General features: G+C 70.5%; 57 protein-coding genes and 1 pseudogene (1 of these 58 running past the window's edge). 24 read left to right on the top strand and 34 right to left on the bottom strand.

Annotated elements, in window-relative coordinates:
• The 3 genes in view from AB0F91_RS05370 to AB0F91_RS05360 are tightly spaced (at most 58 nt apart) and all read right to left on the bottom strand, a layout consistent with a single transcriptional unit that may run on beyond the window.
• Window positions 1–1,465 carry the 5' portion of an alkaline phosphatase family protein gene (locus tag AB0F91_RS05370; protein WP_360594922.1) on the bottom strand. It extends 176 nt beyond the left edge of the window, so only the first 1,465 of its 1,641 coding nucleotides appear in the window; it begins with the start codon at window positions 1,463–1,465; its stop codon lies beyond the left edge, outside the window.
• Window positions 1,466–1,523: 58 nt separating this feature from the next.
• On the bottom strand, window positions 1,524–2,753 hold the full coding sequence (locus tag AB0F91_RS05365; protein ID WP_360594920.1) for a Dyp-type peroxidase: 1,230 nt from the start codon (window positions 2,751–2,753) through the stop codon (window positions 1,524–1,526).
• Window positions 2,750–3,895 (bottom strand): EfeM/EfeO family lipoprotein, encoded by a 1,146-nt coding sequence (locus AB0F91_RS05360; protein ID WP_360594918.1) that lies wholly within the window; start codon window positions 3,893–3,895, stop codon window positions 2,750–2,752. The genes AB0F91_RS05365 and AB0F91_RS05360 overlap by 4 nt, the downstream gene beginning before the upstream one ends.
• Window positions 3,896–4,675: 780 nt before the next feature.
• Here AB0F91_RS05360 and AB0F91_RS05355 point away from each other — a divergent pair.
• The 5 genes and pseudogenes from AB0F91_RS05355 (at window position 4,676) to AB0F91_RS05335 (ending at window position 7,272) form a co-directional block, all read left to right on the top strand.
• On the top strand, window positions 4,676–5,020 hold the full coding sequence (locus AB0F91_RS05355; protein WP_360594917.1) for a hypothetical protein: 345 nt from the start codon (window positions 4,676–4,678) through the stop codon (window positions 5,018–5,020).
• The gene (locus tag AB0F91_RS05350) at window positions 5,017–5,193 is read left to right on the top strand and encodes a hypothetical protein (RefSeq protein ID WP_360594915.1); all 177 of its coding nucleotides are present in this window, start codon (window positions 5,017–5,019) and stop codon (window positions 5,191–5,193) included. Before AB0F91_RS05355 ends, AB0F91_RS05350 begins: the two co-directional genes overlap by 4 nt.
• Before the next feature lie 277 nt (window positions 5,194–5,470).
• The gene (locus tag AB0F91_RS05345) at window positions 5,471–6,175 is read left to right on the top strand and encodes an RraA family protein (protein WP_360594913.1); all 705 of its coding nucleotides are present in this window, start codon (window positions 5,471–5,473) and stop codon (window positions 6,173–6,175) included.
• A pseudogene (locus tag AB0F91_RS05340) lies at window positions 6,147–6,886 on the top strand (SDR family oxidoreductase). The gene AB0F91_RS05345 and the pseudogene AB0F91_RS05340 overlap by 29 nt, the downstream one beginning before the upstream one ends.
• Entirely contained in the window at window positions 6,883–7,272 is a 390-nt protein-coding gene (locus AB0F91_RS05335) for an NUDIX hydrolase (RefSeq protein WP_360594911.1), read from the top strand. The pseudogene AB0F91_RS05340 and the gene AB0F91_RS05335 overlap by 4 nt, the downstream one beginning before the upstream one ends.
• A gap of 117 nt (window positions 7,273–7,389) precedes the next feature.
• Here the strand turns inward: AB0F91_RS05335 and AB0F91_RS05330 are convergent, their stop codons facing one another.
• The 8 genes from AB0F91_RS05330 to pucL all read right to left on the bottom strand — a co-directional run bounded on the left by AB0F91_RS05330 (window position 7,390) and on the right by pucL (window position 15,568).
• Window positions 7,390–8,499, bottom strand: a complete 1,110-nt coding sequence (locus tag AB0F91_RS05330; protein ID WP_360594909.1) for a glycerate kinase — start codon at window positions 8,497–8,499, stop codon at window positions 7,390–7,392.
• The gene (locus AB0F91_RS05325; RefSeq protein WP_285973005.1) at window positions 8,496–8,873 is read right to left on the bottom strand and encodes a gamma-glutamylcyclotransferase; all 378 of its coding nucleotides are present in this window, start codon (window positions 8,871–8,873) and stop codon (window positions 8,496–8,498) included. The genes AB0F91_RS05330 and AB0F91_RS05325 overlap by 4 nt, the downstream gene beginning before the upstream one ends.
• Window positions 8,874–8,903: 30 nt before the next feature.
• Entirely contained in the window at window positions 8,904–10,346 is a 1,443-nt protein-coding gene (locus AB0F91_RS05320) for an NCS2 family permease (RefSeq protein ID WP_360594907.1), read from the bottom strand.
• 178 nt (window positions 10,347–10,524) lie between these two features.
• Complete coding sequence (locus AB0F91_RS05315; RefSeq protein ID WP_360594906.1) at window positions 10,525–11,007, bottom strand: nucleoside deaminase; 483 nt, start codon at window positions 11,005–11,007, stop codon at window positions 10,525–10,527.
• A 23-nt stretch (window positions 11,008–11,030) separates the two neighbouring features.
• Window positions 11,031–13,340, bottom strand: a complete 2,310-nt coding sequence (pucD, locus tag AB0F91_RS05310) for a xanthine dehydrogenase subunit D (protein ID WP_360594904.1) — start codon at window positions 13,338–13,340, stop codon at window positions 11,031–11,033.
• The gene (locus AB0F91_RS05305; protein ID WP_360594903.1) at window positions 13,337–13,807 is read right to left on the bottom strand and encodes a (2Fe-2S)-binding protein; all 471 of its coding nucleotides are present in this window, start codon (window positions 13,805–13,807) and stop codon (window positions 13,337–13,339) included. The genes pucD and AB0F91_RS05305 overlap by 4 nt, the downstream gene beginning before the upstream one ends.
• Window positions 13,798–14,682 carry an FAD binding domain-containing protein gene (locus AB0F91_RS05300; RefSeq protein WP_360594902.1) on the bottom strand — a complete coding sequence of 295 codons (885 nt, stop codon included), beginning with the start codon at window positions 14,680–14,682 and terminating at the stop codon, window positions 13,798–13,800. Before AB0F91_RS05300 ends, AB0F91_RS05305 begins: the two co-directional genes overlap by 10 nt.
• A gap of 13 nt (window positions 14,683–14,695) precedes the next feature.
• On the bottom strand, window positions 14,696–15,568 hold the full coding sequence (gene pucL / locus AB0F91_RS05295) for a factor-independent urate hydroxylase (protein WP_360594900.1): 873 nt from the start codon (window positions 15,566–15,568) through the stop codon (window positions 14,696–14,698).
• Window positions 15,569–15,734: 166 nt separating this feature from the next.
• Here pucL and AB0F91_RS05290 point away from each other — a divergent pair, with 166 nt between their 5' ends.
• Window positions 15,735–17,285, top strand: a complete 1,551-nt coding sequence (locus AB0F91_RS05290) for a helix-turn-helix domain-containing protein (protein ID WP_360594898.1) — start codon at window positions 15,735–15,737, stop codon at window positions 17,283–17,285.
• Here AB0F91_RS05290 and AB0F91_RS05285 read toward each other — a convergent pair.
• Window positions 17,243–17,884: an SDR family NAD(P)-dependent oxidoreductase gene (locus AB0F91_RS05285; RefSeq protein WP_360594896.1), complete on the bottom strand. Its 642-nt coding sequence runs from the start codon at window positions 17,882–17,884 to the stop codon at window positions 17,243–17,245. The two genes, AB0F91_RS05290 and AB0F91_RS05285, sit on opposite strands and share 43 nt — an antisense overlap.
• Before the next feature lie 333 nt (window positions 17,885–18,217).
• On the opposite strand from AB0F91_RS05285, the gene AB0F91_RS05280 reads away from it, so the two are divergent.
• A complete protein-coding gene (locus tag AB0F91_RS05280) occupies window positions 18,218–18,781 on the top strand; it encodes a TetR family transcriptional regulator (RefSeq protein WP_360594894.1) in 564 nt (187 codons plus the stop codon).
• On the opposite strand, the gene AB0F91_RS05275 is transcribed toward AB0F91_RS05280, so the two are convergent.
• Window positions 18,757–19,650: a hypothetical protein gene (locus tag AB0F91_RS05275; RefSeq protein WP_360595170.1), complete on the bottom strand. Its 894-nt coding sequence runs from the start codon at window positions 19,648–19,650 to the stop codon at window positions 18,757–18,759. The two genes, AB0F91_RS05280 and AB0F91_RS05275, sit on opposite strands and share 25 nt — an antisense overlap.
• Window positions 19,651–19,864: 214 nt before the next feature.
• On the opposite strand from AB0F91_RS05275, the gene AB0F91_RS05270 reads away from it, so the two are divergent.
• The 3 genes from AB0F91_RS05270 to AB0F91_RS05260 all read left to right on the top strand — a co-directional run bounded on the left by AB0F91_RS05270 (window position 19,865) and on the right by AB0F91_RS05260 (window position 21,882).
• A complete protein-coding gene (locus tag AB0F91_RS05270; protein ID WP_360595168.1) occupies window positions 19,865–20,164 on the top strand; it encodes a hypothetical protein in 300 nt (99 codons plus the stop codon).
• A 117-nt stretch (window positions 20,165–20,281) separates the two neighbouring features.
• Complete coding sequence (gene folP, locus AB0F91_RS05265; RefSeq protein ID WP_360594893.1) at window positions 20,282–21,151, top strand: dihydropteroate synthase; 870 nt, start codon at window positions 20,282–20,284, stop codon at window positions 21,149–21,151.
• Window positions 21,151–21,882, top strand: a complete 732-nt coding sequence (locus tag AB0F91_RS05260; protein ID WP_360594892.1) for a pyrimidine reductase family protein — start codon at window positions 21,151–21,153, stop codon at window positions 21,880–21,882. Before folP ends, AB0F91_RS05260 begins: the two co-directional genes overlap by 1 nt.
• A 149-nt stretch (window positions 21,883–22,031) precedes the next feature.
• On the opposite strand, the gene AB0F91_RS05255 is transcribed toward AB0F91_RS05260, so the two are convergent.
• Window positions 22,032–23,129: a DNA alkylation repair protein gene (locus tag AB0F91_RS05255; protein WP_360594890.1), complete on the bottom strand. Its 1,098-nt coding sequence runs from the start codon at window positions 23,127–23,129 to the stop codon at window positions 22,032–22,034.
• Between AB0F91_RS05255 and AB0F91_RS05250 the strand changes: the two genes are divergently transcribed.
• Window positions 23,104–23,316 (top strand): hypothetical protein, encoded by a 213-nt coding sequence (locus AB0F91_RS05250; protein ID WP_360594888.1) that lies wholly within the window; start codon window positions 23,104–23,106, stop codon window positions 23,314–23,316. The two genes, AB0F91_RS05255 and AB0F91_RS05250, sit on opposite strands and share 26 nt — an antisense overlap.
• A 224-nt stretch (window positions 23,317–23,540) precedes the next feature.
• Here the strand turns inward: AB0F91_RS05250 and AB0F91_RS05245 are convergent, their stop codons facing one another.
• Window positions 23,541–24,407, bottom strand: coding sequence for a hypothetical protein (locus AB0F91_RS05245; RefSeq protein WP_360594887.1), 867 nt, complete (start codon window positions 24,405–24,407; stop codon window positions 23,541–23,543).
• A 108-nt stretch (window positions 24,408–24,515) separates the two neighbouring features.
• Between AB0F91_RS05245 and AB0F91_RS05240 the strand changes: the two genes are divergently transcribed.
• Together AB0F91_RS05240 and AB0F91_RS05235 are read left to right on the top strand one after the other, a co-directional pair.
• A complete protein-coding gene (locus AB0F91_RS05240) occupies window positions 24,516–25,325 on the top strand; it encodes a response regulator transcription factor (protein ID WP_360594885.1) in 810 nt (269 codons plus the stop codon).
• Between the two features lie 91 nt (window positions 25,326–25,416).
• Window positions 25,417–26,943 (top strand): AMP-binding protein, encoded by a 1,527-nt coding sequence (locus AB0F91_RS05235; protein ID WP_360594884.1) that lies wholly within the window; start codon window positions 25,417–25,419, stop codon window positions 26,941–26,943.
• Here AB0F91_RS05235 and AB0F91_RS05230 read toward each other — a convergent pair.
• From AB0F91_RS05230 to AB0F91_RS05210, 5 genes are all read right to left on the bottom strand, one after another.
• Complete coding sequence (locus tag AB0F91_RS05230; protein ID WP_360594882.1) at window positions 26,940–27,491, bottom strand: dihydrofolate reductase family protein; 552 nt, start codon at window positions 27,489–27,491, stop codon at window positions 26,940–26,942. The genes AB0F91_RS05235 and AB0F91_RS05230 overlap by 4 nt on opposite strands.
• A gap of 70 nt (window positions 27,492–27,561) precedes the next feature.
• Window positions 27,562–28,599, bottom strand: coding sequence for an LLM class flavin-dependent oxidoreductase (locus tag AB0F91_RS05225; RefSeq protein ID WP_360594880.1), 1,038 nt, complete (start codon window positions 28,597–28,599; stop codon window positions 27,562–27,564).
• Window positions 28,599–29,111, bottom strand: a complete 513-nt coding sequence (locus tag AB0F91_RS05220) for an SRPBCC family protein (RefSeq protein ID WP_360594878.1) — start codon at window positions 29,109–29,111, stop codon at window positions 28,599–28,601. The genes AB0F91_RS05225 and AB0F91_RS05220 overlap by 1 nt, the downstream gene beginning before the upstream one ends.
• Before the next feature lie 98 nt (window positions 29,112–29,209).
• Window positions 29,210–29,722 carry a helix-turn-helix domain-containing protein gene (locus AB0F91_RS05215; RefSeq protein WP_360594876.1) on the bottom strand — a complete coding sequence of 171 codons (513 nt, stop codon included), beginning with the start codon at window positions 29,720–29,722 and terminating at the stop codon, window positions 29,210–29,212.
• A gap of 52 nt (window positions 29,723–29,774) precedes the next feature.
• The gene (locus tag AB0F91_RS05210) at window positions 29,775–30,170 is read right to left on the bottom strand and encodes a cupin domain-containing protein (RefSeq protein WP_360594874.1); all 396 of its coding nucleotides are present in this window, start codon (window positions 30,168–30,170) and stop codon (window positions 29,775–29,777) included.
• 52 nt (window positions 30,171–30,222) lie between these two features.
• Between AB0F91_RS05210 and AB0F91_RS05205 the strand changes: the two genes are divergently transcribed.
• Window positions 30,223–31,188: a helix-turn-helix domain-containing protein gene (locus AB0F91_RS05205; RefSeq protein ID WP_360594872.1), complete on the top strand. Its 966-nt coding sequence runs from the start codon at window positions 30,223–30,225 to the stop codon at window positions 31,186–31,188.
• Here AB0F91_RS05205 and AB0F91_RS05200 read toward each other — a convergent pair whose 3' ends face one another.
• The gene (locus AB0F91_RS05200) at window positions 31,189–31,773 is read right to left on the bottom strand and encodes a TetR/AcrR family transcriptional regulator (protein WP_360594871.1); all 585 of its coding nucleotides are present in this window, start codon (window positions 31,771–31,773) and stop codon (window positions 31,189–31,191) included. It abuts the gene before it with no gap.
• Between the two features lie 68 nt (window positions 31,774–31,841).
• Here AB0F91_RS05200 and AB0F91_RS05195 point away from each other — a divergent pair, with 68 nt between their 5' ends.
• On the top strand, window positions 31,842–32,348 hold the full coding sequence (locus AB0F91_RS05195) for a GNAT family N-acetyltransferase (protein ID WP_360594870.1): 507 nt from the start codon (window positions 31,842–31,844) through the stop codon (window positions 32,346–32,348).
• Window positions 32,349–32,492: 144 nt separating this feature from the next.
• Window positions 32,493–33,767: a lytic murein transglycosylase gene (locus AB0F91_RS05190; RefSeq protein WP_360594868.1), complete on the top strand. Its 1,275-nt coding sequence runs from the start codon at window positions 32,493–32,495 to the stop codon at window positions 33,765–33,767.
• Window positions 33,768–33,821: 54 nt separating this feature from the next.
• Here AB0F91_RS05190 and AB0F91_RS05185 read toward each other — a convergent pair whose 3' ends face one another.
• Window positions 33,822–34,202, bottom strand: coding sequence for a helix-turn-helix domain-containing protein (locus tag AB0F91_RS05185; protein ID WP_360594866.1), 381 nt, complete (start codon window positions 34,200–34,202; stop codon window positions 33,822–33,824).
• A 114-nt stretch (window positions 34,203–34,316) separates the two neighbouring features.
• Here AB0F91_RS05185 and AB0F91_RS05180 point away from each other — a divergent pair, with 114 nt between their 5' ends.
• Together AB0F91_RS05180 and AB0F91_RS05175 are read left to right on the top strand one after the other, a co-directional pair.
• Window positions 34,317–35,168: an NAD(P)H-binding protein gene (locus AB0F91_RS05180; RefSeq protein WP_360594864.1), complete on the top strand. Its 852-nt coding sequence runs from the start codon at window positions 34,317–34,319 to the stop codon at window positions 35,166–35,168.
• Between the two features lie 220 nt (window positions 35,169–35,388).
• Entirely contained in the window at window positions 35,389–36,297 is a 909-nt protein-coding gene (locus AB0F91_RS05175) for an SDR family NAD(P)-dependent oxidoreductase (RefSeq protein ID WP_360594863.1), read from the top strand.
• A gap of 44 nt (window positions 36,298–36,341) precedes the next feature.
• On the opposite strand, the gene AB0F91_RS05170 is transcribed toward AB0F91_RS05175, so the two are convergent.
• Complete coding sequence (locus tag AB0F91_RS05170) at window positions 36,342–36,929, bottom strand: TetR/AcrR family transcriptional regulator (RefSeq protein WP_360594861.1); 588 nt, start codon at window positions 36,927–36,929, stop codon at window positions 36,342–36,344.
• A gap of 50 nt (window positions 36,930–36,979) precedes the next feature.
• On the opposite strand from AB0F91_RS05170, the gene AB0F91_RS05165 reads away from it, so the two are divergent.
• The gene (locus AB0F91_RS05165; protein WP_360594859.1) at window positions 36,980–38,314 is read left to right on the top strand and encodes a carboxypeptidase regulatory-like domain-containing protein; all 1,335 of its coding nucleotides are present in this window, start codon (window positions 36,980–36,982) and stop codon (window positions 38,312–38,314) included.
• Here AB0F91_RS05165 and AB0F91_RS05160 read toward each other — a convergent pair.
• From AB0F91_RS05160 to AB0F91_RS05125, 8 genes are read right to left on the bottom strand one after another with little or no spacing between them, the layout of a single operon-like run.
• On the bottom strand, window positions 38,286–39,029 hold the full coding sequence (locus AB0F91_RS05160) for an SDR family oxidoreductase (protein ID WP_360594858.1): 744 nt from the start codon (window positions 39,027–39,029) through the stop codon (window positions 38,286–38,288). The two genes, AB0F91_RS05165 and AB0F91_RS05160, sit on opposite strands and share 29 nt — an antisense overlap.
• On the bottom strand, window positions 39,026–40,531 hold the full coding sequence (locus tag AB0F91_RS05155; RefSeq protein ID WP_360594857.1) for a long-chain fatty acid--CoA ligase: 1,506 nt from the start codon (window positions 40,529–40,531) through the stop codon (window positions 39,026–39,028). The genes AB0F91_RS05160 and AB0F91_RS05155 overlap by 4 nt, the downstream gene beginning before the upstream one ends.
• A complete protein-coding gene (locus AB0F91_RS05150; protein ID WP_360594855.1) occupies window positions 40,531–41,319 on the bottom strand; it encodes an SDR family NAD(P)-dependent oxidoreductase in 789 nt (262 codons plus the stop codon). The genes AB0F91_RS05155 and AB0F91_RS05150 overlap by 1 nt, the downstream gene beginning before the upstream one ends.
• 23 nt (window positions 41,320–41,342) lie before the next feature.
• Entirely contained in the window at window positions 41,343–42,101 is a 759-nt protein-coding gene (locus AB0F91_RS05145; protein ID WP_360594853.1) for an SDR family NAD(P)-dependent oxidoreductase, read from the bottom strand.
• Window positions 42,098–42,493 (bottom strand): carboxymuconolactone decarboxylase family protein, encoded by a 396-nt coding sequence (locus AB0F91_RS05140; RefSeq protein WP_360594851.1) that lies wholly within the window; start codon window positions 42,491–42,493, stop codon window positions 42,098–42,100. The genes AB0F91_RS05145 and AB0F91_RS05140 overlap by 4 nt, the downstream gene beginning before the upstream one ends.
• Window positions 42,494–42,503: 10 nt before the next feature.
• Window positions 42,504–44,432 carry a hydantoinase B/oxoprolinase family protein gene (locus tag AB0F91_RS05135; RefSeq protein ID WP_360594849.1) on the bottom strand — a complete coding sequence of 643 codons (1,929 nt, stop codon included), beginning with the start codon at window positions 44,430–44,432 and terminating at the stop codon, window positions 42,504–42,506.
• A 3-nt stretch (window positions 44,433–44,435) separates the two neighbouring features.
• Window positions 44,436–46,466 (bottom strand): hydantoinase/oxoprolinase family protein, encoded by a 2,031-nt coding sequence (locus AB0F91_RS05130; protein ID WP_360594847.1) that lies wholly within the window; start codon window positions 46,464–46,466, stop codon window positions 44,436–44,438.
• Window positions 46,467–46,495: 29 nt separating this feature from the next.
• Window positions 46,496–46,762: a hypothetical protein gene (locus tag AB0F91_RS05125; protein WP_360594845.1), complete on the bottom strand. Its 267-nt coding sequence runs from the start codon at window positions 46,760–46,762 to the stop codon at window positions 46,496–46,498.
• A gap of 136 nt (window positions 46,763–46,898) precedes the next feature.
• Between AB0F91_RS05125 and AB0F91_RS05120 the strand changes: the two genes are divergently transcribed.
• Window positions 46,899–47,675 carry an enoyl-CoA hydratase-related protein gene (locus AB0F91_RS05120; protein ID WP_360594844.1) on the top strand — a complete coding sequence of 259 codons (777 nt, stop codon included), beginning with the start codon at window positions 46,899–46,901 and terminating at the stop codon, window positions 47,673–47,675.
• Between the two features lie 32 nt (window positions 47,676–47,707).
• Window positions 47,708–48,367: a TetR/AcrR family transcriptional regulator gene (locus tag AB0F91_RS05115; RefSeq protein WP_360594842.1), complete on the top strand. Its 660-nt coding sequence runs from the start codon at window positions 47,708–47,710 to the stop codon at window positions 48,365–48,367.
• A gap of 109 nt (window positions 48,368–48,476) precedes the next feature.
• On the opposite strand, the gene AB0F91_RS05110 is transcribed toward AB0F91_RS05115, so the two are convergent.
• The gene (locus tag AB0F91_RS05110) at window positions 48,477–50,465 is read right to left on the bottom strand and encodes a dehydrogenase E1 component subunit alpha/beta (RefSeq protein ID WP_360594840.1); all 1,989 of its coding nucleotides are present in this window, start codon (window positions 50,463–50,465) and stop codon (window positions 48,477–48,479) included.
• Window positions 50,466–50,580: 115 nt separating this feature from the next.
• On the opposite strand from AB0F91_RS05110, the gene AB0F91_RS05105 reads away from it, so the two are divergent.
• Both AB0F91_RS05105 and AB0F91_RS05100 read left to right on the top strand, forming a co-directional pair.
• Window positions 50,581–51,639 (top strand): alcohol dehydrogenase catalytic domain-containing protein, encoded by a 1,059-nt coding sequence (locus tag AB0F91_RS05105; protein WP_360594839.1) that lies wholly within the window; start codon window positions 50,581–50,583, stop codon window positions 51,637–51,639.
• A complete protein-coding gene (locus tag AB0F91_RS05100) occupies window positions 51,639–52,796 on the top strand; it encodes an acyl-CoA dehydrogenase family protein (RefSeq protein ID WP_360594837.1) in 1,158 nt (385 codons plus the stop codon). Before AB0F91_RS05105 ends, AB0F91_RS05100 begins: the two co-directional genes overlap by 1 nt.
• Here AB0F91_RS05100 and AB0F91_RS05095 read toward each other — a convergent pair.
• Window positions 52,762–53,580: a TetR/AcrR family transcriptional regulator gene (locus AB0F91_RS05095; protein ID WP_360594836.1), complete on the bottom strand. Its 819-nt coding sequence runs from the start codon at window positions 53,578–53,580 to the stop codon at window positions 52,762–52,764. The genes AB0F91_RS05100 and AB0F91_RS05095 overlap by 35 nt on opposite strands.
• A gap of 126 nt (window positions 53,581–53,706) precedes the next feature.
• Between AB0F91_RS05095 and AB0F91_RS05090 the strand changes: the two genes are divergently transcribed.
• Window positions 53,707–54,111 (top strand): DUF1992 domain-containing protein, encoded by a 405-nt coding sequence (locus tag AB0F91_RS05090; RefSeq protein ID WP_360594834.1) that lies wholly within the window; start codon window positions 53,707–53,709, stop codon window positions 54,109–54,111.
• 469 nt (window positions 54,112–54,580) lie between these two features.
• Here AB0F91_RS05090 and AB0F91_RS05085 read toward each other — a convergent pair.
• Window positions 54,581–55,107, bottom strand: a 527-nt coding sequence (locus AB0F91_RS05085; protein ID WP_360594832.1) for a hypothetical protein, incomplete at its 5' end; no start/stop codon positions are given.

Raw genomic sequence — 55,107 nt, 5'->3', positions numbered from 1 at the left:
GGTCGGTGCGGGTGTGGTCCACGAAGTTCACCTTGCTGTAGGGCGAGATGACCTGCAGCGGCAGGCGCGGGCCGTAGCCACAGCGGTCCGCGTAGCTGCCCACAGTGGTCTTCGTGCCCGTGCAGAGCGACTGGTCCTGCGAGGCGTCCTGTGACCCGTTGATGATGGTCGACTTCTGGTGGTCGTACCAGCCGTCCGAGTCGTCGTAGGCGAGGACGATCGCGGTGGAGCGCCACTCCGGCGACTGCTGGATCTTGTTGATCTCGTTGACCACGAACTGCTGCTCGTCGAGCGGGTCGGAGTTGGCCGCGTGGGCGTCCTGGTAGGCCGGGGCCTTGAGGAAGCTCACGGCGGGCATCGAACCGGCCTGCAGCGAAGCGTCGAAGTCGGTCATGTCGTACTGGTGGTTGGCCTGGTCGGTCTGACCAATGGCCTGCACCGAAGACGGCGGCAGGTGCTTCGGGTTCGCCGTCGACTTGTAGTACTGGAACGGCTCGTGGTGCGGACTGTAGTCCGTCACCGGGACGCCACCGACGTTGTTGTGCTGCGCACCGCAGACCGCGAACCCGTTCTGGGTGCCGGTCGGCTTGAACCCACCCTGAAACCAGCCCCAGGTCACGTGGCGCTGGTTGAGCAGGTCACCGATGTTCTTGCCCTGCTGCGCGGCGAGGTTATCGGTGGCCGTGTGGTTCTTGTCCGAGCAGTCGTCCCACGCGGGGTCCGGGTCGTTGATGACCGTGCCGACACCCTTGGCGTCGGGCGAAACCACCACGTACGAGTCGGACGTCGGCTGGTGCGTGACCGAGGTGACCGCCTGGGTCCCGTGCGTTTGGCCCGAGATCAGGTTGATCGCGCCGGGGGTGGACGGACCGAACGTCGTGTTGTAGGAGTTGTCGCTCATCGCGTAGTTCTGAGCGTAGTTCCACAGGCCGGTGACGGTGTTGCCGTCGTAGTAGTCCATGACCAGGCCCGGTTCGCCGAAGAGGATCGGCTGGCCCGTGCACTTGTCGGTCTCGGTCTTCTCGACGAACTTGTCCATCTTGCCGCCGTTGAACGCGGCCTGCTCAGCACCGTAGGAGTGGTTCTGGTCGCAGGTGAGCGCCTTGTCGGGGCCGAGGCGCTTCGGGTCGTAGGCGTTGGGGTTCTTCGTCAGCAGCTTCTTGTCGAGGCCGTTGACCTTCGGGGTGTTCTTCGCGGCCTTGAACGGCGTGCCGTCCTGGTTGGTCGCGTTGGGGTAGGTGCCGAAGTAGTGGTCGAACGAGATGTTCTCGCCGAAGATCACCACGACGTGCTTGATCGGGGTGAGCGTCGGCGTCCACGACGCGGGCACGGTGTGCAGCGTCTGCGCATCCGCCGACGTCGCCGCGGAGCCGGTGACGATCGCCAGCGCGGCCGCCGAAGCGAGCGCACCGGCGCCGATCAGCCGCCGCGAACGGCGACGCCGTCTGCCGATTCCTTTGTCCACTGGGGAATCCTCCTGATCTCGATGACCTCGAAGTGGGAACTGCGATAACGGAAAACGGTCAGGCCAGCAAAGCCCGGCCGTAATGGTCGTCGGGACCGGTCACCCCGGGCAGCGCCAGGAAGTAACCGCCACCGAACGGGGAGATGTAATCGACCAGCGGTTCGTCGATGAGCCGCTTCTGGACCGCCTCGAACTGACGCTCGAGGTCCTGCTGGTAGCAGGTGAAGATCAGGCCCATGTCCAGGTTGCCGTTGGTGTCCACGCCGCGGTCGTAATTGACCGCGCGGCGCAGGATCCGGCTGGAATCCGTCTCCGGCTTCCGGGGGTTCGCCATGCGGATGTGGCTCGTGAGCGGGATGACGGTGCCGACGGGGTCGTCGGCGTACTTCGGCACGTCCTGCTCGTCGGCGCCGTCCAGGGGCGCGCCGGTGTCGCGACGGCGGCCGAACATGTTCTCCTGCTCGGTCAGCGACACGCGATCCCAGAACTCGACGAGCATCCGGATCAGCCGCACGACCTGGTAGGTGCCGCCCTTGGCCCACGCGGGCTCGCCACCGCCCTCACCGAGCCAGACCAGCTTGTCGTACTCGGCTTCGGTCGGGTTCGAGATGCCGTCCTTGAAGCCCATGAGGTTGCGCGGGGTGCCCGAAGGCCGCGGCTGCGAGGCGAAGCCGTTGATCTTCCAGCGCAGCTGCATCCCGCCGCGCGTGGCGCGGGCGATGTCGCGCAGCGCGTGGAGCACGGTGTCGGTGTTGTCGGCCGACAACGTGAGCGACAGGTCGCCGTGGCACTGGGCGGCGTCGAGCGCGTCGTTGGGGAACATCGTCATCGGCTTGAGCTTCTTCGGCTTGAGCGCCGCGAGGCCGTAGCGGTCGTCGAACAGCGACGAACCGACGCCGAGCACCACGCCGAGGTTGCCCGCGGGCACGACCGGGCCCAGCACGCCGGAGTCGGCGGGCGGCGCGGTGATGCCGAGCGCCGCGGGGGCCCCGCCGGCGGTGAGGAAGCGCGCCCGGTCGGTGATCTCCTTGAACAGGTCCGCTAGCTCGGCTTTGTTGTCGGCGACGACGTCGAACGAGGCCACCACGCTCTGTGCGGGCGGCCGGCGCATGATCGCGGCCTGACGGTCGCCGTGGAACGCGACGGAACCGGAACCGGAGTCGGCGGCGCTGGCGGCGACCGAGCCGATCCCCACGCCCGCGGCGGCGGTCAGGCCGGCGCCGACAACGGTGCGGCGCAGGAACGTCCGGCGGGAGGACTCCCCCGGCTGGGCGGGCTTGGCGGTCACGAAACCCTCCTGGGCTCGGCGATGGCCGCGATCGGGGCGAGCCGCTCGGTGAGCTCGCTGACGTCGGCGTTGATCTTCTGGCGTTGCGGCGTGGTGAGCGCGGACACGGGCGTCCACGAACCCTCGGGCTTGCGGGCGCCGTCGAGAATGGTTTCGGTGCGCTTCATCCAGCTGTCCACACCGGACAGTGCGGGGTAGCGCGGGGCGAGCACCGGGCGCAGGACGTCGAGCACGGTCTGCACGCCGTCGAGGTTCGCCCGCACGGTGGCGAGGTTGGTGCCGCTGCCGTAGTCGGTCTTGGCGGTGAGCTCGAACTGCAGGGCGTTCTCCACGATTTCGTGGGCGCGCAGGCCGAGGTCGTTCGAGTCGACCTGGCTCTGGGGGAAGGCGGTGCGCAGGGCCTGCGCGTCGGTGGCCAGCTTGTCGACGACGCCGCCGAGCGAGCCCATGTCCTCGTTGTGCCAGAGGCCGTACTCGAGGCGGTGGAAGCCGGTGAAGCCCGGGTCGGCGGTACCGCCGGGCAGGCCGTCGGTCGTGCCGTTGATGGCGCCGTCGGAGTCGCCGAACGCGTCGTACGCGGCGCCGAGGCGCTCGTAGGTCAGGTGCGCGGTGAGCCAGGTGGACTCGCTCGCACCGCGGTCGCCGCGGTGCACGGCGTCCTTGAGCGCGCCGACGTCGGTGACCAGCGTGTCGAGCCCCTGCGTCACTTTGGCCTCGTAGACCTTGAGCGGCTGCAAGAGGTCGTTCTGCGTCACCGCCGCGACGCCCGGGCCGCGCTCGGCGCCGCCACTGACGGTCGTCGTCGGGCCCACGATCGCGGAGGAATCCTCAGGAAGGCACCGGAAGGCGTACGGTCCATTACCGAGTGTCACCGACATCGGCCGGGTCGTCCCCGTGCCGAGGCCCTCGACTTCGCCGTAGATCACGCCGGTCTTCGGGTCGATCAGATCGACCTCCGACGTGACGGCTCCGGTGTTGTGGAGGTTGAAGATCTGCGGACCAGCCTTGGGGTCCGTCCAGCCCTGACCACAGGCGGAGCGGGAGATCTGGATCTCCGGATCCTGCGCGGACGCTCCGTCGGGCCAGACCGCGAAGGCGATTCCCACGGCAGCGGCGACGACCACGACACCCGCGGCCCCCACTACCCAACGGGCACGTACAGACCCCGGCACGCGCACACTCCTGCCACTCGTTCGGACTACCGGGAGGGAATTATGCGTGCGGAACGTGAAGAAACAGGGGGTCGAGACCACCTACCGCCCGGGAATTCACCAGGACTTCAACCAAAAATCGATTAAACCGGATATAAGGATCAAAGTTCCGCACTGCATCAAGTCCTGTTCGACACGTATGGCGGGTTTCTGATGCGGGCACACCGGGGAGGGCGGGCGGACGAAAGACGCGGACGGCCGTGGTCGTCGTCGGGACGCGCCCGGCGGGCCTCACGGCGGAGAACCTCCTGGGTGAGGCCCGAATCGGCGTGGTGGTGCCGGAGGAGCGCAGCCGGGAGTTCTTCGGAAAACGCCCCCGTGCCGGGTTCATCGAGGAATGGGCGGTACGGGCCCCGCCGAACCCGGCTTGGCCGCCCGGCTGCTCGCCTCGGCGCAGCAGCACGATTCCTTCGAATTCTGTGTCTTTGGCCCCGGCTCCGCTCGGGGCGTGCGAGATCGCCGTTGAGCCGGGTTCCGGATTGAGCGGTCGGATCGGCCGGGGGCCGATCGCACCACGCAATCCGGAAGCCCGCGCGATCTCGCTGGCGGGCCGGCCTTGGGCGAGTGTGGCAGTTCTGGCTGCGGCACTCTGAGATCTTCCGCAGCCGGAGGCGGACTGGCCCGGCGAGCGCCGGTGGCGCGAAGCTGCGCACCCGGCTCGACCTTGCCGCCGGAGACCACGCTCGTCGCGCGGCACGGCTGCGGCCTCGCATGGCCGGCGCTGTCGGCGCAGGCGCCGCGTCGGCCGAGCGCGTGGTGCTCGGCATCCACGAGCGCGGCTGCGCGGCGCACCTGGCGCGGACGCCGACGATCACGCGCTACTACCTGCAGATGTCTCTGACCGAGACGAAGGAGGACTGGTCCGACGAGCACGTGTGGCACGAGCTGCGCACCCGGCTCGCGGTGCCGGACAGCCCCGTGGCCGAGGGGCCGCTCGTGGAGAAGCGCCTGCGGGGCATGCACAACTGTCTTTGGCCCCGGCCCCGCCGGGGCGGCGAGATCGCCGTTGAGTCCGGCGCGATCTCGCGCTGTGGTCGCCTGGGCGGGGTTGAGTGAGGCAGTACCAGGAGTTCTCGCTGTGGCTCTCGGAGATCTTCCACCACACGCCCGCCGCGAGCGGCCCGTTCCCGGCCGGCGTGGCCGGGGCGCGGCTACGGCGGCTGCTCGGTTCCGAGACGGTGGCCACGGCGTGCGCGGAGCCGTTCACGGGCAACGCCGCGGACTTCTGAAACTCGTTGCGCCCGCGTCGCGGACGCGGTTGGCTCGGGCGGTGACTCCGCCACTCGGTTTGCCCCCCGTGGTCCCGCGCATGATCGTCGAGGACCCGGTGGACCACGCCCACGCCCGGCCCGGCCGAGGTGCGGCACGGCGACACGCCCGCGCGCTGGCCTGGGGAGCCACGTCGGTGGAGGGGCCGCGTGAGACACCGTACGGCGATTTCCTCGCCCCGGTACGGGATCCGTCCGGTAACGTCTTCCAGCACGCTTCGAGAAAGGCCTGAGGGAAATGAAGAACGACGAGCCGCGGCGTCGCTTCGAAACGCTCACCACCGCGCACCTCACGGACGGCTGCATCCGTGCGCGGCTGCAGGTGCGCTGCGCGCCGGCGGGCACGCGGGCCGCGGTCGGCGGGCGCGTGGCCGGGCGGGTGTTGCCGGCGCGGCACGCGGGCAGCGTGGACGTCTTCCTGGAGGCCCTCATGGGCGCCGAGGAGGGCGACGTGCTCGTGGTGGACAACGGCGGACGCCTCGACGAGAGCTGCGTCGGCGACCTCGTGGTGATCGAGGCCGCGACGGCGGGTGCGTCCGGCATCGTGATCTGGGGCCTGCACCGCGACACCGCCGACCTGCGCGCGATCGGGCTGCCCGTGTTCAGCCTCGGGTCCATGCCGACCGGACCGCTCACGCTCACCGACCGCGCCGCGAACGCGCTCGAGTCCGCGCGCGTCGGCGAGTGGGAGGTGACGACGGAAGACCTCGTGTTCGGCGACGACGACGGCGTGGTCTTCGTGCCCGCCGCCGAGGCCGACGACGTGTTCCGCCTCGCTGAGTCCATTCGCGACACCGAGCGGCGCCAAGCCGAGCTCATCCGCGGCGGCAAGACGCTGCGCGAGCAGGTGCGGTTCGCCGAGTTCTTGGGCGCCCGCGAAACCAACCCAGCGCTGACCTTCCGCGAGCACCTGCGTGCCGTGGGCGGGGCCATTGAGGAGTGAGCGCCCGGTCGCCCTGGTCACCGGTGTCGGCCGGCGCGCGGGCATCGGGGCGGCCATCGCCGAACGCCTCTCCGCCGACGGCTGGCTCGTCGCGTGCACGCACTGGCAGGCCTACGACGCCCGCATGCCGTGGGGCGCGGATCCGGTCCAGGTCGGGGATTTCTCGGTCGAGGCGGATCTGGCCGATCCCGCGGCGCCGGCTTTGTTGTTCGACCGCGTGGCTTCTTCCCTGGGCGACGTGACGGCTTTGGTGCTGGCGCATTGCGAGTCCGTCGACTCCGGCTTCCTCGACACCTCGCTCGAAAGCTTCGACCGGCACTTCGCGGTGAACACGCGCGCGAACTGGCTGCTCATGCGCGAGTTCGCCCTGCGCTACCCGGGCCCGCACGGCGCCGGCCGCATCGTCGCCCTGACCAGCGACGCTGTGGTCGGCAACGTCCCTACGGTGCCGGCAAAGGCGCGCTCGACCGCCTCGTCGTCGCCGCGGCTTCGGAGCTCGGCCCCCGCGGTATCACCGCCAACGCCATCAACCCCGGTCCGACCGACACCGGCTGGATGGACGGCCCCCTGAGCACCACCATCCGCGACCGCACGCCGCTGGGCCGCCTCGGCGCCCCGCGCGACTGCGCCAACCTGGTGTCCTTCCTCTGCGGCCCCGACGGCGCCTGGGTCACCGGCCAGCTCCTCACCTCCGACGGCGGCTTCTCATGACCACCAAGCTCCTCGCCTACGCCTGGCTGCCGCGCGGCGCCACGGTTCTCCTGCTGCGCCGCGCGCCCGGCACGTTCCTCGGCGAGCACTGGGAGCTCCCCGGCGGCACCGCCGAGCCCGGCGAAGCCCCGGAGACCACTGCGGTCCGCGAGGTGGCCGAGGAAACGGGCCTGCGCGTCCACCTCCTCGGCGAACGCGCCCGCCTCTCGTGGCCCGACCTCACCGGCCGCCCGCTCACGATCCACGCCCGCGTCTACAACGCGGCCGAACCCACCCCCGGCCCGGTCACCCTCAACCCCGCCGAACACGACGACTTCACCTGGGCCACCCCGGAAACCGCCGCGGGCCTGCCCCTGTCACCCCACGTGCGCCGCCTGCTCGGCTAAGCCGCGCCGGTACCCCAGCGCCCCAATGCGGCGTTCGGTGCGCTGGCGCCGAACGCCGCATGGGGTGCGTTGAGCGCAACCAATGCCGCATTGGGGTGCTTCGAACCGGCGGCTGAGCTAGACCGCCGCGGCGTGGTCGCGGGCCAGGCGTTCGGCGAGGCGGCGCAGCAACGGCGCCGCGTTCGTCATGCAGCGCGCCGGGTCCGGTTCGAGGTCAGTGAGGGCGCGGACGGTGGTGAAGCCGGCCGCCCGCCATTCCGCAGGGGACAGCAGGCAGCGGCCGGCCACGGCGACCGTCGGGACGCCGGCGCCCATGGCCGCGCGCAGGACGCCCACGGGGGCCTTGCCGTGCAGGGACTGCGTGTCGAGGGAGCCCTCGCCGGTGATGACGAGGCGGGCGTCGCGCACCGCGGCGGAGAAGCCCAGCAGGTCGAGCAGCAAGGAGATACCCGGCCGCATCCGAGCACCCAACGCCGCCAGCGCCGCGAAGCCCACCCCACCCGCCGCGCCGGCGCCCGCGACCGAGGCGGACGAAGGACCCAGCACCGCAGCCCAACGGCGCAGCCCGGCTTCCAGCACGGCAACATCCTCCGGGCTCGCGCCCTTCTGCGGCCCGTACACCGCCGCCGCACCCGAAGGACCCAGCAGTGGATTGTCCACGTCGCAAGCCAGCTCAATGTCCACAGCAGACACACCGGCCAGGTCCACGGCAGACACCGAGCCCAACCCGATCCCGCCCAGAGGCACCGCGGCGCCGGAAGGATCCAGCACCCGCGCTCCCAGCGCCGTCAGCATCCCGGCGCCACCGTCCGTACTGGCGCTCCCGCCGACCCCCAGCACGATCCGCGAAGCACCGGCCGCCCGCGCCGCCGCGATCAGCTCCCCCGTGCCGTAACTCGACGCGGTCAGCGGCGCCGGCAACCCACCCGGCAACCGGTGCAAACCGGAAGCCTCAGCCAGCTCCACGACGGCCACCTCGCCCCGCAGCGCGAAGAACGCCGTGATCCGCCGCCCCGTCGGCCCGGACACGCGCACCGGCACCCGGCGGAACCCGGCGGCGACGGCGGCGACGGCGGCGGCCACCGTGCCGTCTCCGCCGTCCGCCACCGGGAGCTCGACCACCGGCTCGTCGCGAGCGACCTCACGCAAGCCGGCGGCGACCGCCGAAGCGACCTGCCCGGCCGTGAGCGAGCCCTTGAACTTGTCGGGCGCGACCAGCACCGTCACGACCGAGACCGGAACGCACGCCAGTCACCGATCTCGGTGATGTCGCGCAGCTGCACGTGCGACGTCTGCGGCCGGCGCAGCAGCATCGCGAACGCCGAGCTCCCGTCCGCCAGCTCGATCACGCCCAGCTCCAGCTCGGGCGGTTCCGCCGGCAGTACCCGGTCCCGCAGCGCGTCCAGGGACACCTCGTACACCTCGCCCGCCACCGCGCCGCCGCCGTGGGCGACCGGGACCAGCGCCGGGCACTGGCCGCCCACGGAGTAGAAACGGTACTTCGGCGCCGTGGTCGTCGAGGCGACGAGAGGAGCGCCGTCGAGCAGGTGGTGCAGCGGTTCGCCGCGCATGGCGCCGCCGTTGAGGAACATCAGGGTCACAACAGATCCTTTCCCTGGAAGCTACGGCAACTACAGGACTGCCTTGACGACGTCGATTCCGAAGTAGACGCTGAACACCAGGGCCAGCACCGTCAGGATCCAGCCGGCCTCGCGCCACTTTCCCTTGCACGTCTTGATGAGCACGAACGCGATCAGGCCCGCGCCCACGCCGTTGGTGATCGAGTACGTGAACGGGATCAGCGCGACCGTGAGGAACACCGGGATCGTGTAATCGCGGTCCTGCCAAGGGATGTTGCGGCACTGCGCCACCATCATCCCGCCGATCACCACGAGCGCCGGCGCCGCGGCCTGCGCCGGGACGATGCCCGCGATCGGCGTGAACAGCAGCGTCGCGGCGAACAGCGCGCCGGTGACCACGCTCGCGAGCCCGGTCCGCGCACCTTCGCCCACGCCGGCCGCCGATTCGAGGAACACGGTGTTGGGCGAGGAACCCGAGAGCCCGCCGGCGATCGCGCCCGCGCCGTCGACGAACAGGATCCGGCCCATGCGCGGCACGCGGCCGTCCTTCGACAGCCCGGCTTCCGCCGACACGCTGGTGATCGTGCCCATCGCGTCGAAGAAGCCGGACAGCACGAGGGTGAACAGGAAGATCGTCGCGGTCAACGCACCCGCCGAAGCGAAGCCGCCGAACAGGTCGATGTGGCCCAGCAGCCCGAAATCGGGTACCGCCACTACGTGGCTCGGCAGCGTCGGGGTGGTCAGTCCCCAGTCGCCCACGTGGAGACCGTCGTGCAACACCACCGCGAGCACAGTGGACACCGCGATGCTGATCAGCACCGCGCCCGGCACCTTGCGCGACATCAGCACCGTCATCAGCAACAGGCCGAAGCAGAAGACCGTGATCGGCCAGCCGTCGAGGTGGCCGTCGAAGCCGAGCCGAACGGGCACGGTCGACTCGGCCGAGTCCGGCGTCCGCGTGACGAACCCGGCGCTGACCAGGCCGACGAGCGCGATGTAGAGCCCGATGCCGACCGTGATGGCCATCTTCAACGGCGCCGGGATCGCGTTCATGATCCGTTCCCGGATTCCGCTCACGGCCATCAGCACGATGCACACGCCTTCGAGCACCACGAGGCCGAAGGCCTGCGGCCACGTCATCGCCGGCGCCATCTGGAACGCGACGATGCCGTTGATCCCGAGACCCGCGGCCAGCGCGAGCGGCGCGTTGCCGACGAGTCCCATGAGGATGGTCAGCACCGCGGCCGCCAGCGCGGTGGCCGTGGTGACCTGGGCGGCGCTGAGCTTCGCGCCGGTGATGTCGGCGGAGGCGCCGAGGATGAGCGGGTTGAGCAGCACGATGTAGGCCATCGCGACGAACGTGGTGATACCGCCGCGTACCTCGCGGCCCACGGTCGTGCGGCGGGCCGTGATGTCGAACAGCCTGTCCGTGATGGACTTTCGGGCCGGTCCTGGAGCCGGGGTCACAGCGTCGTCGATGTGGACCTGGGTCATGCGTCCTCCCCTTGCCGGTGGGTGTGCTCGGCCACGTCCCGCATTCGGACGGGGCGGGCGAGCCGGACGAAGTTGCTTTTTTGGTGCTCCGGTCAGCACCGGGATGTGCCCGGGTACGGGCTTCCGGTGTCAGGCACGAATCGGGGCCGGACCGGGGAGAACCGCCGGCCCCGCGCGCCTAGTAGTCGACGCGGTCCGGCCGGTCCAGCCAGGCGTCGAACGGGGCGAAACCGTCCTTGAGGGACAGCCGGGAGACGGGTACTTCCCAGGTTTCGCGGGACTTTTCGAACAGTTCGTAGAACGCGCGGTCGTCGAACCCGGCCTTGGCCGCATCGTGGCGGTCGGCCGCGAAGACCACGCGGTCCACCCGCGCCCACAACGCCGAGGCCAGGCACATCGGGCACGGCTCGCACGAGGACACGAGCACGCAGCCCTCGAGCTTGAACGTGCCGAGCGCCTGGCAGGCCGCGCGGATCGCGACCACCTCGGCGTGGGCGGTCGGGTCGAGCGAGGGCGTGACGCGGTTGACCCCGGTCGCGATGACCTCGCCGTCCTTGGCGACCAACGCGCCGAACGGGCCGCCCCCGTCGGTGACGTTGCGAGTCGCGATGCGCACGCTTTCGGCGAGCCACTCGCGCTCGGCGTCGATGGACAGAGTCATTTCGCTTGTTCTCCCAACGGTTTTCAGGTACCGGTGATGTGCTCGGGCCGGATCGGGACCCGGGGCAGCTCGAGGCCGGTCGCCGCGCGGACGGCGTTGGCGACCGCCGGTGTCGAGGAGATCGTGGGCGGTTCGCCGACACCGCGCACGCCGTAGGGCGCGTGCGGGTCGGGCCGCTCCAGCACCTCGATGCGCATCGGCGGCATGTCCAGCACGGTCGGGATGAGGTAGTCGGTGAACGACGGGTTGCGCACCTTCCCGTCCACCACCTGGATCTCCTCCATCACCGCCAGGCCGAGGCCCTGCGCGGACCCGCCCTGGATCTGGCCGATCACCGCGTCGGGGTTCATGGCCTTACCCACGTCCTGCGCGCAGTCGAGCTGCACGACCTTGACCAGGCCCAGCTCCACGTCGACGTCCACCACGGCGCGGTGTGCGGAAAAGCCGTACTGCACGTGGGCGTCGCCCTGGCCGGTCTCCGGGTCGAGCGGGTAGGTCTTGCGGTGGTGGTACTCCCGTGTCTCCTCCAGGATCTCCTCGCCCAGGAGGTCGGCAAGGGACGCGACGACCTCGCCGTCACGGGCCACGATCTTGCCGGCGGCCAGCGACATGCCTTGGGCATCGCAGCCCAGCCGGCGTTCGGCCAGCGAGTACACCGCGTCGGCCACCGCGCGGCACGCGTTGCGCACGGCACCCCCGGTCACGTACGTCTGCCGCGAGGCCGAGCTCGAACCCGCGTCGCCGACGCTCGTGTCGGCCGGGTGCACAGTCACGCGCGGCACGCCGAGCTCGGTGCGCGCGATCTGCTGCTGCAACGTGACGAGGCCCTGGCCCACCTCGGCCGCGGCCGTGTGCACCATCGCCACCGGCTCGCCGCCGATCACCTGCAGCCGCACGCGGGCGGTCGAATAGTCGTCGAGGCCCTCGGCGTAGGAGATGTTCTTGATGGTCACGCCGTACCCGACCCCACGCACGACGCCTTCGCCGTGGGTCACATTGGACGCTCCGCCGGGCAGGTCGCGGATGTCCGCGTTCTCACCACGCTCCGGTGGTAACGGCATGTCCTTCAGCCGCTGGATCAGCTCGGCCACGGGAGCCGGGAAGTCGACGAGCTGGCCGGTGACGTTGGTGGAGCCTTCGCTCATCGCGTTGCGGATCCGCAGGTCCGCGGGGTCCATGCCGAGCGCCGTGGCGAGCTTGTCCATTTGGGATTCGTACGCGTAGGTCGGCTGCACCGCGCCGAGGCCGCGCATGGCGCCGCACGTCGGGTTGTTGCTGTACACGCCCCAGCCCTCGATCTTCGCGTTCGGCACGTTGTACGGGCCGACACTCAGCGTGGTGCCGTTGCCGACCACCACCGGGGTCTTGGACGCGTAGGCGCCGCCGTCGAAGTACATCCGGGCGCGCACGTAGACGAGATCGCCTTCGCGGGTGGCGCCGTGCTCGTAGTACATCTTCGCCGGGTGCCGGTGCACGTGGCCGAAGAACGACTCCTCGCGGTTGTAGACCATTTTCACGGGCCGGCCCGTGCGCAGCGCGAGCAGGCACGAGTGGATCTGCATCGACAGGTCCTCGCGCCCGCCGAACGCACCGCCGACGCCGCTGAGTGTGAGCCGCACCTTCTCCGGCGGCAGGCCGAGCGCCCGCGCGGTCTGCTTCTGGTCCACGTGCAGCCACTGCGTGGCGAGGTAGAGGTCCACGCCACCGTCGTCGTCGGGCACGGCGAGGCCGGACTCCGGGCCGAGGAAGGCCTGGTCCTGCATACCGATCTCGTAGACTCCGGACACCACCACGTCGGCCTTCGCGGCCGGGTCGCCCTTGACGATCCGTTGGTAGCGCACGAGGTTCCCGCCGGGGTGCAGCTTCGGCAGGGTCTCGTCGTGGGCCGCGCGCTCGGGATCGGTGACGGGTTCGAGCACCTCGTACTCGACCACGATGTGCTTGAGCGCCTGCCGCGCGATCTCCGGGTGGTCGGCCGCGAGGATCGCCACCGGTTCGCCCTGGTAGCGCACGCGGTCCTCGGCCAGCGCCGGCGTGTCCTGGTACTTGAGACCGTAGCGGTTCTCCCCGGGCACGTCCTCGTGGGTCAGCACCGCGTGGACACCGGGCTGCGCCAGCGCGCGGGAGACGTCGAGACGCACGATTCGCGCGTGCGGGTGCGGGCTGCGCAGCGTGGCGCCCCACAGCATGTCCTCGTGCCACAGGTCGGATGAGTACGCGAACTCGCCGCGCACCTTGAGCGTGCCGTCGGGCCGCATCGGGCTCGTGCCGATGCCACCGGTGACGGTGTCGGCCAGCTCCTGCGACGACCGGGCCGGTGCCGGGCGCGTCATGCGTGCTCCTTCCGCGCGGCCGCGAGGCGGACCGCGTCGAGGATCTTCTCGTACCCGGTGCAGCGGCAGAGGTTCCCGGCGAGGGCCTCGCGGATCTCGGCGTCGCTCGGGTTTTCGGTGCGCGCCACGAGATCGTGGGCGGTCACGAGGAGTCCCGGCGTGCAGAAGCCACATTGGACGGCCCCGCACGCCACGAAGGACTCCTGGATCGGGTCCAGGTTCTCGCCGTCGGCGAGACCTTCGACCGTGCGCACCTCGCGGCCCTCGGCCTGCCCGGCCGCGATCAGGCAGGCGCACGCCGGCACGCCGTCGAGGTACACCGTGCACGAACCGCACTCACCCTGCTCGCACGCGTTCTTCGAGCCGGCGAGACCGAGCCGTTCGCGCAGCACGTAGAGCAGGCTTTCGCCTTCCCAGACGTTGTCCGCCCGGCGCCGCTCGCCGTTGACGATCACGTTCACGCGCATTCCGTGCGCCGCCCTCCGCAGTATTCGGTCCAGGCCCAGCCGAGCGTGCGCCGCGCCAGCACCGACAGTGCGTGCCGGCGGTAGTCGGCGCTGCCGCGCACGTCGTCGATCGGCGCGGCCGCGGCCGCCACCAGCTCGCCGAAGCGGCGTTTCACCGAGTCGGCGAGCTCGCGCGGGCGGTCCCACTGCTCGTCGGCCGCCAGCTCGCCCGCGAGGAACTCCTCGGCGTCGAACGCGCGGCGCGGCGTCGGGGCGGCCGAGCCGACGCCCGTGCCCACGCGGCGTTCGGCCGGGTGCACCGCCAGGCCGAACGCGCAGACCGCGATCACCATCGCGTTGCGGGTCCCCACCTTGCTGAACTGCTGCGGCCCGCTCGCCGGAGCCAAGTGGACAGCCGTGATCAGCTCGTCCTTTTCGAGCACATTCCGCTTCACGCCGACGTAGAAGTCCTTCGCCGCCACGCGCCGGGAGCCGCGGGTGGAGGCGATCTCCACCTCCGCGTCGGCCGCGAGCAGTGCCGGGTGCGCGTCACCCGCGGGCGACGCGGCACCGAGGTTGCCGCCGACGCTGCCGCGGTTGCGGATCTGCGGCGAGCCGACCGTGCGGGCCGCCATCGCGAGACCGGGCAGCCGGTCGCCCAGCTCGGCGATGATCCGTGTGTACGGCGTCGCGGCGGCGATGCGGATGCGGCCGTCCTCGACGTCATGGCCGTGGAGCTCGCTGACGCGGTTGAGGTCGAGCAGCGCCGACGGGCGGCGGTGGTCGAAGTTGATCTCCACCATCACGTCGGTGCCGCCCGCGATCGGTACGGCATCGGGGTGCGCCGCCTTGGCCTCGAGGGCCTCGGCGAGTGTGGTCGGGCGCAGGAACTCCACTTCGGCCTCCGTCTCAGGACCAGGCCGGCCCGGCGGCCGGCGCGTCGTCGCGCAACACGGTGCCCTCGATCAGCCCGTACGGCCGGTCGGCGGCGTGGAAGACCTCACCGGGGTTGTCGAGGCCGAACGGCGACAGGTCGGTGAGGAAGTGGTGCTTGTTCGGCAGTGACAGGCGCACCTCCACGATCTCGGGCACGGTCTCGAGCACCCGCGAACCCATCGCGTAGAGCGTCTGCTGCAGCGACTGGCTGTGCGTTCCGCCGAAGGCGTCGAGCAGCGACGCCAGGGCCGTGTCGTACGCGCTGGCCCAGTCGACGTCTTCGCCGGCGAAGCGCCAGCTCGCGTTGACGGCCGTGGCGAGGATGCGGTCCTTGGTCTCCCGCAGCGTCGTGTAACCGTCGCGCGGGAAGCCCCAGAACTCCGAGCCGGTGGAGTTGAGCACCGTGAGGTCCTCGACGCCGCCCAGCACCCAGGCCTGATCGCCGTCGTAGTGCACGGTCGCGGTGCGCGTGCCGCCACCCGAGCGCGCGAACGAGTGGTGGGCGGGCTGCCCGCCGACCGTGAGGCGCTGCCACGGGTACGACTCGACGCGGACACGGGCGCCGTGGATGCTCTCCTGCGTGGTGACGAAGTGGCGTGCGAGGCGCAGCGCGTAGTCCTCGATTTCGCCGACGCCGTCGCGGGCGAACGCGAACACCGTGTTTTTCTGCGTGTCGGTGGCCAGTACCTTGTCGTTGGCGCCGGTGAGGTGGGTGTCGCTCATGTCGCCGGACAGCGAAACGCTGACGTTGAGGTCGGTGATCCGGTGCTCGTCGCCGTCGCGGTCGACGCGCACGACCCGGTTCTCCGCCTTTCCGTAGCGGTTGTCGCCCAGAACGATCGCCATGGTCTTCCTTCCCTTCGCTCGTCGGTCAGTACACACACCGTGACGTGGCGCGGACCACGGCAGATCCACCGAAACCAGGTGGGCGTCGAGGGTGGTTTTTCGTAGGTTCCTCCAAACGACGACGGCCTCGGCGTGTGCGCTACTTGAGCCGGGAAGGAGGTGCCGCGTGCGGCTGGGTGCGCTGCTGGACACGCCGGAGCTCGGGCTGATGCTGCTCACCGGCGAGTCGGCACTGGATCGCGAGTTCGGGCGCGTCTTCCAGGCGACGCTGCAGGACCCGACGCGGTACCTCAGCGGTGGCGAGATCGTGCTGTGCGGCATGCGCTGGCTGCCCGGGCCCGCCGAGGCCGAGGAGTTCGTCGGCGTGCTGGCGGCGGCCGGCGTGGTCGCGCTGGGTGCCGGGACGGCGGAGGTCGGCGGGCCCGTGCCCGAGCACCTGGTGGAGTCGTGCCGACGGGTGGGCCTGCCGCTGTTCGAGGTCCCGCTGTCGGTGTCGTTCGCGACGGTGACCGAGCGCGTGGTCCTGCGTCTGGCCGCTGAGCGCTCCGCCCCCGCGCACGACTCACACCGGCGCCTCGTCGCGGCTGTGACCAGCGGTGCTGGTCTGCCGGCGCTGGTTTCCGCGGGTGCCTGGGAACTGGGCGTGGACTGCTGGGTGCTGAGCGCGACCGGCCGGCTGATCGCGGGCACGGGTTCGCCGCCTTCCGATGCTCGGCGGGCCGCCTTGGCGCGCCGGTTCCTCCGCGCCGAACGCCTCCCGTTGACCGTCCCCGGGGACGACGGTCCCGTCACGCTGCTGGCCGCCGCCAGCCGCTCGGGCCACCGCGTGGCGAGCTGGTTCCTGGTGGCCTCCGGTGACATCGGACGCTGGCCTGCTTCCCGGCGCGAGCTCGCGTTGGAGCTGGCGCCGTTGATCGGGCTGGAGCGCTCGCGGGTCGACGAGGCCAAGCGCATCGAGAACCGGGCGGCCGAACCTCTGTTGCGGTTGGCCCTCTCCGACGACGCTTCTCCGGCTTCGTTGTCCGCGCGGCTCGCGGCACTGGACTTCCCGCCGTCCGCGCAGGTGGTGACCCTTTCGGCCGCGGTCGACGGCGGCGGGCCGGGCCTGACCCAGGTGCTGGTGGAGGAGCTGCTCGCTTCGGCTCCCGCCCCCACGCTGGTGGCCACCGTCGACGGCGAGACCTTCGGCCTCTTCCCGGCTCAAGACCGCCTGGGCCACCTCGCCGAGGCCCTGCGCGAGTCCGTCCGCGCGATCGAACCGGCCCTCGGCTCTGCCCGCCTGTCCGTCGGCCTCAGCCGCGCGCCCGACGCGGCCGGCCTGCGCTCCGGCCTCCAGGAGGCACGTCACGCCCGCACGCTGGCCGCCCTCTCGCCGGGCCGCGCGGCCGTGCTGGCGGGTGATGAGGTGGCGTCGCACCTGCTGCTGCTGGCCGCTGTTCCTGACGACCTGCGCCGGTCCTTCGGTGAGAAAGTGCTCGGGCCGGTTGTGGCGTACGACGCCGCCCACGGCTCCGAGCTTCTGGCGACGTTGAGAGCGTTTCTGGAGCATTCCGGCTCGTGGACCCAGACGTCGGGGGCGCTGCACCTGCACGTGAACACCTTGCGGTACCGGATCTCGCGGGTTTCGGAGCTGACGGGCCGCGATCTGGGCCGTTTCGCGGACCGGGTGGATCTTTACCTGGCGGGCTGCTTCACGCGGGATTGGGGTTGGTCGTGATCAGCACTTCCTGCTGCCAGGTGCGCTGGGTGTGCAGGCGCCAGTAGTGCTCGGCGATGCCGTCCGGGTCGAACGCCGTGCCCTTCTCGACGGTGCCTGGCGACGGTGACCGTGGCGAAGTGCAGCGTCGGGTACTGCTCGGCGAAAAGCGCCGTCACCGTGCGGAGGCCGGCTTTGCCGAGGGAGAGGCTGGTGTAGGCGGCTTTCGGCTCGGGCATCCCGCCGGTGGTGAGGAACGTCCCGCGGCCGCGCTCGGCCATCCTCGGCGCGAGGTGCGCCGCGGCGGTGTAGGCGCCCAGGACGTTGACGCGCCACAGCCTGAGGTGCTCTGCGGTGTCGAGCTCCCCTGGCGCGTCCCGGCGAATCGCGGCGGCGTTGTAGACCACGACGTCGGGCAAGCCTTGGTCTTCGGTCACCGAGTCGAGCGCCTGGCGCAGGGACACCTCGTCTCCGACATCGGCCACGTGGGTCACGGCGTCGACCCCGAGGTCCCTTCGCTGCCGCGCCACCGACGCCACGCCGAACCCCTCCCGCGCGAACCGCCGCGCGACCGCCGCCCCGATCCCCGGCCCCGCCCCGATCACGACGATTCCCGCCATGCGCCGACGATAGCGCGAGAATGTCGGGCGAGACCCCCGGCCGGTACCGTCAGGACGCGTCGATTCCACCACGCTCGGCCGTTGCCCTGACGCCAAGAACCGTGGCAGCCCAAGGCGAACGGTGGCCATCGGGATCACACATCCCGGGGTACCTCGCCTCGGAGGAAGCCGTCACCGAATACGTCGACACGCTGTCGCACCTCGTCAGCCAGGCACTCTCATCTGCTGAAACAGCGAGTACCGAGATACCGGACCAAGAGCTACGAACCGGCAGCGCCGAGGCGGGTGACCCGAACCTCAACTCACCGACCAGTTGGTTGGTAACCTGGCCCCATGGCGCGCGACGCGGAACAGACCAAGCAGCGGCTGCTCGAAGCCGCGATCAGCGAGTTCGCCGCATACGGGATCGCGGGGGCGCGGGTGGATCGGGTGGCCGCGGCGGCCGGGTGCAACAAGGCGATGATCTACTCGTACTTCGGCAGCAAGGAGGGGCTGTTCGACGCCGCATTCGATGAGCGGACGGCGGCGTTCTTCGAGGCGGTGCCGTTCGACGCCGGGGATCTCGCGGGGTACACCGGGCGGGCGTTCGACTACTTCGACGAGCACCCGGAGACGTTGCGGCTCTCGACCTGGTACCGGCTCGAGCGGTCGGACGCCGAGCACCTCGCGGCCATCACCGAGGTCAACGACGTGCGCCTGCGGGAAATCGGGCGGGCACAACGCGAAGGCGAGATCTCCGGGCACTTTTCGCCCGTGCAGCTGCTCGTGCTCATCCAAGCGCTTTCCGCGGCGTGGCACAGCACCAACCCGGAACTGGGGCCGCACCTGCCGAGCGCCCGCGCGGGGCGGCGGCAGACGCTCGTCGACGCGGTTCAGGGATTGCTCGCGGTGAAATAGCCGGCGTGGCTTTTCCCGAGAATCAACGAAAAAACAACGGTGCCGGCCAGAACGAGAGACGCCAGGGCCGAGAGCGCCAGTAAGAACCAAGGCGCGTCGAACGGCGGAATTCCCACGAAGGACTCGATGCCGATCACCGCGGTGAGCACGGCGTCGGCCACCACGGCGAGCCAGACGACGCGCAGCCGGGCCCGTTCGGGCAATGCGGTGAAACGCAGCAGCCACGCGAGCCCGGGCAGCACGAGGATCGCGTGCATCGCCACGGCGTGCAATGGCTTCAGCGAACCCGCGGTCGTGTAGGCCAACTCGGGTGAGCCGCCGCGAGCCTCGACGACGCCACGGGCGATCATCACCGCGCCGGTGGCCAGGGCGACCATCAGTATCAGCAGACCGAAGCGCACGGCGACCAGCATGCTCGGTGCCATGCGGCCCGGCGAACGGAAAGCCGCGGCGGTGAAGCCCAGCGCCGTCACCACGATCACGCCGCCGCCGGCCGCGAGCGACATCGACACCACCGTGTCGAAGCCGGTCTCGAAGTTGAAGTGCGACGGGACCCCTCGCCACGCCTGCATCGTCACGAGAACGACCTCCGCCACGCAAGCCACGAGGAACGCGCCCAGCAACGCGGCCCGAGCCCGCGGCCGCAGCGCCAAGTACGAAGTCGCCCACGCCACCGACGCCAGCGTGAGACCGAACGACAACCCGAACGTGACCGCCTTGCGCAGCGACACCGGCCCGAGCCACGTGCCGTCGCCGGCCAGCAGCACCGCCGCGTTCACGACGCCGCTCGCGAAGAGCACGGCCCCCACCACGTACGCGACGCGTTCCACGCGCCTGCCGTCCCGCCAGATGCGGCTCACGGCGTCCATCACCGGCTGAGTCATGACGTCAGTTTGGTGCTGCGACAACGTTTCGTCGTCGGCTCGGTGTTGACACCCGCGTACGCAGATTTACGTACGCCGTCCACGGGGAAAACGCTAAAAAAGGGCTCGTAAAGGACGCATTGCAATTCCGGGATAACGCGTGGGCGTCGCCACTCGGCAGGAGGATGCGACTGCCGTGGGTGAGTTCTACTCTGAAGACATGTACATAGCCTTGCTCGCCTACACGGCGCCTCGAAACGAAGTCGACTATGCTCTGGCAGAACACGCGGAGTGGTTGCGCACGCACTTCTCCCGCGGATTGTTCCTGATTTCCGGAAAAGGGGACACCGACCACGATCAGGTCATTCTCACCCGCCCGTGCGTGCGCGGCAAGCTGGACGCCGTGCTCGCCACCGACCCGCTCGTCGTCCAGCGCCTCGCGCACTACACTGTGATCGAATTCTCCGCCACTCGCACCGCCCACGAATTCCACGCCATCAACGAGGCACTCGCCTCCTGAAGTCGCCGGCCCGGGAGCAGGTGGCCTTCGGCGGTGCCGCCCGCCACCTGCCCGCCGTATCACCGTCGTGCGCTCGCCTATGATCGCGGCAACCGACGTTCCGGTACGGGAGAAGCCATGCACACGCCCGACCTCGTCTTCCGAGGCCGCCGCCTCACCAGCGACCGCGCGCTGGTGATGGCCATCGTCAACCGCACCCCCGATTCGTTCTACGACAACGGTGCGACCTACCTCGAGACCCGCGCGCAGGACGCCATCCGCCGCGCGTGCGCGGAGGGTGCGGACCTCATCGACATCGGCGGCGTGCCGGCCGGCAAGGGCCCCGAGGTCACCACGGCGGAGGAGATCGCCCGGGTGGTCCCGACCGTCGAATGGGCACGCGAGACGTTCCCGGACCTCGTGATCAGCGTCGACACCTACCGCGCCGAGGTCGCGGACGCCGTCTGCCGCGCTGGCGCGGACATCGTGAACGACAACTGGGCGGCCTTCGAGCCCGAGATCCTCGACGTCGCGGCCGAGCACGGCGCGGGGTACATCTGCTCCCACACCAACGGCCTCACGCCGCGCACCGAAGCCGCGAAGCCGCAGTACGACGACGTGGTCGGCGCCGTGATCGACGGCACCACGGAGCTCGCGAAGCGCGCGTTGGAGCGCGGGGTGCCGCGCGAGGGGATCATGATCGACCCCTGCATCGACTTCGGCAAGAACTCCTACCAGTCGCTGGAGCTGATGCGGCACACGCAGGCGCTCGTGGACACGGGCTGGCCCGTGCTGATGGCGCTGTCGAACAAGGACGTGATCGGCGAGACGCTCGACGTGCCCGTCGGCGAGCGCGTGATCGGCACGCTCGCGGCCACGGCCGTCGCGGCACTGCACGGGGCCGCGATGTTCCGCGCCCACCAGGTCGTGGAGACACGACAGGTGGCGGAGATGGTGGCCAGCATCATGGGCACGCGCCCGCCGGCGCACGTGGTCCGGTCGGTCTGATGCGGGAGATCTTCCCCGGCGCGCGCGACCTGGCCGAGGCCGACCTGGAGGCCCTGTACGCGTACCCGGCGCCCGGCAAGTGGCTCGCGGTGAACTTCGTGTCGAGTGCCGACGGTGCCGTCACCGTCGAAGGCCGCTCGGCCTCGCTGTCCACGCCCGCCGACCGCGTGATCTACCGCTTGGGCAACGACCTCGCCGACGTCGTGCTCGTCGGCGCGGGCACCGCCCTGCTGGAGGGGTTTCAGGGCATGCGCCCCGACGAGCACTCCGCCGACCGGCGCCGCCGCCACGGCCTGGCCCCCATCGCCCCGGTCGCCGTCGTGACCTCGGGCCGGTCCCTGCGCCCGGACGCGCCGGTCATCACGAACGCCCTGGTGCCCACCATCGTCATCAGCCACGCCGGCACCGACCCCGACCTGCGCGCCGCCTGGACCGCCGCGGGCGCCGACGTGCTCGTGGCCGGCACGGACGCCGTCGACCTCCGCTCCGCTGTCGCCACTCTCGTCTCCCGCGGCCTCACCCGCATCGACTGCGAGGGCGGCCCGCGCCTCTTCGCGTCCCTCCTGGCCGCGGGCGCCGTCGACGAGCTCCGCCTGACGATCTCTCCCTTCCTCGTCGCGGGCCTCGCCTCGCGCGCGGCTTTCGGCGACACCATCGATCTCGCGCGGCTCCGGCTGGCCTCGGTACTGGAGGACGACGGGACGTTGATGATGCGGTACTTGCTCCGCTGAGAACGCGGCTCGACTGGCCTCGAGCCCGCGACGCCACGCCCGACACGAAGCCGCCGCGCCCCTGTCTCAGCCGAGCAACTGCGCCGAACCACGTGCTCCGAGGCGGCTGCCGCATCGACGACCCTCCACAGTGGAGCAACAGCGTGGACTCACGCCAGCAGCTCGAAATCCGCCTTCCCCAACGAAGTTCCGTTCACCTGGATCTCCAGCGCGTGCGCACCCGGGTGGTAGACACGGGTCGTGATGACGCGGAACGAGTGGGCGCGGGCCAGCAGCAGCTCGGCGCCCGGGTCCAGGACGCGGGTGGTGAGCTTGAAAACCTTCGGCGTGGTGGCGCCGTTGGCTTTGCGGTGGTGCACGACGTAGTCGACGACCAGGTTCATCGGTGCGTCGCCCGTGTTGCGCAGCGTGCCGGTGAACCCCAGCTCGTCGCCGATGGACACCGAGGGCGCCGAGAGCACGAGACCGTCGAAGGTGATGCCGGACGGTGGCGCGAAGCCGAGGAGCGCCAGCGCGCCCGGATCGCCTTGTTTGACCAGGGTGCGCAGGCCGTGGCGGACGAGTTGCGCGGTCTGCTTGTCGTCGGAAGCGTCCACCCAGCGGCCGGCCGCGGCCACCGCCACGTCAGGACGCGCGCGGCTCACGTCGTTGAGGTGGTTGGCGACCGAACGCCGCACGTACGCCGACGAGTCGCGGTGCAGCGCGTCGAGGATCGGCGCCGTGACGCCCGGCCGGGCGATGATCGCGCCCACCCGGCGTGCCCACGGCAGCAGCGGCCGCGTGCCCTCCGAAGCCAGGCGGCGGACGTGCTCCGACGGGTCGGAAGTCCAGGTCAGCACCTTGGGCAACGCCCGGTCGAGATCCGCGTCGAGCAACGGCCGGATGGCGAACTCGGCCGTCAGCCGAGGCGTCAAGGCCGCCAGCAGATCCAACGCGGCGTCGAACGCGACCGGCCCGCCGTCCGCCAGAGCCCGCGCCGAAGCCGCCTCCGAGAGGGGCCAGATCATCCAGCCGGAGAAGGCCTCGTCGGCCAGCGCCCGTTCCACGACGTCCGAGAGCTCGCGATAGCCGCCCGGCAGGTCGGCCAGCAGTGCGTCGCGCACCGCGTCCGTGCGCTGCCGCAGCCCGAGCCCACCCAGGCGGACCCGGCGAAGCTCCCCGAAGGCGACGCCGGGCGCCGCCGCCTCCATCGACGCGAGCAGCCCCCTGACGACCGCGTCGTTGAGCATCTCGTCGGCCAGCGGCATCCGCTTCTCCCCCTTCATCCGCAGCACCGAAGCGCCGCATTCTGTCCTGTCCGGCCCGGATACCAGCGCCATGGAACAGCTGGTCCTGGCAGCCCAGCTCCTCGACGCGGTGATCAACTCCCGCTTCACCCGGTATGTGGAGAGGACCGACAAAAACCGCGCGGACGCCGATGCGGTCGAACGCTGAGGGCCGCCACGTGGACGGCGGCTTGCCCCACCCCGCCTTCTCCGTGCTGCTCAACGGCCAGATCGAGCCCGGCCGGCGCACTCGCCTCCCACCCCGAGGCAATGTTTCCGGAGCCAACTCCGGCCCGCCGTCCGCCAGGCCGCCTGCTCGTGACGCGATCCGCGGCGGCGCCCTGGAGTTATCCACGGATTCGCCGCCGCTTGTTTTCGGGCCTCTGAGACGGGCTAGCGGCGGCTCGCCGGAGTGCTCGTGTGAGCGAACTGCTGTACTGCCTCGTCGGCCTTGTCGAACGCCGCCCGTGCCGCTGAGAGGTCTTTGGCCGCGCGGGCGGCGCGTTCTTCCGCGTCGGCCAGGCGTTCGCGCAGTTCGGCCAGGCGGGCGTCGGCCTGTTCGGCGATGCGTTCGGTGCGCACGAGGGTTCGCGAGGCTTCGGCTCGTTCGCGTGTGGCGGCGGACGCCTTGCGCTGCCACTCTTCGCGGGCGGCGCGTTCCCGTTCGCGGTCGGCGCGGTCCTGTTCGGACTTCTCGCGCGCGGCCTTCTCGTCGGCTTGTTTGCGGCGGGTTTTTTCCTTGGCGGGTGCGGGTTTTTTCTCGGTTTTCTGCTGGGTCTTCCGCTGACCCGACGCAGCGGCAGGCAACGACAGCCACTGGTCCACGTCCTGGTGCGCCACCGACGTCAGCCGCCCCGCCAGCACGAGCCGCGCGACGTCCGGGTCCGCCACGACCGTCTCCAGGGTCTCCTCCACCTCGCGCGCGACGGAGTCGCTCAGGTCCGGCGCGTCGCGCAAGACCCCACGCACCAGCTCGGCCCGCCGATGCGCCAGCTCCCGCAGCTGCTCGCCGGCGAGGCTCGCGTGGGCGGCACGCAGCCGTTCGCCCAGGTCGGCCAGCTCCTTCAGCGCCGAAGAGCCGTCCCGGGCCAGCCGGTTGACGAAGAAGGCCGCGGTCGTCGGCTTGCGCAGCGCCTGGATGCGGCGCGCGAGTTCCGCGTCGCCCGCTTGCTTCGCTTTCTTCGCCGCGGCTGTGCGCGACGCGACGAAGTCCGCGGGCTCACCCGCGTAGAGGTCGTCGGCGACGGTATCGAAATCCACCGCACCACGGAACCACACCGGTAGTCCGAACGCGACGTATCACGTACGGTGGACGCCTCGGCAAAGCCGCAAGCCGCAGGTCAAGCGACAGGTCCAGGGACGGTGCCCATGACGCCATCGGGCAGGCTCGCGCTGACGGCCAGCCCCCTGGTCGCCGGCGCGCTGCAGGCGCTCCAGCGCGTGACCGGGCTGCCGGTCGCGATGGGCGGGCCTGTGTCGGCGGGGTCGCGGACGCTCGTGATCGACCAGCTGCGCGGCACGGCCACGGGCTCGCTGCAGCACCTCCGCGTCGACACCGGCGCAGGGTTGGGCGGCAAGGCCGTGGCGCTCGGGCGGCCCTCGACGGTCATCGACTACCTCAACGCGCAGGGCATCACCCACAAGTACGACCGCGCGGTCGCGCCGGAGCAGTTGCGGGCGATGGTCGCGCTGCCGGTGCGCGTGCGCGCGTCGACGCGCGCGGTGCTGTACGCGGCGACACGCGACTCGATCACCTTCGGCGACCGGATCCTGCGCGCGGCGAGCGCCGTCGTCGCGCGGCTGGAGCGGGACATCGAGGTGGAGGAAGAAGTCCGGCGCCGGGTGACGACACCACCTCCGGGCAAACACCACGACCTGCACGCCGAACTCCTCGCGATCGCCGGTTCGATGCACGACGACGAGGCCCGCACGCGGCTGCTCGACCTGTGCGAACGCCTGCGTCCGGCCGAGGCACCGCCCGGGATCACGCTGTCGCCGCGCGAGCTCGACGTGCTGCGGCTCGTGAGCGAGGGCCACACCAACGACGAGATCTCCGAGCGGCTCGGGCTGCTGCCCAATACGGTCAAGTCGTACCTCAAGCACGCCATGCGCAAGCTCGACGTCAGCAACCGGATCCAGGCGGTGAACCGGGCCCGCGCGGCCGGCCTGCTCGGCTGAGCACCTCCTTTGTGGGGTGGCCGGGTGGTCACGGCGGGGGCATCATCGCCGCACGGGCAGCGCTGCCCGTTCAACGCGAAGGGATCGGCACGTGTTCTACGACCTCGCTGTCCGCGATTTCCTCGACCGCGCGGAAACGGTGTACCCGGACCGGATCGCGGTGGTGGACGAACCCGACCAGCCCGCGGCGTCGTGGGGCGCGATCACCTACCGCGAGCTGGCCCGGCGGGCCCGCGCGCAGGCCGCGAACCTCGACGCGCTGGGCGTGCCCGTCGGTGGGCGCGTCGCGATCGTTTCGCACAACTCGGCGCGGCTGCTCACGTCGTTCTTCGGGGTGTCGGGCTGGGGCCGCATCCTGGTGCCGGTGAACTTCCGGCTGGCGGCGGCGGAGGTGCGCTACATCGTGGAGCACTCCGGGGCCGAGGTCGTCCTGATCGACCCGGAACTCAAGCCGCTGCTCGACGCGGTGACCGCGAAACACGTGTTCGTGCTCGGCGAACACGACGAGCAGATCTTCGGCGGCGACGGCGAACCGCGGCCGTGGACGCCCGATGAATCGGCCACCGCCACGCTCAACTACACCTCGGGTACCACGGCCCGGCCCAAGGGCGTGCAGCTGACGCACCGCAACCTCTGGCTCAACGCCACCACGTTCGCCTTGCACACCACACTCAACGACAACGACGTGCTGCTGCACACCCTCCCGATGTTCCACGCCAACGGCTGGGGCATGCCGTATGCCGTCACCGGCCTCGGCGCGCGGCACATCGTGCTGCGCAAGGTCGACGGCACGGAGATCCTGCGCCGCGTGGCGGAACACGGCGTAACGATCATGTGCGCCGCGCCCGCCGTGGTCACCGCGGCGCTCGACGGCGCCGCGGCGTGGGACGGCGAGATCCCCGGCCGCGACCGCGTGCGGATCATCGTCGCGGGCGCGCCGCCGCCCACCCGCACCATCGAGCGCGTGCGGGCCGAGCTGGGCTGGGAGTTCATCCAGATCTACGGCCTCACCGAGACGTCGCCGCTGCTGACGGTCAACCGCTTCCGCTCGGAGTGGGAGGACCTCGACGCGCACGAGCAGGCGAAGCTCCTGGGCCGCGCGGGCGCGCCGGCGCTGGGCGTGCGCGTGTCGATCGACGCCGACGGCGAGGTGCTCGTCCAGTCGAACATGAACCTCGAGGGCTACTGGGAGAACCCGGAGGAAACCGCCCGCGTGCAGGAGGGCAACTGGTTCCACACCGGCGACGGCGGCCGTTTCGAGGACGGTTACCTCTCCATCGCCGACCGCAAGAAGGACGTGATCATCACCGGCGGCGAGAACGTGTCGTCCATCGAGGTGGAAGACGCCCTGAACTCCCACCCGGCCGTGCGCGAGGCCGCCGTGATCGGCATCCCGGACACGAAGTGGGGCGAGCTGGTCACGGCTTTGGTCGTCACGGACGGCACACCCGTGACCGCCGAGGACCTGATCACGCACTGCCGCCGGCACTTGGCAGGCTACAAATGCCCGAAGCGCGTGGAATTCCTCGACGAGCTCCCGCGCACGGCGACGGGCAAGATCCAGAAGTTCAGGCTGCGCAAGCCGTTCTGGGAAGGCCAGGACCGGCAGGTGAACTAGCCACGGAGTTCGGCCGGGCGATAAACGAGCTGCACCACGCCCTGGCCGAACACCTTCGACCGGTCGAGGGCGAAGTCCAGGTGCGGGCCGTCGGCCGGGAAGAGGCGGCGGCCCGCGCCGACGACGACGGGGTGTTGCAGGAGGACCAGCTCGTCGACGAGGCCGCGGGCGAGTAGCCACCGCACGAGCGTCGCGCTGCCGCTGGTGAGGATGGTGCCGCCGGGGGCGGCCTTGAGGTCGCGGATCGCGGGTTCGAGGTCGCGCGGCAGGAGGGTGCTGTGCTGCCAGCCGACCGCGGTGAGCGTGGTGGAGGCGACGTACTTGCGGACGTTGTTCAGGAACTCCGCGCCCGGGTCGTCCGTGCGGTCGGGCCACGCTTGGGCGAAGCCCTCGTACGTCACGCGTCCCAGCAGCATCGCGTCGGCGTCGGACATGCCGGCGCCGACGATGCGTTCGAGCTCGGGCGTCCAGTGCGACAGTGACCAACGGTCCGGCGCCTCGACGACGCCGTCGAGCGACACGAACAACGTGGAGACGATCTTGCGCATCGGAGGGCTCCTCGTTCGGGGAGCCCCACTATCCCGGAGACAGCCGGGATCGCGCAGGCAAACCGAACGATCAACCCACTTGCCGTACCAGGTCGAGCGCGCGACCGAGCGTCGACAGCCGAGCGTCGAGCGAGTCGCCTGACGGGTAGAGGCGGACCGTGTCCACGCCCGCGTCGCGCCAGACGCGCAGCCGTGTGCGGACCATGTCCTCGGTGCCGATGAGCGTGGTGCCCAGGACCATCTCGTCCGTCACCAGCGAAGCGGCGCCGTCGCGGTCGCCGGACTGCCAGCGGTCGCGGACCTCCGAGGCGACCTCGGCCCAGCCCTGGCGGCTGTAGGCGTCGTTGTAGAAGTTGGTGCTCGCGGAACCCATGCCGCCCAGGGAAAACGCGAGTTCCTTCTTGCGGCCGGCGACCATCGTGCGCAGTTCGTCCTCGTCGGCGGCGAACGCGACTTCCGCGCCCTGGCACACGTCGAGGTCACCGCGTACGCGGCCGGATCGAGCGAGGCCGGCGTCGAGGTGGCTGAAGTACGCCGAAGCGCCTTCGGGCACGAAGCTGGTGCCGAGCCAGCCGTCGGCGACCTCGCCGGTGAGCTCGAGCATCTTCGGCGACAGCGTCGCAAGGTAGACGGGGATGTCCTCGCGTGCCTTCGACGACAGCCGCATCGGCCGCGCCTCACCCGGCAGCGGGATCTCGAAAGCCTTGCCTGAAAAGGAGATCTTCTCCCCCGCGAACGCGCTGCGCACGATCTCCACGGTCTCGCGCATCCGCGTGAGCGGCTTCGCGAACGGCACGCCGTGCAGCCCCTCCATCACCTGCGGACCCGACGGCCCGAGGCCGAGGGAGAACCGGCCGCCGGACATGTCCGCGAGCGTCAGCGCCGCCTGCGCCACCGCGACCGGCGTGCGCACACCGACCTGCATGATCCCGGAGCCGAGCTGCAGCCGCGTAGTGCGCCCGGCCAGAAACCCGAGCACCGACGGCGCGTCGGAACCCCACGCCTCGGCGACCCAGCACACGTCGAGACCCAGCTTTTCGGCCTCCAGCACGAACTCCAGCGTCTCCGGCCAGCCGCCGGAGCCTTCGACCGTGGTCGCGGTGCGCATCAGCGCGCCGCCTCGACGCGGTCCTTGATCGCCGCGACGGTGGCGATCATCGCGTTCTCGAACTCGCGCATGCGCACGAACACGATCTTCTGCTCCTTGTCCGGCATGCGGTCGATGGCGAACGACAAGCCCGATCGCGCCGGCCCCATCTGCATCCACTGCGTGAGCTTCGTGCCGCCGTTCTCGGGCTCGAGCGTGAAGCGCCAGATCGCCGTGGGCGTTTCCGGGTCCGCCACCGCCCACGCGAACACGCGCGGCTCCTCGCACTCGACGATGAACGACGTCGTCGACCACTCGCCGAGCGCGTCGTGCTTGCTGTAGCCCACGAAAGAGCCGCCGAGCTTCGGGCCGGTCGCCCCGCCGCACCACTCGACGCGCTGGAGCTCCGAGCTCATCTCGGGCATGCGCTGCACGTCGGACACGAACGGCCACACCGCCTCGGGAGCGCCGTCGATCCAGGTGGCCGCCTCGGCCGTGGGCTTGTCCGCGTACCGCGCGCCGGTCCACTCCATCGTGGTGCGCCTCCTCAGCTTCGACCGTCAAGATGCCTCTGACCACGATAGTTTCGTAGTGAGACCCTCATGTCAACGCGAGCGCGCGGCACGCGACCTCAGCGCGCGGCTTCCTGCTTCGCGAACCGCGCCTCGACGTCGGGCCGGTGCGCGATCTTCTCGGGGAAGCCGGGGCCGCGGCGCATCCGCGTGTCCTCGGCCGTGAGCGGCTCGCCGCAGTGCGCGCAGACGACCTCGGCGTGCGTGTCGTGGCCGCACTTCTCGTGGTGCGTCGTGATCGGCGGACCGGCCTCGCCGGCGAGCCAGCGGTCGCCCCACGCCGTCATCGCGATGAGGACCCCGAAGAAGTCCTTGCCCTTGTCGGTGAGCACGTAGTCGTAGCGCACCGGCTCGGTCTGGTACGCCACCTTCTCCAGCAGACCCTCGTCGACCAGCCGGCGCAGCCGGTCGGCGAGGGTGTTGCGCGCGATGCCGAGCGCCTGCTGGAACTCGTCGAAGCGCGTGACGCCGTAGAACGCGTCGCGCAGCACGAGCGGCGTCCACCAGTCCCCGAGCAGGTCCATGGTCCGCGCGATGGAGCACGGCCACTGCGCGAAGGAAGTCCGTTTCATGGACGGGAGAGTACGCCGTCTCAGTCTGAAACTCAGCTGTTGGCGGGTGTGATCAGGCGATTTCCCCGCGGTGGCCGACGGTCACGTCCACGTGGCCGGGCACCTCGTCGTGCTCGTCGCCGACCGAGAGCGTGCCCTCCGGCTCCACGAGCAGCACGACCGCGCCTTCCCGCGAAGACGGCTTGTGGAACGTCCCGCGCGGCACCACGAACACCGAGCCGCGCCCCACCGTGACCACGCGCTCGCCGGCGGGCTCCCGCAGGCCGATCTGGATCTTGCCGTCGAGGACCAGGAAGAACTCGTCGGTGTTCTCGTGGACGTGCCACACGTGCTCGCCGGAGAAGCGGGCGAGGCGGACGTCGTAGTCGTTGATGTTCGCGACGATGCGCGGGCTCCACACGGCGTCGAAGCCGTCGAGCACGGTCTGCAGATCGAGGGGCTGGTTCATGCGATCGATCGTCGTCCTGTCCCCGGTTCACCGGGAGTGCTAGGAATAGCACATGTCGCAAGGATCCTCGCACCACGTGGTGATGGTCGTGGGCGACGGCTCGAACCCGTTCGAGATGGGCGTCGCCACGGAGCTGTTCGGCCTGCGCCGCCCGGAGCTCGGGCGGGAGTGGTACGAGTTCACGCTGGCCTCGGCGCGCGAGCACGTGGGCATGCACCTGGGGATGTTCACGCTGTCGGGCGTCGCGGAGCTCGACGCGGTCGACGACGCGGACACGGTGATCGTGCCGAACCGGCCGGATCCGCAGGTCCCGGCGGACGCCTCGGTGCTGGCCGCGATCCGGCGGGCCCACGCGCGCGGCGCGCGGCTGATGAGCTTCTGCACGGGCGCGTTCACGCTGGCCGAAGCAGGTGTGCTCAACGGACTGCGCGCGACGACGCACTGGCGGTGGGCGGCCGAGTTCACCGAGCGCTACCCCGAAGTTCGGCTGGAACCCGACGTGTTGTTCGTCGACGAGGGCACGGTGCTCACGGCGGCGGGCAGCGCGGCGGCGATGGACCTGGGCCTGTACGTGATCCAGCGCGACCACGGCGCGGAGATCGCCAACGCCGTGAGCCGCCGGCTGGTTTTTCCCGGCCACCGCGACGGCGGGCAGCAGCAGTTCGTGGAACGGCCGGTGCCCGTGGTGCCGGACGCGTCGCTGGCGCCGGTGCTGGAGTGGGCGCGCGGCCATCTCGACCGGGCGCTGACCGTCGCGGACCTGGCCGCGCGGGCCGCGACCAGCCAGGCGACGCTGCACCGGCGGTTCCGCGGCGAGCTGGGCACGACGCCGCTGAGCTGGCTGACGGCCGAGCGCGTGAGCCTCGCGTGCCGACTGCTGGAACGAGGTGAGCTGCGGCTCGACCGCGTTGCCACCGAGTGCGGATTCGGGACGGCCGCCAACCTGCGAGCGCGGCTGCGGCGGCACACAGGGCTGAGCCCGTCGGAGTACCGGCGGCGGTTCGGGCCGGCGGCCTGATCAGCCTTCGAGCTCGCGCAGGGCGGCGGCGATCGCGTCGCGGTGGACGGCGGGCGGGTAGGTGGCGGGGTCGGCCGCGGTCAGGACGTTGAGGCCTTCGACCAGGGCGATGAGGCGTTTCGCGGCCCGTTCGCGGCGCGGGTGGGCCCAGCGGGGACGGCACGCGCCGACAAGACGCGTCACGCGGGTGACGAACGAGCGGTTGTGCGCGCGGTGCCGGTCGGCCAGCTCGCGGTCGGCGAGGGCGGCGGCGAGGAAGCCGACCCAGACCCGCGCTTCGTCGGCGGCTTCTTCGGTGAGCGTGGCGGCGTGGCAGAGGACGTCGCGCAGCACGGTGGAGGGCGGGCCGCCGGCGGCTTCGGTGGCGTCGGCGCGTTCGGCGGTGCGCTGGTGCAGCAGGTCGCGGGCGTGCAGGAGCAGGGCCCGCTTGGTCGGGAACGCGTGCATGACCAGGCCCGTGGTGCAGCCCGCGCGCTCGGCGACGGCGCGCACAGTGAGGCCGGGCAGCCCGTCGGCGGCCAGCACCTGCCACACCGCGCCGGACAGCAGTTCGCGCTGGCCATCGACGTCACGCTGTCTTGGCATGCGGGCCTCCGTTTCGTAACATCAGTTACGGTAACATTTGTTCCGAAACCATGGGCCAAGATCTGGGGGTGCCGGTGATCGAGATCGAGCGTTCGGAGTGGGACGCGCCGGAGGCGGTGGCGCTGCGGGCGGCGCAACGGGCCGAATTGGACGCCCGGTACGCGAACAGCGATCACGAAGCCGGCCCGGCGCCAACCGCCGAAAGTATGGCCGTTTTTGTCATCGCGTGGTTCGACGGCGCCGCGGTCGGCTGCGGTGGCCTGCGGCCCCTCGGACCGGGCGAGGCGGAGATCAAACGGATGTACGTCGTGCCGGCCTCGCGCGGAACCGGCGTTTCGACGGCGTTGTTGCGAGCGCTCGAAGAGGAGGCCGTCTCGCACGGCATCACGCGGCTGCTGCTGGAAACCGGCGTCCGCCAGCCGGACGCGATCCGTTTCTACCAGCGCGAAGGCTACGAACCGATCCCGGCGTTCGGGGCGTACGCCACTGATCCACTGGCCCGGTGCTACGCGCGATTACTCCGTTCGGCGCAGTCGTTGGAAAACCGGTCCGAGACCCCTGTTAAGCCCCGGTGAAAATGTCCGATCGGCCAACAACGGATTTAGTGTGAATGGACAAGACCTCGCCGTCTCGGCAGATTTGGCCCAGGCCCTCACAAAAGGCGGCCCTCTTCGGCTAGCTTGACGGAAGAGGGTTCGCAAGCGATTCGGGGAGCGACGATGGGGAAACACCGGCCACGGCGGAGGTCTGTCCGCGGCAAGACGGCAGCCGCCCTCGCGGGTGGCGCGCTCGTGGTGCTGCCGACGGTGGCCGCGTCGGGTCTGCCGGTTCCGCTCCCCGCGCCGGCACCGGCGGCCGCGGGCACCTCGCAGCCGCCGCTGGCCGCACCGTGGCTCCCGCCGAACATCGTGCTCCCGCCGGTCGCCGTCGACGGCAGCCTCCCGCAGCCGCCGAACCCGTTGCCGCTGACCGTGCCGGGCTTCCACGTGAGCACGGGGTCGGCCACACCGTCCGGTCCCCTGGGGATTCCGGGCAGCATGCTGAAGGCGTACCAGAACGCGGCCGACATCATGTCCCGCGAGCAGCCCGGCTGCCACCTCGACTGGCAGCTCATCGCGGCCATCGGGCGCATCGAGTCCAACCACGCGCGCGGCGGTTACGTCGACGCGCAGGGCAACACGCTCGAGCCGATCCTCGGCCCGATGCTCGACGGGTCCGGCCCGTTCGCCGCCATCCGCGACACCGACGGCGGCGAGTTCGACGGCAACGCGGTGTGGGACCGCGCCGTGGGCGCCACCCAGTTCATCCCGTCGACCTGGGCGGGCTACGCCTCCGACGGCAACGGCGACGGCGTGTCCGACCCGAACAACATCTACGACGAGACCCTCGCCACGGCGCGCTACCTGTGCTCCGGCGGCTTGGACCTTTCCAGCGACGCGATGCAGCGCGTGGCCGTGCGGCGTTACAACAACTCACAGTCCTATGTGGACACGGTCATGGCCTACGCGGCGGCCTACCGCGGCGGCGTGTCGCAGCTGCCCGACAGCCAGGTCCCCATCGGGGCGCCCCCAGGCCCGGACGCCATCGCGGCCGCCGCCGGCAGCCCCCTCGGCGACCCGGCCCCGCCGCCGCCCCCGGTCGTCACGCCGCCGGGCACCCCGACGCAGCTCCCGCCGTCGAGCACCCCGAGCGGCACGCCGGCGACCACGCCCACGGACTCCAGCACCACCCCGTCGGACTCCGGCGACACGCCGCCGCCGTCCGACAGCTCGACCCCGCCACCCTCGGACAGCTCGACCCCGCCACCCTCGGACGGCTCGACTCCGCCGCCTGCGGGCAGCTCGACGCCCCCGCCTGCGGACAGCTCGACCTCGCCGTCCGACTCGACGACGCCGACCACCACCACGTCTTCGTCCGGCTCGGACTCGTCCTCCTCCACAGGCTCGGACACCACCACACCTCCGGAGACGACGAGCACCACGCCGACCAGCTGATCCCCGTGCCGTGCGTGGTGGAGCCAGGCTCTGCCACCCACGAGTCCGGATGAGTCAGGAAGCGCGAGCCGCGTTGTAGGCGTCGCGGGCTTCGGTGACCGCGGGCAGCCGGAGTTCGACCCAGCGGGCCAGACCCCAGACCTGCTCGGCGGCCTCGCGACCCATCGGGGTGAGCGAGTAGTCGACGCGGGGCGGGATGATGGGCTTGGCGTCGCGGTTGAGGAAACCATCGCGTTCGAGGGTTTGCAGCGTCTGCGCCAGCATTTTTTCACTCACGCCGCCGATTTCGCGGCGGAGCTCGCTGAAGCGGTACGACCGTTCGAGCAGGGCGGCGAGCACGAGGATGCCCCAGCGGCTCGTCATGTGCTCCAGCACGACGCGCGACGGGCAGGTCGCGCGGTTGACGTTGGGCGCCTCGGGCAGTACTTCGGTCATGTCACCCTCCTCGTTACTCGAACACCAGTACCTTACTCTGAAGCGGGTACTTTCCGAGGGAGAGTAACAGTCCTACGGTGAGCGGCGGAAGAACCACCGACCCGAAGGAACAACATGAGCATCGTCATCACCGGCGCCACCGGGCTGCTGGGCCGGCAGGTCGTCGCCGACCTCCTCGCGGCCGGCGTGCCCGCGGGTGAGGTCACGGCCGTGGCGCGCAGTGCGGAGAAGGCGGCCGACCTGGGCGTGCGCGTGCACGTCGGCGACTACGACCGGCCGGAGACGTTCGCCGGGGCCTTCGCAGCCGGGGACCGCGTGCTGTTCGTGTCCGGCACGGAGCTGGGCAAGCGCGTCGGCCAGCACACCGCCGTCATCGACGCCGCGAAGGCTGCCGACGTCGCACAACTCGTGTACACGGGCGTGTTCGGCGGCCCGGACGCCGACTTCGCCCTCGCCGACGACCACCGCGCGACCGAACAGCGCATCCTCGATGCCGGGCTGCCGTACACGTTCCTGCGCAACAACTGGTACTCGGAGGTGGCGGTCCCCGACGTCGCCGGCTCGCTCGCCCGCGGTGCTGTCGTCAACAGCGTCCTCGCCGACGCGCGCATCGCCACCGCACCGCGCGAGGACTACGCCGCGGCCGCCGCCGCGGCCGTGCACACCGACGGCCACCTCGGCGTCGCCTACGAGCTCGGCGGCGACACCGCGTGGACGTTCGGCGAGTTCGCCGCGGAGCTCGCGCGCATTCGCGGCAGCCCGGTGGTCCACACCACCGTCCCCAGCGCGGAGTACGAAGCGATCGTCACCGGCGCCGGCATGCCGCCGTTCCTGGCGACGTTCCTGGTCGACGTCGACGACGCCATCTCCCGCGGCCGCCTCGCCGGCACCCTCGGCGAGCTGGCGAAGCTCCTCGGCCGCCCGACGACACCGATCGCCGAGACGATCGCGAAGCTCCTCGGCTGAAGCCGTGCGCCAGCCGCCGCGGCCGAGTACCGTTCGGCGCGCCGGCGATCCCGGCGCCGCACAGACGGGCGATCGGATGCCGGGCACCGGGAGTTCTCGGCATCTGCGCCCGTACCAAGCCCGGCCACGCACCTCGCGAGCCCGGCCGGAAGCCGTCTCGAACCCGATCAACCGGGACACCCGGGCTAAGCTGCACGCGGTCCGAGCCCGAGGAGCGAACGTGTCCTGGAACCCCCAAGCGCTGCCCGATCTGTCCGGTCGCACGTACGCGGTAACCGGCGGGAACGCGGGGATCGGCTATTTCATCTCCGAACAGCTCGCCGGCGCCGGCGCGCACGTCGTGATCCTCGGGCGCACCCCGGCGCGGCTCACGACGGCGGCCGAGGTGATCAAGAACCACCACGCACACGCCGAGATCAGCACGATCCGCCTGGATCTGGCCGACCTCGAGTCCGTCGCGGAGGCCGCCGAGGAACTCAACCGGCTGGGCCGCGTGGACGGGCTGGTCGAGAACGCCGGCTCCACCTCCCCCGGCCGCAAACGCCGGACGACGCGGCAGGGCTTCGAACTCGCGGTCGGCACCAACCACCTCGGCCACTTCGCCCTCACCGCGCTCGCGATGCCGGTGCTCACCGCGTCCGGCGCCCGCGTCGTGCCGATGGGCAGCCTGATCACCCGGCTGCAGCCGTTCGACCTCGACGACCTGCAGACCGAACGCAAGTACTCCGAGTTCCGCGCCTACGCCCAGTCCAAGCACGCCGTGCAGTCCTTCGGCTTCGAACTCGACCGCCGACTGCGTGCGGCCGGTTCGAAGGTCACGTGCGTAGTGGCCCACCCCGGCTTCAGCCTCGACAGCGCCAGCCCGCGCCGCGACGGCATCACCGACCCGAAGCCGCTGATGCGCCTGTTCGCGCCCATCACCCAGGGCAAGGACCGCGGCGCCTGGCCCGCCGTCCGTGCCGCCATCGACCCGGAGGCCATCGGGGGCCAGTTCTACGGCCCCACCCGTGGCGGCGTCGGCCGCCCCGTCCCCAAGACGGCCGTCAAGGTCGACCGGGACCCCGGCCGCGCGGCCAAGCTGTGGACATGGTCGGAAAAGCTGACGGGCACGACGTTCGACATCCGCTGATCACGTCGCCGACTTGAGCAACGCCTGGACGCCGCCCAGCTGGATCACATCGGCGGTTCGAGACCTGAGTCGAGGATGTCCATGGCTTGATTCAGCAGCACGACCAGGTCCGGATCACTCCCCGGGTACCAGCACTTGAACGCCGCCCGGTTGGCCGCCAAGGCGGTCTCCACCGTGAGCCGCACGTAGAGGTCGTCCGCTGGGAGACCGGTGCGCGCGGCGATCGACTCGAGGGCGGCCTCCTCGACGAGCTTGTTGACATGCGTGAGCCGACCCCAGAGTTCCGGGTATTCGCGCAGCATCAGAGCGCGCTCCCCGAAGGTTGGGTCTGCGGAGGCGGCCGTGAAGCGCTCCGTGAAGACCGCGCGCAGGGTCGCGAGTGGACGTTCGGACGCGGGCCGCGCGGCGACGCCCGACCGGACGTCGTCGGGGGTGAGCGCGAGGGAGAAGACCGCGGCTTCCTTGCTGTCGAAGTAGTTGAAGAACGTGCGCGCCGAGACGCCGGCCTTTTCACAGATCTGGTCGACAGTCACCTCGTGCGGGCCGCGCGAACGGTACAGAGCGACGGCAGCCGCGCGGATCGCCTGCCTCGTCGCTTCCTTCTTGCGCTCGCGAAGTCCCGGCCCTGTCATCTTTCTTACACTACTGCACTTTTTCAGTACTGCAAGATAATGTGACCGCCATGGCGGAAGAACTCGGCAAACCCTCGATCACCCGTACCCTCGCCGAGAACCTTTGGTTCCCCGTTGTCCTTTTTCTCGGTTTTGCCGTGGTCTACCTGGCCGCTTCCCACCGACCTCAGCCGCACGACGTGCCGGTGGCCGTCGCCGACCCGGCGGCCGCGACCAGGATCCAGAGCCGGCTGGACGAGGTCAGCCCCGGCGGGTTCCACATCGTCGCCGTGCCCGACGCGGAAGCAGCCCGCAGCGCCGTGCTCGACCGCACCGCAAGCGGGGCCTACGCGCCAGACCCGGCTCACCCCGTGCTCTACGTCGCCAAAGCCAACGGGTTCACCCTCCAGTCCCTGCTGACCCAGACCTTCACGCCGGTCGCCAACGGCAAGCTCGCCGTCGTCGACCTCGCGCCGACTGTGGCCGGCGACCCGTTGGGCAACGGCCTGTTCTACCTGCTCCTCGCCTGGGGCCTCCCGAGCTACTTCGTCGTCATGATGTTGTTGCGAGCCGTCGGGCTCAGTCACCGCGCGAAGCTGCTCACCTTTGTCGGCTGGGCCGCTTTCCTCGCCGTGGCGGGCTTTCTGATCGGCCGCGCGATGGACGTGATTCCCGCCAATCCGGTCGCGATCCCGCTGGCGTTCCTGTCCAGCCTCGTGGTTTCCGTGGTCTCACAAGGCATCGTGCCGATCTTCAAGCAGTTCTTCCCCGGGGTCGCGGCCACGCTGTTCGTCATCCTCAGCTCGGCCTCCAGCGGCGGCATCATCCCGCCGCAGCTGCAACCCGCGCTGTTCCGGGCTCTGCACCCGATCCTGCCCATGGGAAACCTCAACGACGCATTGCGCGGCGTGTTGTACTTCCACGGCGTGGGCGTCGGCGGACACGTCCTGGTGCTGTGCGCGTGGCTCGCGGCCGGCATGGCCCTGAACGCGGGCCACGCGCTGTGGATCCGCCGCCACGCCCCCGGTGAATCCGGACCGCCCGTGGAAGACCCGGTGCTCGAGATGCCACGACCGACCGCGCTGCCGACCCACGGCCACCGCTTCGGCGAACTCGAGCCCATGCTCCTCGGCACCGTCCGCTCCACTACCGGCGAACGCGTCGGCGGCGCGATCCTCACCGTCACCGACGGAAAAGGCCGGCAGCTCGTGCGGACCACCGCCGACGACGAGGGCGCGTTCGCCGTCGGCGGCTTGCCCGAGCAGTTCGTGGACCTCGTGGTGACCGCGCCCGGGCGGCAGCCCACAGCACGCCGGACGTTCTTCCGCGAAGGCGTTTTCCGCCGCGAAGACTTCGTGCTCTCCCCCGAGCCGGCGCTTACGCCGTCCAGCCACCGTCCACAGTGAGCGTCGAGCCGGTCGTGTACGAAGACGCGTCCGAAGCCAGATACACCGCCGCACCACCGAGCTCCGGCGGTGCCGCCACGCGGTTCTGCGGGATGTTCGCCAGGATCCGCTCGCCCCACTTGCTCGTGACCAGGCCCTCGGACAGATCGGTGTGGAAGTAGCCCGGCGCCAGCACGTTCACGCGCACACCCTTCGGCGCCCACTCCACCGCGAGCACGCGGGACAGCGCCTCGACACCGCCCTTGCTGGCGGCGTAGGCGGCAATGCGGTCGAAACCGGTGCGCGCGTGCACCGAAGACACCGTGACGATCGACCCCGCCCCCTGCGTGAGCATCTGCCGCCCGGCCGCGCGGGCGCAGTAGTACGTACCCGACAGGTTCACGTCGAGCACGTGCGCCCAGTCGTCGTCGCTGCCCTGCTCGCTGCGCCGGAACGTCGGGCTGATCCCGGCCGCGGTCACGCAGACGTCCAGCCGCCCGTGCTCGGCCACGATCCGCGCCACCGCACGGTCCGCAAAGGACGGATCCGACACCGAACCCGGCAGCACCAGTGCTCCACCGGCCGCCGCCGCCAACGAGGTGAGGTCGGCCTCGGTCCGCGAGGTCACGGCCAGCGTCGCCCCGGCCGCGGCCAACGCCACCGCGATCGCGCGGCCCAGGCCCTTGCCCGCGCCCGTGACCCAGGCGACCTTGCCCGTCAGATCGAACTCGTTCATCCGCGCAAATTCCTCTTCAGCACCTTGCCCGACGGCGTCCGCGGCAGCTCGTCGAGGAACACCAGGTCCGCCGGCACCTTGAACTTCGCCAGCCGCTCGCGGCAGAACGCCACCAGCGCGTCACGATCGCGCGCCGCCCCCGGGCGCAGCACGACGAACGCCTGCGGCACCTCACCCCACCGCGGGTGGCCCATCCCGACCACCGCCGCCTCGACGACGTCGGGGTGCTCGTACAGCACGCGCTCCACCTCAGGCGTCGCGATGTTCTCGCCACCGGAGACGATCATGTCCTTCTTGCGGTCCTCGACGTAGAGGTACCCGTCCTCGTCGAGCCGCCCGACGTCGCCGGTGTGGAACCAGCCGTCGCGGAACGCCTCCGCCGTCGCGGCCTCGTCACGCCAGTACCCGATGCTCACCTTCGGCCCGCGCAACGCGATCTCACCCAGTTCACCCGGGGGCAACGGCGCCCCGGACTCGTCGACGATCCGGACTTCCAGGTGCACCACCGGCCGCCCGACCGAACCCACCTTGGCCAGCATGTGCTCCGGGTCGTTGAAAGTGTCACCCGACACCGTCTCGGTGAGGCCGTACGCGTCGGAAAACCATGCCTTCGGGAACGCGGCGAGGATCTTCCGCACCAAAGGCACCGGCATCTTCTCCCCGCCGCCGATGATGAACCGGATCGACGACGTGTCGCGCTCCAGGATGTCGGGCAGCTGAAGGATCGCGTTCATCATCGACGGCGCCAGCCAGATGTTGGTCGGCCGCTCGCATTCGATCGTGTCCACGACCTCCGCCGCGTCGAACTTCCGCAGCACGATGAGCGAACCGCCCGCGTGCAGCGTCCCGACACCGGGCAGGTCGAATCCCCCGACGTGGTACAGCGGCCCGCACACCAGAGTCACGTCCTCGGCGGTGATGCCGAACTCGACGAGGTGGCCGAGGTTCTTCCACGCCAGGTTCCCGTGCGTGATCTGCACACCCTTGGGCCTCGATGTCGTGCCGGACGTGTACATCAGCCGCTGCAGGTCGTCCGCGCCGACCGACGCCGGCGGCACCGAACGGCCGAGGTTCGAGACCACGAGGTCCTCGTACGACGTCCAGCCCGAAGCACTTCCACCCAGCAGCAGCCGCTGCTTCAGGCCCGGCAACGGCAGAGTGTCCACGTACGGCTGGAACTCCGGCTCCGTCAGCAGTGCCACCGCGCCCGAGTGGACGAGGATGTAGCGCCATTCCTCGGGCGAGAGCCGGTAGTTGAGCGGCAGGAACGCCGCCCCGATCCGGTTCACCGCGAAGACCGCCTCCAGGAACTCGAGGTGGTTGTACAGCAGCAGCGCGACGACGTCACCGCGACCGATACCGAGCTCCGTGAGCCCGGACGCCAGCGCGTCGGTCCGGCTGAGCAGCTCGCGGTTCGTCAAGGACCGTGAACCCTGGCTGAGCACCACTTTGTCCGGGTAGCGTCCGGTGTTGTGGTCGAGGACCGTGGCGAAGTTCGACATCAGCGCTCCTGTGCGTGGAAGCTGTGCAGCTCGCCTCCGGCCGATCCCCAGTGGATGGTGCTGATCATGCCGCCGTCGGCGACGAGGTCGGTGCCGGTGACGTAGTCCGCGCCCGGCCCGGCCAGGAACGCCACCACGCGCGCGATGTCGTCCGGTTCGCCGATGCGGCCCAGCGGCGTGTTGGCCACCGTGGCCGCGCGGATGTTCTCGTTGCCCAGCGTGTCGCGGTTCAGGCCGCTGTGGACGACGCCGGGGCTCACCGAGTTGATGCGGATCCCGTCCACGGCCAGCTCGGCAGCCAGCTGCTTCGTCAACGCCAGGACGCCGCCCTTCGCCGCCGTATAGGACGAAAAACCGTACCCGGTGTGGCCGGCGATCGACGCGATCTGCACGATAGAACCGCCACCACCCGCGGCCATCGCCGGGATCACCTGCTTGAGCAGGATGAAGTACCCGGTGAGGTTCACGTCGAGCACCCGCCGCCATTCGCCCACAGTGGACTCCAGCAACTTCTTGCGTATGATGATCCCCGCGGCGTTCACCAGTACCTTCGGCGGACCGAACCGTTCGACGGCCTGACTCACCGCGCCGGCCACGGCCTCTTCGTCGGTGACGTCGACCGCGAACGCCGCCGCGGCCACGGAAAGCTCCTTCGCCGTGCGCTCGGCCGCCGCGCCGTCGGAGTCGAGCAGTACGAGCGGCCGGCCGTCCTCGGCGAGGCGCAGCGCGCAGGCGCGGCCGATCCCGGAGCCCGCCCCGGTGACGACCGCGCAGCCTTTCCTGTCCACAGTGGACCTCCTTCCGCGGGGCGTCAGCCCATCGCGTAACCCCCGTTGACGTCGACGACCGCACCCGTCATGTAGCTCGCCGCGGGCGAGGCCAGGAAGGCCGCCACGCGCGCGATCTCCTCGGGCCGCGCCAGGCGCCCGAGCGGGTTGTAGTCGTCGGAATACCCCTTGCCCACGATCATGTCCGTGTCCACCACACCCGGCGCCACGACGTTGGCGATGATCCCGTTGCGAGCCTCGGTCTTCGCGAGCCACTTCACCACGGCGTGGACCGCGCCCTTGCTGGCCACGTAGTGCGGGCCGGCGAGCACGCCGCCGACTTTGCCGGCCACCGAGCCGATGCACACGACCCGCGCGTTGTGCCCGCGCAGGTACGGCAGCGCGCCGCCGATGCACCACAGGGTGCCCTTGACGTTCACCCCGAGCACCGCGTCCACTTCGGACTCCGGAAGCTCGTCGAGGCGCATCGTCTCCCCGTAGATCGCCGCGCACGTGACCAACGCGTCGAGCCGTTCGCCCGGCCCCGCCGCCTCGGCCATGGCCGAGGCGGCGGCGGTGCGGTCGGTGACGTCGACCACCAGGCCGGCGGCGGAACCGCCGGCCTCGGTGATCTCGGCGACGATCGCGGCGGGATCCCGGGCATCGAGTACCGTGACGTGGGCCCCGGCGAGCGCGAGCTCGACCGCGATCCGGCTGCCGATCCCGCGCGCCGCGCCGGTCACGACCGCGCGCGCCCCGGCAAGGGTTGCCGGGCCGCGCGGGTCGAGCACTCCGTGGCTCACGCCGACTTCTGCTCGTGCGCCGCCAGTTCCTCCATCAGCACGGGGACCCCGAGGGTGCAGGTGTGGATCCCGAGCACGCTCGTGAGCTCCAGCACCTCCATGATCTCTTCCTTGGTGGCCCCGTACCCGAGGGCGTTGCGGATGTGCTGGCGCAGCCCGGGCTCGTAGAGGTGCGTCGTAGAGGCGTCGATCGCGGTGTAGATGAGCTCCTTGACCTTCGGCTCCAGCACCCCCTTGCGCCACGGCACGGCCGAGAAGTTCAGGTACGCCTCGAAGAAGTCCGGGTCGAGGCTCAACAGCCCTTCCCAGAACGTGTTCCAGTACCCGCGCTCGGCGAGGAAGGTCTCCCTGAGCTTGTTCTGCCGGTCGACGACCGTCGGATTCTCGGACAACGGTTCCTCCCTACTTCGCGGCCAGCTCGGCGCGGCGCTTGGCGGTGGCTTCCCGGTCGATCTTGAGGTTCTCCGGGTCGCCGTGCGGGTCGCCGGAGATCACCACGCCGTAGTCGCGGTACGCGCCCTCGATGGTCACGTACTCGTCGCGCACGTCGCGGCACACGCGCTCGGGGTCGCGCTGCAGCGGTGAACCCCAGCCCCCGCCGCCGTTGGTGAGGTAGCGGAACACCGCGTTGGGCTTGGTGTGCCACACCGGCGTGCTGGCGAAGTAGAAGTACTCGCCGCTCGGGTCCACCGTCTTGGTCTCCGGGTCGAGCATCCCGGCGACCGGCGTGGCACCCGCGTAGACCTCCGGTTCGGTGCCGATGAGGTCCTTGTCCTTCGTGACGTCCTTGTAGTCCGGGTGGAACACCCAGGTCGCCCCGAGCGCGCCCGCCTCGCCGCCGTATACCCCGACGCCACTCGCGGTCTTGGTGTGCAGCGGGCTCGACCAGTGTTCCGCGTCCGTCAGGTACAGCGTGTCCTTGAGCACGGCCGCGCCACCGCGGTTGTCGCCCGCGCCACCGCTGTCCGGCGCGTATTCCTTGCGCAGCACCACGGCCGGCAGCTCGGACTCGATGGCTTCCGTGGCCGGGTCGAGGTTGTTGGCCTGGTAGACCACGGAGTAGCTGTCCGCGTCGCCCGCTTCCGTCGCGCCCCACGGCCCGTGCTCGCCACCGCACTGCGCGGTGGTGACCCACGGGGTGCCGTCGGCCAGTACCCCGTTGGCGTTGTGGATGTTCAGCGAACCGTAGTCGCCGCCGACGGCCTTGCGGCCCAGAGCCTTCTCCAGCGCGCGGAACACCGCGAGCAGCACCGGCCCGGTGCTTTCCCAATACAGGAACACCGCGCCGTCCGGCGGCGTGGCACTGATGAACGTGCCGGCCGGCAGCACGATGTCGATCGGCCGGTACGCGCCCGAGGTGAAAGGCGTGGCCGGGTCGATGAGGAACTTCAGGGCGACGCCGACGGCGGTCTTCGTGTCGAGGATACCGGCGTTGATCGACGTACGCGCCTGCGGCGAGGTGCCCGAGAAATCGAGCTCCATCCGGTCGGCGGCCTTCGTGATCTTCAGGCGGATCTTGTACTCGACGGTGTCGTCGACGCCGTCGCAGTCGATGCCTTCCTCGGCCTCGTACACGCCGTCGGGCAGTTCGGCCAGCGCGCTGCTCATGGACTCGGCCGACACGTCGGTGGAGTAGCGGATCGCGCCGAGGTACGCGTCGACGCCGTAGCGCTCCACACTCTCGTTGATCAGCTTCTCGCCCAGCAGCAGGTTCTGGTAGATCGTCTTGATGTCGGGCAGCAGCAGCGCGCAGTAGCGGGCGTTGTCGAAGATCAGGTTGAACGCCGACTTCACCGGCTTGTCATTCTTGTACAGCTGCATCGGCGCGATCACGAGACCGTTCTCGTACACGTTGCGCTTCGTGCCGGAGAAGCCCGCCGGGATCACACCGCCCATGTCGAGCTGGTGCGCGCGCAGCGTGACGAGCGAGATCAGCTTGCCGTCGTGGAACACCGGGCGGATGAAGCAGATGTCGTTGACGTGGTTGCCCGCGCGGTACGGGTCGTTGCAGATGATCACGTCACCCGGCTCGAGGTTCTCCGGGCCGTACTCCTCGATGGTGTTGCGGACGGCCTCGGACATGGTGCCGAGGAACATCGCGAGGCTGTTGCTCACCGAGGACATCGGGTAGTTCTGCTCCGGCGGGCCGGAGATCGTCGCCGCGAAGTCGTACCAGTCGCGCAGGATGAGGGAGAACGCGTTGTTGAGCAGGCCGGTGCACATGTGCTGCACGATGTAGCGCATGCGGCTCGACAGGACCGACGCGGTGAAGCGGTCGGAGCCGTACAGCTCGGCGAACTGGGCGTCGTCGAGGTCCTTCAGAGAGGTCATGGTTCACGCCTTCCGGATGCGCAGCTCGCCGTAGGTCCCGACGGTCGCGACCTGACCCGGGACGAGGAACGTGGTGGACAGCGGTTCGCGGACGACCGCGGGGCCGGGGACCTGGTCGCCGACGCGCAGGTCGGCGCGCTGGTACTCGCCGGCGTCGAGGACGTCGTCGGTGAGGTAGCGGATCTTCAGTGTGCGAGCGGGCTGCAGGGTCTCGCCCGCAGCGCGCTCCGGGATCTTCGGGTACTCGACCTTGTCGGCCTTCGCGACGGCCTGGACGCGATAGGTGACGCCCTGCACGGGCAGCGCCTCGAACTTGTTACCGGAGCGCTCGGCGTAGGCCTCGTGGAAGTTCGCGACCATGGTGGCGACGGCTTCCGCGTCGATCGTGCCGGCGGGCACGCCGATGAACGGCGTCTCCCACGTCTGGCCGGCGAGCCGACCGTCGAAGCTGCGGACGAACTCGATGTTGTCGCGGTCCTTCTCCTGCAGGCGTTCGCGCAACCGCTCTTCCATGGAGTGGTAGACCTTGTCGACCTGCTCGGCCGATTCCGACGTGAGCAGCGTGTACGCGCTGCGGCTGTCGGCGTAGACGAGGTCGGAGCTGACGAGGCCCAGCGCGGAGAACAGACCCGGGTGCGGCGGCACGATGACCTCGGCCGCGTGCACCAGGTCGAGCACCGCGGGCAGCAGCATCGGGCCGGCCGCACCGTAGGCGACGAGGCTGTAGTCACGCGGGTCGACACCGTGCTGGATGGCGATGTTCACGACGCCCTCGGCGATGTTGTTCACGCCGATGTTGAACGCGTAGCTCACACGCTGCTCGAACGACAGCTTCGAGTCGAGCGCCTCGAATGCCTGGCGCGACAGGTCCGGGTCGAGCTTCATGCGGCCGCCGGCGAACCCGTCGGGGTCGATGATGCCCATCAGGAGGCAGGTGTCGGTGGTGGTCGGCTGCTGCCCGCCGAGGCCGTAGCACGCGGGGCCGGGGTCGGCACCCGCGCTGCCCGGGCCGACCTTCAGCTCACCGGCCGGGTTGATCGTGACGAGGCTGCCCCCGCCGGCGCCGATGCTGGAGACCTCGTTGGACAGTGCGTTCACGATCAGGTCGTGTTCGAGTTCGAACGTCGTGTTCACGAACGGCTTGCCGTCGCTGACCATGCTGATGTCGCACGAGGTTCCGCCGACGTCCGCGCACAGCAGGTTGCCGGCGCCGATCAGGCCGCCGAAGTGGGCGCTGGACACGGTTCCCGCAGCGGGACCGGCGAACACGATGCGGAACGGGTGCTCCATCGCGACGTCGGAGCGCACGAGCTGCGCGGCACAGTCGGCGAAGTTGAGGTCGCCGGTGAAGCCCAAATCACGCAGGCCGGCGTCGAGGCGCTTGGTATAGGCGTCGTAGGTCAGGCGCATGAAGACGTCGACGACCGTGGTCGACGCCCGGGCGAACTCCTTGGCGAGCGGGGAGACCTCGCTGGAGATGGACACCGGGATGTCGCCGAGCTCCTCGTGCACGAGCTGGCGCAGGCGCTCTTCGTGATGGTTGTTCACGTACGCGTTGATGAGGCAGATGGCCACGCCTTCGACGCCGCACTTGCGCAGCACGGCCAGCTCTTCGCGGGCGTGGTCCTCGTCGAGCTGGATCAGGATGCCGCCGTCGGCGGTGAGCCGCTCGCGGATGCCGCGCCGGAGGTACCGGGGCACCAGCGGCCGGTTCGCATCGCCGTAGGAGCGGCGCCACGCGGGGTTCGTCAGGCCTTCGACCGGGCGCCAGGTGCGGCCGATGTCGAGAATGTCCCGGTGTCCCAGCGTGGTCAGGAAAGCGATCTTCGGCAGCCGCCGCGTGATGATCGCGTTGAGGCCGTGGGTGCTGGCGTGGTTGAAAACCGCCGACGCGCTCACGCCGACCTCTTCGGCACCGCGCAGCACACCGCGTTCGGTGGTGCGCACGTCCGTGGCGACCTTGACGGTCTTGATCTCGCCATCGGCGATCGCCACCACGTCCGTGAACGTGCCGCCGACGTCTACTCCGATCATGGAACTACCCGCCTTTCGGTGATTCGTGGTCAGTTGACGTCGAGGCCGTCGGAGGTGAGGACGATGGGACCGAGCAGCGGGCCGGTTTCGCGGCTCACCGATTCGAGCGTTTTCTGGTGCTTGACGACGGTGAACCAACCGCCTTCCGAGAGCACCGGGTAGCGGCGGAAATCCGCTGCGGTGGAACCGGGGAAATCCCGCTCGAGGTTCACGCCGAGTGCCTGCAGATCGGCCTCGGTGACCTCTTCCCGGGTTACCGAAAGTCCTTCGGGGACGGATGATTCGACTGCGTCCATGGGCCATCACTCCGGTGTGTTGTGCCGCTGCCGAGTTTCGTGTACCAATCGGTCTAAGAAACCGTGATGGGAAGCACTGTAAGACCCTGATCGCGGCCTGACAAGCCCGGACCGGGTGAGGTGAGGAGCTTCGGTGATGACTGAACGGCTACACGTCGAAACCACCGGCCGGATCGCGACCGTCCGCCTGGACCACCCGCCCCTCAACGCCTTCGACACCGAGATGCGCCACGCGTTGGCCGACACGGCGGCGCGCTTGGCGGACGCGGACGATGTGCACGCGGTGGTGCTCCACGGCGGCGAGAAAGTGTTCGCCGCGGGCGCGGACATCAAGCAGCTGGCGGGGTTCTCGTTCGAGGAGGTGCTCGGCTGGAACCGCGCGCTGCAGAAAGCGTTCACCCGGTTCGCCGAACTGCCGATGCCGGTCGTCGCGGCCATCAACGGCTACGCCCTCGGCGGCGGCATGGAACTCGCGCTGGCGGCCGACTACCGCGTGGCGGCTCCCGGCGCGGTGCTGGGACAGCCGGAGGTGCTGCTCGGGATCATCCCGGGTTCCGGCGGCACGCAACGGCTGGCGCGGCTGATCGGCCCGTCGCGGGCGAAGGAACTGCTGATGACCGGACGGCGCGTGCGTGCTCCGGAAGCGCTCTCCCTGGGGCTCGTGGATCGCGTCGCCGAGGATCCGCTCGCGGCGGCTTTGGAGTACGCGCGGGTTCTCGCGGCCGGGCCCCGCTTCGCGATCCAGGCGGTGAAGGAGGCGGTGGACCACGGGTTGGATTCTTCGATCGCGGCGGGCCTGGCCCTGGAACGCTCGCTGATCGCCGGCCTGTTCGCCACACGCGACCGCGACACCGGCATGGCGTCGTTCCTGCGCGACGGACCGGGCAAGGCCACGTTCGACCGTGACGCCTAGAGTGGTGTGTCTGCCAGCAGCGGAGGGGAAGCATGCCGAGACCACCGGGACACGGCCCCGGCTACGAGGTCAAGCGCCAGGAGATCATCGACCAGGCCGCGGCGCTGTTCGCCAAGCAGGGTTACGCCGCCACGGGGATCGCCGAGATCGGTCAGGTCGCCGGCCTCGCGAAGGGCGCGCTGTACTACTACATCGGGTCCAAGGAGAACCTCCTGGTCGAGATCCAGGACCGCGTGCTGCGCCCGCTGCTCACCGCCGCCCGCCGCATCGCCACCCTCGACGAGGACCCGGTCCTGCGGCTGCGCCTGCTGTCGGAGACGCTGCTCGACATCATCCTCGCGCGCCTCGACCACATCTGGGTGTACGAACACGACTACCGCCACCTGCGCGGCGCCAACCGCGCCCGCCTGCTTCGCCAGCGTCGCGAGTTCGAGCGCATCGTGCTGGATCTCCTGACGGCGGCGATGGCCTCGGGCGCGTTCCGTCGGCTGGACCCTCGGCTGGCGATGCTGCAGTTCCTGAACCTGCACAACCACACCTACCAGTGGGCCCGTCCCGGCGGACCGTGGGACGCGGCGTTCCTGTCGCGGGAGTACTGCGCGACGTTGATCTCGGGGTTCTGCAGTCCCGGATACGACGTGGCGGATCTTGAGGAACGGGTGGCCGCGTTCCGGGCGCGTGTCCCGGCCTGACCTGCTCGGTTCCCCAATGTGGTATTGGTTGCGTTGAGCGCACCCAGTGTGGCGTTCGGTGCGTTCAACGCACCGAACGCCACATTGGGGTGCGTGCGGCGAGGCGCAGTCACGCGCGGGCCGATTCGCGGACCGCCGCGGCAATGCGTTCCTTCGACGGCAGCCAGACCCGTTCCAGCGAAGGTGCGTACGGCGCCGGCGTCCCCTGCGCGCCGACGCGGATCACGGGCGCGTCCAACGTCCAGAAGCCCTCACGGGCGGCCACGGCGGCCAGCTCGGCGCCCACGCCGAAGTCGCCGACAGCCTGGTGCGCCACCACAAGCCGGCCCGTCTTGGCCAGCGACCGCAAGACCGTCTCGGTGTCCAGCGGTGCGATGGTCCGCAGGTCGATCACCTCGACGCTGATCCCCTCGGCCGCCAGCTCCGCAGCCACGTCGACACAGTCGTGCACCAGCTTCGAGTACGACACCAGCGTGACGTCCGTGCCCGGCCGGCGGATGGCGGCGCGCCCCAGCGGCACCACATGCGTGGGCGGCGGCTGCGGTCCCTTCCGCCCGTACATCAGCCGGTTCTCCACGAACACCACCGGATTCGGATCACGAATGGCGGCCCGCAGGAGGCCGTAGGTGTCCGCCGGCGTCGACGGCATCACCACGGTCAGGCCGGGAATGTGTGCCAGCAGCGCCTCCAGGCTCTGCGAATGCTGGCTCCCCGACGACTTCCCCGCGCCGAACTGCGTGCGCACGACCAGGGGCAAGCTGACGGCGCCGCCGGTCATGAAGCGGAGCTTCGCGGCCTGGTTCATGAGCTGGTCGAGGCACACGCCGACGAAGTCGAAGTACATCAGCTCCACCACGGGCCGCAGGCCGGCCATCGCGGCGCCCACGGCGGCGCCGATGATGGCGCTTTCCGAGATCGGCGTGTCCCGCACACGGCCGGGGTACTTCGCGGAGAGTCCCCTGGTCAGGCCGAAGACGTTGCCGCCCGCGCCGACGTCGATGCCGGCCAGGAACACGGACTCGTCGCCGGCCAGCTCGTACTCCAGAGCGCCGCGGATCGCGTCCATCGTCCGGAAGACCTCGCCCGTCGCCTCGGCGGGTTCCGGCACCGGCTCTCGCGGCACGCCGACGAAGTGGTGCAGCGTGTCCGGCGACGGTTCGTCCGCGGCGCGCGCGGCCTCAACCGCCGCCTCGATCCGGGCGTCAACCTCGGAATCGATCGGTGCGACGTCCGTGCCCAGCTCGCGCAGCCGCGTCGCCAACCGCACCAGCGGGTCGCGTTCCTTCCACTCCGCCAACTCCTGCGGCTCCCGGTACTTCTCCGGGTCGCCCTCGTAGTGGCCGTGCCAGCGGTACGTGTCGGCCTCGACCAGCACGGGCCCGGCGCCCTCACGCAGCTCGCGCACCAAGCCGTCGACGAGCGAGGCAACGGCGGCGACGTCGTTGCCGTCCACTTGGTGGTAGTCCATCGCGTACCCCGGCGCGCGGTCGGCGAGTGACGCGCGCGTCTGTGTGGCGATCGGCGAGAACTCGGCGTATTTGTTGTTCTCGCACAAGAAGATGACCGGAAGCCGCCACACCGAAGCGAGGTTCGCCGCTTCGTGGAACATGCCCTGGGCCACGGCGCCGTCGCCGAAGAACGCCAGCACGACACCGCCCTGAGCACGCAGCTGCGCGGCCGTACCCGCGCCGACGGCGATCGGCAGCCCCGCCGCGACGATCCCGTTGGCCCCGAAGATCCCCTTGCGCGGGTCGGCGATGTGCATCGACCCACCGCGGCCCCGGCACGTACCGGTCTCCTTGCCCATCAGCTCGGCGAACATGCCCTCGACGTCGAGTCCTTTGGCGATGCAGTGGCCGTGCCCGCGGTGGGTGGACGTGATCACGTCTCGGTCGTCCAGCGGCCGGCACGCGCCGACCGCCGAGGCTTCCTGCCCGATGGACAGGTGCAGGAAGCCGGGGATCTCGTTGTTCCGGTACAGCCTGGACGCCCGGTCCTCGAACTGCCGGATCAGCCGCATCCGCCGGTACATCTCGGCCAATGCGCTCGGGTCACCGTCGAATGCCGTTGCCAGGTCGCTCACCCGGGTGGAAGTCATCACGCTCCTGCCCTTGCCGTTCACCGGTTTTCTCCCCGGCCCTTGACATCGCGCCGGGAACCACGATTCTTGTACCGACTGTTCGAAAAAACAACTCCAGTTCGGAGGTGGTCGCGTGCACGCGCTGCGCTGGCACGCCAAGGGCGAGCTGCGCCTCGACGACGTGCCGGAACCGCCGGCGCCGGCGCCTGGTCAAGCGGTGATCGCCGTGTCGTACTGCGGAATCTGCGGCACCGATCTGCACGAGTTCGCACACGGCCCCAACCTCATCCGCACCGGGCCGCACCCGTTGACCGGTCTCGAACCGCCGTTCACCCTCGGCCACGAGATGAGCGGCACGGTCATGTCGCTCGGCTCCGACGTGCCGGGGGTGGACGTCGGCACGCGCGTGGCCGTCGACCCGTGCCTGCGGTGCGGCGTGTGCCGCTGGTGCACGCACGGCGAGTACCACATCTGCGCCAAGGGCGGTTCGATCGGCCTCGCCGCCGACGGCGGGTTCGCGTCGAAGGTCACCGTGCCCGTCGAGGGCCTCGTGCCGATCCCCGACGGTGTCTCCGACGAGCTCGCCGCCCTGGCCGAGCCGCTCGCCGTGGGTCTGCACGCCATCCGGCGCGCCAACGTCCAACCGGGTGACCACGTGCTCCTGCTCGGCGCGGGTCCGATCGGGATCGCGGCGCTCCTGGCCGCGAAGCTCGCCGGCGCGGCCGGCCTCTACGTGAGCGAACCCGTGCCCGACCGCGCGCGCAAGGCCGCCGAGATCGGCGCGACCGAGGTCTACGACCCGGCGAAGACCGACGTGCGGCGCCAGGTCTTCCTGCGCACCGGCCGCGTCGGGCCCGACGTGGTGGTGGAGGCGACCGGCCGGCCGGAGCTGGTGGAGCTGGCCGTCAGCACCGTGCGCCGCGGTGGGCGCGCGGTGCTGTGCGGCATCAGCGGGGCCAGCGCGTCCCTGCCGATCACGCAGATCGTGCCGTTCGAGCGCACGGTGCTGGGCTCGCTCGGCTACAACTTCGACATCCCGCGCGTGCTCGACCTCATGGCCACCGGCCGGCTCGACGCGACGCCGATGCTCACCGGGGTGCGGCCGCTCTCGGCCGGGCGCGACGCGTTCGCCGAGCTCGAAGCCGACCGCGGCAGCCACCTCAAGATCCTGCTGAAACCCGAGGAGCACTGATGGACTTCGACCTGCCCGAGGAAACCGTCGCGCTGAAGCAGCTCTGCCGGGATTTCGCCGCGAAGGAGATCGCGCCGTACGCCGCCGACTGGTCCGAGCGCAGCCACTTCCCCACGGAGGTGTTTCACGACCTGGGCAAGCTCGGGCTGATGGGCATGCTCGTGGACGAGAAGTACGGCGGCGCCGACGCCGGCTTCGTGTCCTATGTGGCCGCGATGGAGGAGCTGGGCGCGGCCGACCAGTCGATCGCGTCGGCGTGGAACGCGCACTCGACGATCGCCACCCTTCCGCTTGCCACGTTCGGCACCCACGAGCAGAAGGAGCGCTGGCTGCGGCCGCTCGCCTCGGGAGAAGCGATCGGCGCCTTCGGCCTCACCGAACCGACGGCCGGCTCGGACGCGGCGGGTATCCGCACGCGCGCGCGACGAGCCGACGGCGGCTGGCTGCTCGACGGCACGAAGATGTTCATCAGCAACGCCGGCACCGAGATGAGCCTCGGCGTCACCGTGCTGGCCTTGACCGGCGAGAACGACGGCGGCGCCAAGCGCTATGGCACCTTCTTCATCCCTGAAGGCACCCCCGGCTACACGAAGGGCCAGCCGCTGAAGAAGCTCGGCTGGCACGCGCTCGACACGCGGGAGCTGGTGTTCTCGGGTTGCTGGGTGCCCGACGACCACCTCATCGGCGAGGAGGGCAACGGCCTGCGCCAGTTCCTGGAGGTCCTCGACGGCGGGCGCATCAGCGTGGCCGCGCTGTCGCTGTCGCTCGCGCAGAAGGCCCTCGACCTCGCGGTGCGCCACGCGGGCGAGCGCGAGCAGTTCGGACAGCCGCTCACGCGGTTCCAGGCCGTGGGGCACAAGCTCGCGGACATGGCCACGGAGATCGCGGCGGCGCGCTGGCTCGTGTACAACGCGGCGTGGCTCGGTGACCAGGGCCGGCCATTCAGCACCGCAGCCGCGATGGCGAAGCTGTACGCGTCGGAGGTCGCGAACCGCGCGGCCAGCCAGAGCGTGCAGATCCACGGCGGCTACGGCTTCATCCGCGAGTCCACCATCTCGCGGTTCTACGCCGACGCGAAGATCCTCGAAATCGGCGAGGGCACGAGCGAGGTGCAGCGCAACGTCATCGCCCGGGCTCTGGCCCGCGGCACCGCTTGACCTGCAGCTCGATGCCGTCGAGCAGCCGGGCGAGGCCGAACTCGTAGGCCTCGGCCGCCTGCTCGCCGGCGCTCTGGTCGAAGCCGCCGCCGAGCCACGCGCGGTTCATCGCCGGGTGCGCGGTGAGGTCGAAGTACTTGCCCCAGAAGGAAGACCGCTGGTCCCACCATGCGTCGTTCGACTGACCGGTGCTGCGTTCGAGGTGGATGCTCTCGGCTTCGAGCGCCGCGTTGGCGTCCACGTAGGCCGTGATGCTGTTGGCGGCGGCCACGGTTTCGCGCGGCGCGAGCCCCAGACCGTCCACGGTGGACAGCACGTACTCCTGCCCGGCGAGCTGGCCCGGGCCGAGCGCCGGGCGCACGCGTGACATCTCACGCAGCCACGGGTGGCGGCGGTGGGCTTCGCGGGTGCGCTCGGAGTAGAGCCGGATCTGCGCGCGCCAGTCACCCGTCCGAGGCCCGCCGGGGCCGGGCAGGCCGCGCTCGACGAGAACGTCGTCCACCATCAGGTCGACCAGCTCGGTCTTGCCGGGCACGTAGGTGTAGAGCGTCATGGTCCCGGCGCCGAGCTCCTTGGCGACGCGGTGCATCGACGTGGCCACGAGTCCGTCGGCGTCGGCGACGGTGATGGCCGCGGCCACGATCTGCCTGACGGTGAGCGTCGGCCGGCGCCCGCGCGCGGGTTCGGCGGCGGGCGTCGAGCGTTCGCGCCACAGCAACGCCAGCGTGCGGTCGATCTGCTCAGCCTCCGCGGCGCGGTCGTCACTGTTCTGCTCGACGGTCATCGTCGCAGCCCTCCCCTGCCCCGGCGCTGATCGGTTGCCGGGGATCCTACCCGCCGGTTCGGGACCTTCGACCCATCCGCGCGGCTCCGGGCTCGGCTACGCTGGGTGGGGATCGGAGGTGTTCGAGTGACCGAGCGCAAACCCCCCGGCGTGTCCTTCGGCTCGTGGGTTGACCGGTTGATCTCCGCCGCCCAGTCGCGCGGCGAGTTCGACGACCTGCCCGGCGCCGGCAAGCCGCTGCCACCCGCGACGGGGCGCGACTCCGCCACGGACTGGGCCCTGCGCCGCGCCCGCGAAGGCGACCTGGACACAGGCTCGTTCCTGCCGCCGTCACTCGCGATCCCGCGCGAAATCCAGGACCTGCCGGCGAAACTCGCGTCGGTGCGCACCGAAAAGCGCGTCCGCGAGATCGTGGAAGACCTCAACGAACGCATCCGCGAAACGCACCGCCGGCCACAGGAAGGCCCGCCGTTGCGCGCGGTGCCGTTGGACGTCGACGAAGTCGTGGAGAGCTGGCGCGTCACCCGGTGAACACCGAGAGCGGCGCCAGTGGCAGCGTGATCGAAGACGCGGGCGTCTTCACCTGGTAGATGCCACCGAGCAGGCGGGGCAGCGGCCAATCGCCTGAATGCCGCGGAATCCCTCTGTCTCACCGGTCTTCCGGGCACCGTTTCTCCGTACGCATCACCTCCGTCCAGCTCGTCGGCGCCTCTGTTGATGACGCTCTCCAGAACTCCACCCACTCCTCTTTTACCCGGACGTCCTCGCGAACTCACCCGCAGGGGCCACTCCGGCAAGGCTTGCCATTCGCACTTGCTCATCATCGGCGTTGCTCGACTCTCCTGACCCCGCCGGTTTCCCGGTCGGCCACCACCCCCGCCACCCTCACCGCCCCTCGGGACACTGAGCGGAACGAGCGATCGCCCGGGATTCGCGCCGCACTCCCGTGTGGACAGTGTTGCCGGCCACAGTGTCCACACGGGAGCGTCCCAGCCGGGAGTTAGGTGACCCACCGCCATTCGTGGCGGCCAGGCGTGAGGATTTCCGTGGCGAGGTGCGCTTGTGTGGCCGAGAGGAATCCGGCGAGGTAGGCGAGCCCGGCGGCGGTGATCACGTCGATGGTGCCGTCACGGAGGGCGGTGAGGGCGGTAGGCAGGTGGGCAGCGAGGGCGGCGTGGAGGGCCGTGACGGCTTCGGTTTCGGTATGGGAGAGGGCCAGACGTCGCGAGATCTCGGTGGCGGTGTGAGCAGTGGATGACTTCATGTCGAAAACATTATCGAACACTTGATCGACAACGCAGTCGCTGAATCGGGTGGTCTCGGAGCGGGCCTCCGGATCAGCGGCGGCGACCCGACTGACCCAGCTCGCTCGACTGACCCGACTCTTCCGGTGAAGTTCCCTCACCCGGCCCGGTCGACTCACCGACGGTGCCGGCCCCGCCTCGCCCTGCCCGCCCGGCTCGCCGACTCCCCCGCCCGACCCGGCTAACCCGGTCCGCTCGACCGAACCCGGCCCAGTTCGCGCCA

The organism is Amycolatopsis sp. NPDC023774, from assembly GCF_040639695.1.
Classification (GTDB): Bacteria; Actinomycetota; Actinomycetes; order Mycobacteriales; family Pseudonocardiaceae; genus Amycolatopsis.
The sequence above is the reverse complement of the archived record's forward strand: the minus strand, read 5'-3'. Positions and strand labels throughout refer to the sequence as shown.

Coding starts and splice junctions, on each gene's coding strand:
- AB0F91_RS05275 (WP_360595170.1), bottom strand. CDS start 19,650: ATGGACGCCGTGAGCCGCATCTGGCGGGACGGCAGGCGCGTGGAACGC.
- AB0F91_RS05335 (WP_360594911.1), top strand. CDS start 6,883: ATGACCACCAAGCTCCTCGCCTACGCCTGGCTGCCGCGCGGCGCCACG.
- AB0F91_RS05135 (WP_360594849.1), bottom strand. CDS start 44,432: ATGACCTCTCTGAAGGACCTCGACGACGCCCAGTTCGCCGAGCTGTAC.
- AB0F91_RS05305 (WP_360594903.1), bottom strand. CDS start 13,807: ATGCGCGTGAACGTGATCGTCAACGGCGAGCGGCGCCGGGCGGACAAC.
- AB0F91_RS05200 (WP_360594871.1), bottom strand. CDS start 31,773: ATGCCAAGACAGCGTGACGTCGATGGCCAGCGCGAACTGCTGTCCGGC.
- AB0F91_RS05115 (WP_360594842.1), top strand. CDS start 47,708: ATGCCGAGACCACCGGGACACGGCCCCGGCTACGAGGTCAAGCGCCAG.
- AB0F91_RS05215 (WP_360594876.1), bottom strand. CDS start 29,722: ATGAAACGGACTTCCTTCGCGCAGTGGCCGTGCTCCATCGCGCGGACC.
- AB0F91_RS05240 (WP_360594885.1), top strand. CDS start 24,516: ATGACGCCATCGGGCAGGCTCGCGCTGACGGCCAGCCCCCTGGTCGCC.
- AB0F91_RS05100 (WP_360594837.1), top strand. CDS start 51,639: ATGGACTTCGACCTGCCCGAGGAAACCGTCGCGCTGAAGCAGCTCTGC.
- AB0F91_RS05170 (WP_360594861.1), bottom strand. CDS start 36,929: ATGACAGGGCCGGGACTTCGCGAGCGCAAGAAGGAAGCGACGAGGCAG.
- AB0F91_RS05110 (WP_360594840.1), bottom strand. CDS start 50,465: ATGACTTCCACCCGGGTGAGCGACCTGGCAACGGCATTCGACGGTGAC.
- AB0F91_RS05095 (WP_360594836.1), bottom strand. CDS start 53,580: ATGACCGTCGAGCAGAACAGTGACGACCGCGCCGCGGAGGCTGAGCAG.
- AB0F91_RS05320 (WP_360594907.1), bottom strand. CDS start 10,346: ATGACCCAGGTCCACATCGACGACGCTGTGACCCCGGCTCCAGGACCG.
- AB0F91_RS05205 (WP_360594872.1), top strand. CDS start 30,223: ATGTCGCAAGGATCCTCGCACCACGTGGTGATGGTCGTGGGCGACGGC.
- AB0F91_RS05345 (WP_360594913.1), top strand. CDS start 5,471: ATGAAGAACGACGAGCCGCGGCGTCGCTTCGAAACGCTCACCACCGCG.
- pucD (WP_360594904.1), bottom strand. CDS start 13,340: ATGACGCGCCCGGCACCGGCCCGGTCGTCGCAGGAGCTGGCCGACACC.
- AB0F91_RS05130 (WP_360594847.1), bottom strand. CDS start 46,466: ATGATCGGAGTAGACGTCGGCGGCACGTTCACGGACGTGGTGGCGATC.
- AB0F91_RS05220 (WP_360594878.1), bottom strand. CDS start 29,111: ATGGAGTGGACCGGCGCGCGGTACGCGGACAAGCCCACGGCCGAGGCG.
- AB0F91_RS05355 (WP_360594917.1), top strand. CDS start 4,676: ATGGCCGGCGCTGTCGGCGCAGGCGCCGCGTCGGCCGAGCGCGTGGTG.
- AB0F91_RS05155 (WP_360594857.1), bottom strand. CDS start 40,531: ATGTCGAACTTCGCCACGGTCCTCGACCACAACACCGGACGCTACCCG.
- AB0F91_RS05260 (WP_360594892.1), top strand. CDS start 21,151: ATGCGGGAGATCTTCCCCGGCGCGCGCGACCTGGCCGAGGCCGACCTG.
- AB0F91_RS05285 (WP_360594896.1), bottom strand. CDS start 17,884: ATGGCGGGAATCGTCGTGATCGGGGCGGGGCCGGGGATCGGGGCGGCG.
- AB0F91_RS05120 (WP_360594844.1), top strand. CDS start 46,899: ATGACTGAACGGCTACACGTCGAAACCACCGGCCGGATCGCGACCGTC.
- AB0F91_RS05280 (WP_360594894.1), top strand. CDS start 18,218: ATGGCGCGCGACGCGGAACAGACCAAGCAGCGGCTGCTCGAAGCCGCG.
- AB0F91_RS05210 (WP_360594874.1), bottom strand. CDS start 30,170: ATGAACCAGCCCCTCGATCTGCAGACCGTGCTCGACGGCTTCGACGCC.
- AB0F91_RS05165 (WP_360594859.1), top strand. CDS start 36,980: ATGGCGGAAGAACTCGGCAAACCCTCGATCACCCGTACCCTCGCCGAG.
- AB0F91_RS05255 (WP_360594890.1), bottom strand. CDS start 23,129: ATGCCGCTGGCCGACGAGATGCTCAACGACGCGGTCGTCAGGGGGCTG.
- AB0F91_RS05185 (WP_360594866.1), bottom strand. CDS start 34,202: ATGACCGAAGTACTGCCCGAGGCGCCCAACGTCAACCGCGCGACCTGC.
- folP (WP_360594893.1), top strand. CDS start 20,282: ATGCACACGCCCGACCTCGTCTTCCGAGGCCGCCGCCTCACCAGCGAC.
- AB0F91_RS05190 (WP_360594868.1), top strand. CDS start 32,493: ATGGGGAAACACCGGCCACGGCGGAGGTCTGTCCGCGGCAAGACGGCA.
- AB0F91_RS05160 (WP_360594858.1), bottom strand. CDS start 39,029: ATGAACGAGTTCGATCTGACGGGCAAGGTCGCCTGGGTCACGGGCGCG.
- AB0F91_RS05225 (WP_360594880.1), bottom strand. CDS start 28,599: ATGCGCACCGCGACCACGGTCGAAGGCTCCGGCGGCTGGCCGGAGACG.
- AB0F91_RS05315 (WP_360594906.1), bottom strand. CDS start 11,007: ATGACTCTGTCCATCGACGCCGAGCGCGAGTGGCTCGCCGAAAGCGTG.
- AB0F91_RS05230 (WP_360594882.1), bottom strand. CDS start 27,491: ATGCGCAAGATCGTCTCCACGTTGTTCGTGTCGCTCGACGGCGTCGTC.
- AB0F91_RS05270 (WP_360595168.1), top strand. CDS start 19,865: ATGTACATAGCCTTGCTCGCCTACACGGCGCCTCGAAACGAAGTCGAC.
- AB0F91_RS05125 (WP_360594845.1), bottom strand. CDS start 46,762: ATGGACGCAGTCGAATCATCCGTCCCCGAAGGACTTTCGGTAACCCGG.
- pucL (WP_360594900.1), bottom strand. CDS start 15,568: ATGGCGATCGTTCTGGGCGACAACCGCTACGGAAAGGCGGAGAACCGG.
- AB0F91_RS05180 (WP_360594864.1), top strand. CDS start 34,317: ATGAGCATCGTCATCACCGGCGCCACCGGGCTGCTGGGCCGGCAGGTC.